The following is a 57,671-nucleotide window of genomic DNA, read 5'->3' as shown; positions in this document are numbered from 1 at the left end:
TCGAGTTTCATGGGTGTCACTCCTTGTGAGTGCCGGGCCGTCATTCTTTTGCGAGTTGGGCGGTCCGGCTTTACGGAAATGCGGCGTTACGCGCCGCGCGTCATCCTGCCGTCCCGTGGGTGGGATCGGTCGGAAGGTCGGGAGCCGCGCCGGTCGGGGCGCGGATCAAAAGCTGCTCGGCATGGATGATCGACCCGGCGCGCCGGGCGGTATCGGCCCAGCGGGACAGGGGATGGGGGGTGCAAAAGCCCAAATCTCGCTCGATCCGCATCCCATAAGGCAGACGGACGCTCTGGATTTCGCTCAGCGAGAAAACGCCCATTTCCGGGCAGCCGAAACCAAGATCGGCGAGGCCAAACAGGGTATCGCCATCATTGTAGAGTTCGGTCGCAAGCCATGTGCCAGCGCCCAGCGGATTGAAGAATTTGACGACCGGGGCCGGATCGCACCGCTTGTCCTGCGCCTGCGCGGCGGCGCTGCTTATGGCATTGGCGCGCAGGGCATAGCGTAGGTCTGGGGTCAGGAGGATCATGCCGCCCTCCTTTGCAGCGCGGCGCAAGTCTGCGCCGGGACCACCGCCCCGCCTTCGTCCTCATCCGCGTCCACGGCCATCATGTCGATTGTAATGTCGAGGTCTTGGGCTGCCGCGCGATGGCGCGACAGGAGCCATTCCGCCGCCTTGCTGGCCGCGCCTGCGGCGCGGAAGATGGCACGATTATCCTCGCGCAGGACCTCCAGCCATGAGCCGATATAGTCGGCATGGCGGACGGTCGGCACGATGCCGAGCGCGGCGCAGAGGAAGGCCGATCCCATTTCGGCGATCAGTTCCTCGCGGGCATAATCCTTGCTGCCAAAGCCGTTCTTGAGATTACGGTCTAGGCGCGAGGGATGGCCGGTCGCGTGGGTCAGTTCGTGCAGGCAGGTCCGGTAATAGTTGATCTGCTGATAGAATGCGGGCTGGGGCGGCACCTGCACCAAGTCCAGCGATGGCATGTAGAAAGCCTTGTCCCCGCCAATACGAAAATCAACGCCGCTGGCTGCAATCACAGACTCGGCAACGGGCACGATTTGCCGTTCGGGCAGGGGCGCGGGTTCGGCGGCAAGGCCGGGTCTCAGCCCTTCGCATTGCGACAGGTTGAAGACGGTAAAGCGTTTGAGGAAGGCGACCGACTTGGCGTCTTCGCTTGTCGTCCTTGCCTTTTCCTTCTCCGCTTCGGGGGTGAAGCGGTCAGCATAGACGACGGTCGTACCCTTCTCGCCCTTGCATACGCATCCGCCTGCTTCCCGTGCTTGCTTGAAGGTCAGCCAGCTTTGGGAAGGATAGCCCTTTTCGATGGCTGCGCCCCACAGGATCAGGATGTTGACGCCCGAATAGCATCGGGCCGTCAGCGCGTTGCGCGGCAGGCCTGGAGCGAGCGCGCCCTGCGCCATGTCCGTGCCAGACGCTGCCCAAGGTTGGACCCATGGAAACCGCCCCTCCTCAAGCTGGGCGACGATCTTGGCCGTCACCTCGTCATAGAGATTGATCCGTTCGGGCTGAGCGTCCTCGGTGCGACGCCCCGACCTTGCGCGAACGCTGGTGGTACGAGCCATGTCCTGTCCTCCTGCCTGCCCAAAAACATGAGCCTCCCCGAAAGCGGGGGTGGGCGGCGAAACGCGACTGGAGAGGCCCGCCCCGGCGGGCGCAGGCACCGCAAGGGCGAAACGGCAGTGGAGCACCCGCAAGCGCAGCGCAGCGGGTTGCCGGCGGCCGCGAAGGGCCTAGGAGGGAGCGCCGCCTACTCCCGCGTTCTGGGAGGGGCTCTAAAAAAGCGCCGCCGTGCCAGGCAGCACGGCGACTGCACATGCGGATCGCGAGATCCGCAGCGCGCCAGCGATCGTTACCGCGAGGACCAGACCCATGGGGTCTGGGTGCTGCCGAAAGAGGCGGCAGTATAGAGCGCGACCGGCTCCGCCGGGGCGTCATTACCTGAAGTCAGTATTTGCAGAAGCACGGGCTTGGGCAGATCATGATCGAAGTGCCTTTGGTCGGTCTTGAACCGCGCGGATCGAAGCGGGGAACATAATCGAAACCCGAAAAGACCTGTCGCGTTGGCAATCGCGATTCCATCTGAAATAAGTAACGGCAAGAGGCTTCTTGCAAAGCTCGAAAATGTTGAAATGGTTATCGACGTGTTCACCGTAATAGAACCGTAATGGATTGATCTATTTCAATAATTCATATCGTTCCGTCGCAAATGCCCTTGCATCAAACCGTAGCTCATGAAAACTTGAATTTGACTCACCTGGGGCGGTGCGTCGAATCGGGGGTGTATCAGTGAGGGTTATGCGGCCATGATTGCCGGCGATCCAGAGGAAGGCCTGCTTGCGCTGGCCACGTTGCTCGCCGTTCATAAAATTGCCGTCGATCCTTCCCAGCTTCGCCACGAACTGGGGCATGATGATCCGGTAAGTACCGAGGATATTCTCAGGCTTGCCAAGCGTCAGGATGGCGTTCGGGCTCGGGCGGTCCAAGCTGATTTCGCGAAGCTTGCGCGCCTACCTCTGCCCGGGCTGGCCAATGGCCCCGAAGGCTGGTTCCTGATCGGACGCGCCAGCGAAACCGAAGTGCTGGTGCAGCGATCAGGCCAGAGCGTGGAAAAGCTGTCCCGCGATACCATGGACGAGTTGTGGTCAGGCGAGGTTATATTGCTCACTACGCGCGAGAGCGTGGGCGGGGCTGCCGGGCGTTTCGATATCCGCTGGTTCATTCCCCAGATCGTACGCTACCGGAAATTGATCGGCGAAGTATTGCTTATCACTCTGGCATTGAACCTTCTTGGCTTGGCAGCGCCGCTGTTTTTCCAGAACGTCATCGACAAGGTGCTGGTCCACAACACCCTGGCGACGCTTCAGGTCCTCTCGATCGGCTTCGTCGCGGTTTCGATTTGGGAAGTGGTCTTTGGCTGGCTGCGAACGCGGCTTTATTCCGAAACCAGCCAGAAGCTCGATGTTGAGCTAGGTTCAAAGCTGTTCCGGCATATGCTGGGACTCCCTCTGTCCTATTTCGAAGGCCGCCGTGTCGGCGACACGGTAACGCGGGTTCGCCAGCTTGAATCCATCCGCGAATTTCTCACCAACGCTTCCCTCTCTGTTCTGATCGACCCGGCATTCACGATCGTCTTCCTGATAGCTATGTGGATTTATTCCCTGACGCTGTTCTGGATAGTCGCCGCCACCATTCCGGCCTATGTCGTTGTTTCATTGCTTGTGACCGGGCCGCTCCGCCGCCGCCTCGACGAAAAGTTCGAGCGCGGCTCGGCCAATAATGCTCTCCTCGTTGAAAGCGTATCGGGTATGCAGACGATCAAGGCGTCCGCAGTCGAACCGCAATGGCAGGAACGATGGGAGCGGCAACTTGCCGGCTACAGCGCCGCCAATCAGCGCGTTATCAACCTGGGCAATACAGGCAGCCAGACGGTCCAGCTGATATCGAAGCTGAGCTTGGCGGCCATCCTCTTCTTTGGTGCCCGTGAGGTAATTGCGGGCGTCATGACAGTGGGCGCGCTCGTCGCATTCAATATGTTCTCCCAGCGCGTATCCGGCCCCGTCATCCGCATGGCGCAACTTTGGCAGGATTTTCAGCAGGTCCGCCTATCCATCGACCGGCTCGGCGACATTCTCAATCAGCCGGTCGAACCCGGCGCGGGCTCTCGCATCGCGCTACCGGAAATTAAGGGCACAGTGCGCTTTGAAGGCGTCAAATTCCGCTATGGGCTCGATGGTCCATGGACGCTGGAGGATATCAATTTTCATTTACCTGCGGGCGGAACACTGGGCATCGCCGGTTCTTCGGGGTCTGGTAAATCCACGCTGACCAAGCTTTTGCAGAGGCTCTACACGCCGGCAGCGGGCAGGATATTGATCGACGGGGTGGATATCGCGCAGATCGATCCGGCATGGTTACGTCGGCAGATCGGCGTGGTTCTTCAGGAGAACCTCCTGTTCAACCGCTCGATCCGCGAGAATATCGCGCTCGCCCACCCTGCCATGCCGCTCGAACAGGTCATGGCCGCTGCCCAACTTGCAGGCGCGCATGAGTTCGTTGTGGGCCTGCCACAGGGCTATGATACCATCATTGAAGAGCGGGGCGTCAATCTGTCTGGTGGACAGAGGCAGCGGCTTGCCATTGCGCGGGCGCTTGTTACGCAGCCGCGTATCCTCATCCTTGACGAGGCTACCTCGGCGCTCGACGCGGAAAGCGAAGAGATCATCCAGCGCAACCTGCGTGCGATGGCACGAGGACGCACGGTGCTGATCATCGCACATAGGCTCTCGGCGATCCGGCAATGCGACCGCATCATGACACTTGAGAAGGGCCAGGTCGTGGAGGTTGGTACCCATGACGATCTACTCCGGCAGGGCGGCCGCTATGCGAGCCTGCACCGGCGACAAATGGGTATGGGGGACGGTGCGGCATGAACGCGCTCACCAAACATTGGGATATCGTCCGCGCAGCGCTTGCCGACGAGAAACAGCGGGCAAAGTCCCTCACCCGTGTGGATGAAATCAGCTTCCTTCCCGCTGCTCTTGAGATTATTGAGCGCCCCGTATCCCCAACAGCCAGGGCTACCACTTGGGTTTTGCTCATAGGGCTGGTGCTGACGGCGCTCTGGCTTACCTTCGGCAAGGTCGATGTGGTGGCGTCGGCGTCTGGCCGCTTGATACCCGCGGACAATGTTAAGCTTGTACAGCCCGTTGAGGCCGGGATCGTCCGATCCATTCTCGTCCGCAATGGCCAGGCCGTCCGCAAAGGACAGGTACTGGTGGAACTTGATCCGACCGTCTCTGCGGCCGAAGCGGTTCAGGCGGAGTCTGCGCTACAAACAGCGCTGTTCGATATAGCCCGCGCAAACGCCGTGTTGTCTGCGTTGGACGGCCACGGCCTCAAATTCGTTTCACCGAAGGGAACGGTACCCCAGCTAGCTGTGACGCAACGGGCTCTGGCGGCCGCCGAACTGGCCGGAATCGAGGCATCAGCTTCTGGTCGTTCAGCGGACATACAAGCGGCCCGCGCTGCCCGTTCCGAAGCCTTGGTCCAAGCGGCCAAGCTGACGGAGACTATTCCTCTCATCGATGAACAGCTTCAAGCCTATGAAGGGCTGCTCGCGAAAGGGTACGCGGCCAAGCTAAAGGTCATCGAGATGCGAAGGCAACGCTTTGCGACGATCCGCGATCGGGAAGCTGCGTTGGAGACGGCACGAAAGGCTGAGGCCCAATCCTCCGGCGCATCGAGCGTGATGGCGCAGAGCAAGGCCGAAGCGCGCGCAAAGATATTGACTGATCTCGCGAAAGCGGAAGCCGACGTCAGGCTTCGGCGGGAGGAACTGATCAAGAGCCGTCAACGCAGCAGCTTGCAACGCCTGCTCGCACCCGTCGATGGCACGGTCACCCAGTTATCAGTTCACACGATCGGCGGCGTTGTCGAACCGACCAAGCCTATCATGGTAATCGTGCCGAAAGGCGGTTCGTTGGTCGCCGAGGTGAAAATCCTCAACAAGGATGTGGGCTTCGTAAAGGAAGGCCAGTCTGTGGCCGTCAAATTAGAGGCCTTCCCGTTCACGCGTTATGGCACCGTAGCTGGATACGTAGAAAGTCTGGGTTCTGACGCGATAGAGGATGAGAAGCTCGGTCTCGTCTACCCGGCTCGCATTCGCCTAGATCGCTCAAGGCAGAACAAGGCAGAGGCTATTTCCTTGAGCCCAGGTATGGCGACCACGGTCGACATCAGGACAGGACGTCGTAGCATCTTAAGTTATCTGATCAGCCCAATCGATGAAGCGGCGCAAGAGGCGGCACGCGAAAGATAGTTTCTATAACTGATATCATAAAGGCCCATTCAATAATTTTGGCAGGAATCCCCGTGACCGATTCAACTCAAAATGTAACCGTTAGCCATATGCTTGGAGAGGTCGTGTGGCTCATGAGTCAGTCTCCCGAATATTCCGATCGAGCATTGACGTCCATAGTAGGTCACGTCCTACCACCAATAGTCGCCAATCAAGTTATAATATTTCGAGACGGAAGTAACGTGATTGGCGCTGTCATATGGGCTAGAGTTTCTGATGATGTCGATAGGCAGATAACAACGCCGACAGAAGGTCAGAAAAAGTTATTAACAATAAAAGAATGGTCCAGTGGGCAAATTCATTGGATAATGGATATGGTCTTTCCTTTTGCATCCGATGAAAATAACCAGATAAATCTTGCTTTTGCAGATTTGGTAACTGGAAGATTTAAAAGCACGCCGCTAAAAATGATCAAAACAGATCGATCAAATGATGTTGCCGAGGTGGTCTGTCTGACCGAAAGCTTTGGTGACGATTTGGTGGAGGCTCTGAAAAAGCGACTGGAGAGCAAAGCGTGAAAAACGCGCTGATCAAGTCTAGGATCATTTTCGCAATCTTGGTTTTGCCCGCGTGCGCTGCGTCGACACATCCCGAACCAAAATTTACAAGGGACTGTCCGGATTGTCCGGAGCTTGCATACATATTATCAGAAAATGCCGAAAACACTGCGTTTTTTATAGCTCGGTATGAAGTGACCTGGAAAGATTATAGTAAAGCGACATCGGAATTTGGTTGTCGAAAGCCCCGAAACTCGCTCAATAAGGAAATTGCTCAAACTCAAAATCTGGCAGACGACATTCCCCTGACGGGCGTTACGCCAGATGATTTTGACTGCTACCTTAGATATATAAGTAAAAAAGCGGGGCATCGCTATCGATTGCCAACCCCACAGGAATGGCGACGCGCAGCAGCAGGGGTTCGCTCTCATGCATCCGAAAGTGACACGCCGCCTAGCGGGCCAGCAGATCCCAGAGAGAGCGTGGCTCGGGGATGGGTCACTTTGGTCGGCCAAAGGCCCCCAAGCTCGTTAGGTCTATATGATATCGAGGGCAATGCAGGTGAAGCTACAAGCGCCTCCCGACCAGGCATGAAAATTATTTGTGAAAAATTTGGCGACGCTTATTGCCGAGAGGTGGAAGTACTGGGCGTCGAAAAGTATTCATTACCAAAAACATATAAAGATAGCGTGTTTTTCGTGCAAGGCGTGCCAGATATACATTTCGGCTATCGCCTGGTTAGAGACTAAACATCGATTTCGGAGAAATTCGACATGAGCGACGAAGGTATTAGTACTCAAAACCGGGCGGATTTCACATGGATCGACTATGTGGAGGCTGGGTCAACCATTGGCAAGTGGTTTGGTGCGCTTGTCGGACAAATACCATTTAACTTTGGTGAATTTCGAACGCCGCGCAGTAACGGGACAGAACAAGTCGATTATAATGTCGGGGTAAACGTCAACTTATCTATTGGTGACAGGCTAAGTCTAATAAATAAAATAATCGGCTATAATGCCGAGAATGGCGATACTATATCAAGATTTATTCCATCGTTGGTTGTGGGCGGAGCTGTTAGCTTTGGAACGGACTGGAAAAGTGGGGTAAAAGCAGAAATTGGGTTACCAAGCGTTCTCGAAGAAGCCGTCTCTAATTGGGAAAATAGGGACTCCATGAATGGAAAGGCTGACGTTACTCTTCGCGGTGCATTCAAATTTGAAAGCCATGATTCCGTCAATAGTAACGATCCTATATCACCGATAGACACATATACGAAGTATACAGCGGAAGTAAGTGTTTCCTATAACGGGGGAGCTGTTCTTAATACGGGCGTATCGTTCGTTTCTACCTCACGTACTGTGCATGACATCGTTGACGGTAAAATGAAGACGATCGTTATCGAAAAAAGAACTACGACTCTTGATGCGGGAAATCCTGTGTTGGACGCCCTAGGAATTACAGGGTCGTTGGCCGGGCGCGACGAATGGTACATCTATGATTTCAACACTCGCCAGCCTTATTCTTATAATCTCATAAAAGTAGGTGAAGAAACCCGAATTTTGATTGGCGATAAGGACATTTCGTCCGATATAGAAATTGTCTCGGGTGACCCAGCTATTGTCGACCAATTTGGAACTATTATAGTAACGGCTAAAAAGCCGCCCGCAGATTTGACAGCTAATCTGCTATCTGGTGGATCTATCAATACTAGCAAGGCAAGATCCGAATCATACAATCCACAAACTGGCGAAAGGCTTATCGGTATAGGTGCTCGGGATCCATCTCAAGCGTCTGCCGTCATTTCCACTCATTTGGATGGATCGAGTACAGCTACGATCACTTTCCCTGGTGATGCCACAGCTTCTGGCGTGGGACAACGCTTTGAAGTGCAGATAATTGACGGTCAAGTATCGGTCAACGGCAGCGAAAACTACGGTGAATTAGGCGAATCTTTTTCTCAATACATCAAGGCGATCACGGATTCCGATCCGAATGCGCCACCGCCTCGGATATATTCTACTGAAACCGGGATTGGCTTCGGCGCATATGACAAATTGTCCGAACGCAACGTAGAGTATGATCTGGTTGGTGGCGTACCTTATAGAAAGCGCATAACCCAAGACGGGGCGAGCTTCTGGGTTGAGATCAGTCTCGATGCTAATGGGAAGGGATCCTCAACCGATATTCATTTTTCAGATAATTCCGTAGTCGAATTCTCAGATTTGGGGGGCGCTCTCGGCTCGACCTTTGGCAGTTTTCTTGCTGGCGGGGATCAATTAGCTGGTATCGTCTACTCGTCCGCTTTGCAAGTGCTTGGCAGTAATCTTGGGGATGTAATAGATGGCGTAGTCGGCGGAGAGGGCTTGTCCACAGCGCTGAGTGATGCTTTTTCGACATTTCCGGCGGAAATTCGGAATGCAGGCATCAGCGCCATAAGTTCATACATCACAGCCGAACTATTCAACGAACTTGGACTTACGGGGTTGCCAGGAAGCGCTGCTAATAGTGTAGCAAGCTTTACCGTATCGACTATTGCCCTCAACCTTGTTGCCGGTCGGGATGCATTGCACGGGCTGGACGCTGCAAACTTTGGTAATATTGCCGCAGCTTTTGCCGGTAATACCCTCGCTAACAAAATTGGTAGCTGGGATGAGGTAGGGGAGCAGCTTGGATCTGCTGTTGGTAGCACGCTCGGATCCATCGCGCTTACTAGTACAGCGGGTGCAGGCCTAATCACATCGATCATCGGACAGACTGTCATTCCTGTTCCGATTATCGGCGCTTTTATTGGGTCTTTACTAGGTAATTTGCTCGGCGGCCTGATCGGCGGCATTTTTACGGGTACGCCGAAATCCGGCGCAATCGTCGAGTATGACCCTGATAGTAATGGGTTTGCAGTGACAACGGTCTGGAAGGAAGATGGAGGCAAGCGGGCGGTAGCTAGGCAATTGGGTGATACCGCTGCTGAAACAATGAATCAGATCATCGATCAAATCGGTGGGACACTTGTTAATTCCGGTGATATAGAAGCCGGATCTTACGGTATGCGTAGCAAGAAGTATGTTTATTGGTTAGATGGAACCAATAGCGGAAATAAAATTAACTTTAGGGAAGCCTCTGACCTAATCGAATATGGTGTGATGAAGGCTGCCAGAGACTTCCAATTCGTAGGTGGTGACATATTCGCGAAGAGGGCATTCTATCAAACTGTTGAAAATGGATATCTAGAGTCAAGCAGCTTAAATGACATCATCGATCCAAACGATGTGGAATTAGGCCAGACGCTGACAAACGTAGATTTCGGTTTGGATGTCTTGTTAGGAAACTTTGCTGTCGTAGATCGGCTGAGAACTTATCTTTCTGCTTCGGCTTCAATCAACGCGATGATCGCAGCGGAACCAGATTCTGTGTTTGCTGCGGATTGGATATTGGCCCTAACGCGGGTTCAGGAGCTCGGCCTTCTGACACGTAATGCGCATGACTGGGATGGGGGGTTCAGCTACTTAATTAATTCAAGTGATGCAGACGCTGGGAAAGTCAGTTTCAAGTATGATCTGTCAGCTAATGGGCGTATCGGTGAGCGTTTAATGTTTTTTGGATCTGCTGGATTAGCAGATACAGTTGATACTGGATCGAAAACGAGCATAACTGGGACCGCTGACGATGATTTTCTCTCCGGTAGTGAGGGAGGCAGCCGTGAAGGGCCGGCAAAGACCGACATAAATTTCGTTGCTAATGTTATTCGGGGCGGGAGCGGAGATGATCGTCTACTTGCTGGCGATTCCGGTGATGATCTTTTCGGCGGAGATGGTGATGATCTCCTTACGGGAGGTGTGTTGGATGACTGGCTCTTTGGTGGATCCGGTAACGACATTCTCGACGCAGGAGGTGGAAGCGGCAACGTTTTAATGGGCGGTTCCGGGGATGATCAGCTCGTCGGTACTGACGGTGTATCCTCAGATCCAATGAATAGTGGATCGGATTGGCTCCTAGGCGAAATGGGCGAGGACCGCTTGTTTGGACAAGGAGGAGATGACTATCTTGAAGGGGGGGCGGGAGCCGATTTTATTGAAGGCGGGGCTGGCAGTGACACGATTATTTTTCGTCTAGGCGATGGGATTGACAAGATATCCGACAACGGCCTCGACGAGCCCGATTTCGATGTCATCGAGTTTGAAGATGGTATTTCCGCTGATGACGTAGAGGTCGTCGCAAGCTCTTCCAGCATCGATATATCGATCTTGCTGGGCGATAACGGAGACCGTTTAGATCTGCGCGGTGCAGCGGCTACCTTGCACGCAGGTGTCGAAGCATTCGACTTCGGGACGACGATATTGTCACGTGGGCAGATTACCGCGCAAGCTATTTTCGCCAGAAATGCGGGAGTCAGCGCGTCAGGCACCGGCATTGGAGAAACCGTCGCTGGTACCCGATATGATGATACACTCTCCGGTGGCGATGGCGATGCCTTGAAGGGTGGCTTCGGGTCTGACGTATATCTGTTCTCGCTGGGCGACGGCACGGTCGTTATCGAAGAAGCAGGTTACGGATCGGACCTAGATGTGCTGGCGTTTGGAGCTGGTATCACAGCGGCGAATATCACCGTCAGCCATAGCGCCGCAGCGCCACAGGATATCGTCATCACGGTTGGTACTGGTGGCGATCAAATCATTCTCCGCAACCAATTGCTCAAGAGCGGTGCCCAATCCATTGAGGAAGTACGCTTCCAGGACGGCACCAGCCTGACCGTGCGCGATATCGAAGCGTTGGCCGCTCCCGTGTTTACAAATGGCAATGACACGGCTTTCGGCTTCGACACCGATGATGTCTTCAGCGGTGGCAACGGCAGTGATACGCTCGCTGGCGGAAGGGGCAATGACGACCTGATCGGCGGCGGAAATGGCGACACCTTCATTTATAATCCGGGCGATGGCGACGATCGCATCTCGGACGGATTTTGGGACGACGGCACGGATACCCTCATTCTTGGCGCAGGCATTGCACCAGAAGACTTGATCCTCACCCGTGATGTGCTCGATAGCAATAATCTGCGCCTTCGTTTCAGGACCGGCCCAGGGTCCATTCTTCTGGACGGCCAGAACAGCGGCAGAACGGCAGGCATTGAGCAGATCCAGTTCGCCAATGGCACGATATGGGATCGCGCGACGATGGACGCGCAAATGGTGGCGCAATCAGTTTCCGCAAAAGCCGATATTGTGCGAACCGGCTATGTCGGTGCCCAATTTATCTCCAGGGATGACGTGGTGAGCGCCGGCGCCGGCAACGACGTCATCAACACCGGCCAAGGCGTAGATATCATCACGGGCGGTGCTGGCGATGATGATCTGGCCGGTGGCTCGGAAGCCGATACTTATGTCTATAATATCGGTGACGGCGATGATCGCATTGTCGAAGGTTTCTGGGATGATGGAACCGATACGCTGCTTTTTGGAGAAGATATTCTCCCGGAAGAATTGATCCTCTCGCGCGATGTACTCGACGGTAATAATCTGCGGATCACTTTCGCAAATCGCGATGGTTCGATCCTGATCGATGGTCACACGAGTGGGCGAACCGCGGGCATAGAGCAGATTCAATTTGCGGATGGCACGATCTGGGATCGCGCCGCCATTGATGCACAGTTCCTCGCCCAGGCACAGTCGTCGGCGAATGATATTATCCGTACCGGCTATTTTGGCGCGCAATATGTCGCGCGCGATGACGTCATTTTGGCCGGAGACGGGCGGGATACGATCTACGCGGGCCAGGGTGCGGATTTGGTTGCCGGTGGCGTTGGCAATGATGAGCTTTTTGGCGGCGAGGACGGTGACACCTACATCTACAACATTGGGGATGGTGACGATCGCATAGCCGACGAATATTGGGGCTATGGCGTCGATGCGCTTCAATTCGGCGCTGGAATCAACACGGCGGATCTGGTCCTTTCACGCGACGTTATCGATCCCGGCAATCTTCGCGTGAGCTTCTTGAACCAGACGGGTTCGATCCTGATCGATGGACAGTTCGCAGGTGGTCGCAGCGAAATCGAAGAGTTCAGGTTTGCCGACGGAACGATATGGAACGCAGCAGCCATTTCCGCTCAGATCGTCGTGCAAATGTCGTCGGTCAACAGCGATATCATCCGTGACAGCAATCTGAGCGGAGCAATACAAGCCGGCGCGGGGAACGACACCATCTACACCGGAGGCGGGGCGGACGTCATCACTGGAGGCATCGGCAACGATGATCTTTTCGGCGGCGAAGACGGCGATACCTATGTGTATAATTTTGGTGACGGGCATGATCGCATTGCCGAGGACTACTGGGGCAATGGCGATGATCTCCTTCTCCTTGGAGAAGGGATCGACGCGTCGAACCTCGTCCTCACGACGGACGTTCTCGACGGCAATAACCTGCGGATCGATTTCGTCGGGCAGGCAGGATCGGTCCTCGTTGAAGGGCAATTCAATCAAGGTAGAAACGGACTGGAGAAAATCCAGTTTGCGGATGGTACCATATGGGACCGCACGGCGATCAGCTCCCACGTTACAGTCCGCGCGGCAAATATCATAGGCACCAATGGAGCGGAGACGCTCTCAGGCACCGCCGGTATAGACCAGTTCTACGCCTATAATGGGAATGACACGCTTGCAGGCGGCACAGGGGATGATTTCCTCAATGGCGGCGGGAATGACGATGTCTACCTGTTCAACCTGGGTGATGGCTCCGATACGATCAGCGACGATTCCGGCACCGACACGATCCGCTTTGGTACGGGCATTTCGTCAACGGACCTCGTCCTTATGGCCCCCACGGTCGATGACGATTTCCAGGGCCTCATCATCGCCATCGCGGGCACGCAGGACCGGATCTACATCCGCAACCAGAATGCCAATAATGGCCGGACGATCGAACGCTTCGAATTCGCCGATGGCACGGTGTTGACCAATGTCGATCTGCGCACGCAACTCATGGCGTCCTTGCCCACGAGCGGTGACGACAAGATCAGAGGCAGTGAGTTTGCCGAAACGATCAATGGCGGCGCAGGCGATGACGAGATCGACGCATACAGCGGGGCCGACATCATCAGCGGCGGGCTTGGCAATGATTATCTGAACGGCGGCGGCGGCGAAGACGTTTACCTGTTCAACCTGGGTGATGGCTTCGATACGATCAACGACGATTCCGGAACCGACACACTCCGCTTTGGTACGGGTATTTCGTCAACGGACCTTGTGCTCATGGCGCCCACGGTCGATGACGACTTCCAGGGCCTGATCATTGCCATCGCTGGAACGCAGGACCGGATCTACATTCGCAGCCAGAACGCCAATAATGGCCGGACGATCGAACGCTTCGAATTTGCCGATGGCACGATATTGACCAATGCCGATCTGCGCGCGCAACTCATGGCGTCCCTGCCCACGAGCGGTGACGACAAGATAAGGGGCAGCGAGTTTGCCGAAACGATCAATGGCGGCGCGGGCGATGACGAGATCGACGCCTATAGCGGGGCCGACATTATCAGCGGCGGGCTGGGCAATGACTATCTGAACGGCGGCGGCGGCGAAGACGTTTACCTGTTCAACCTGGGCGATGGCTCCGATACGATCAACGACGATTCCGGCACCGACACACTCCGCTTTGGTACGGGTATTTCGTCAGCGGACCTCGTCCTCATGGCCCCCACGGTCGATGACGACTTCCAGGGCCTGATCATTGCCATCGCTGGAACGCAGGACCGGATCTACATTCGCAACCAGAATGCCAATAATGGTCGGACGATCGAGCGCTTCGAATTCGCCGATGGCACAGTGCTGACCAACACCGATCTGCGTACGCAACTCATGGCGGGCCTGCCTACAAGCGGTGATGATAAAATTCGCGGCAGTTCTTTTGCCGATACGATCAGCGGCGGCAGTGGCAGCGATGAAATCGAAGGATTTGATGGAAACGACATTCTTGCCGGCGGCAAGGGCGATGATTACCTAAACGGCGGCGCCAACGACGATACCTATATCTTCAATCGCCATGACGGCTTTGAAACCATATTTGATGATTGGGGCAATGACACATTAAAGCTTGGGGCAGGCATAGCCGAAAGCGACGTCATCATTTCTCAGGCTCTTGATGACGGCGATACAAGTGGCGTCATCCTTACCTTTAAGGGCAGCGATGATAAGATATATCTTCGATCGGAACTGGACGGAAATCGTATCGACACCATCCAGTTTCACACCGGTGAGACCTGGAACGTTGCGAACCTTCTAAATCTGCTACGCGGGACGACGATCAACGGGAAGTTCAATCCCGTTACCATGGGTGACGATGTCATTATCGGTTCGTCAGTCGCTGACACGATCCGTGGCATGAAGGGCGATGATGCGCTTCGAGGAGGCATGGGGTCGGACACATACAGGTTCGCTCGCGGTGATGGCTACGACACCATCTATGATCCTGATGAGGCCGCCGCCTCGGATGTGTTGATCCTCGAAGGGATCAACAGCGGCGATGTGACGGTCATGGTGGCCCCTACGGATGCCGATGACATCATTCTTTACATCGACGACGAGAACGTCATCTATCTCGATCAAAATCGGACTGGCCTTAAAACCGGTGTCGATGAAATACGGTTCGCTGATGGGGCGATCTGGGATCGTGCGACGCTGCTGGCAAAGGCGAGTGGCGGACAGGGCACGAGCGGAAACGACCTGTTGATAGGCTCCAATTTTGCCGATACGCTGACCGGCGGCGCGGGAGACGACCGGCTCGTCGGTGGCGCAGGCAACGACATCTTCGTCTATAACAGTGGAGACGGAAACGACGTCATCGTCGACGTGGCGGACGATGCCGACCCGACGGCGACAATCGGCAATATCCTGAGCTTTGGACCCGGCATTGCGCTGGCCGATATTCGCTTGACCCGTAATACGGCCGACGGACCTTTGATCATCAGCTTTGCAGTCCAAACGGGATCCGTTACGCTCGAGCGCTCTCAGTCTGACAGTCTTGCTGGCATACAGTTCCTCAAATTCGCCGACGGGAGCATGCATAGCATGGCCGATATCAGGCAGGCCGCGCTTACTGGTCAGGCGACCAGCGGCAACGATTTGATCGAAGGCTATTCCACTGCCGATACGCTGACCGGCGGCGCTGGTAATGATACGCTGATCGGGCATGGCGGCGCCGACACCTATCTTTTCGCGCTTGGTGACGGTGAAGATACGATCATCGAGAGCGATGGCGCAGCCAACAAGCTTGTGTTCGGCACCGGGATCGCGACCACGTCGCTCCGTCTGTACCGGACAATCGAAGCGCCAGATGACCTGATCATTGCCTTGCCCAACGGTACGGACAGCGTGGTGCTCAAGGATCAGTTATCCTCTTCGGGTCGGTCAGGCGTTACCCGGATCAGCTTTGCGGACGGTACAGTCTGGGATCGAGACGAAATCGTAGAGCAATTGCTGGCCCAGCCTGCGACGCCCTATGCGGATTATCTTGTCGGCAGCGATGGGAATGACAGCATCAATGGTCTGGCAGGCAATGATTTCATCGAGGGCGCCGGAGGTGACGACCAACTCACCGGAGGAGATGGCAATGACATCCTTTCCGGCGGCGTAGGCAATGACGCGCTGCATGGCGGCGAAGGGGATGATGTTCTTTCTGGTGACGAGGGCGTCGATACGCTTGATGGCGGCAATGGCTTCGATACCGCCGATTACGGCTTCTCACTCGATAGCTGGAATATCAATCTGGCAGCCGGAACGGCAGCGATCATCCGGACGAATGGATCGGCACCGGTCGAAACGCTGACGTCGATCGAGGCTGTCATAGGCGGCCTGGGCAGCGATCAGATCACAGGTGATGACGGCGCCAACCGGATTCAGGGCGGTGCTGGAAACGACATCCTTCAAGGCGGAGGCGGCGATGATGTCTTCGTCATAGGCGGGGACGAAGATGGTATCGATGCCGTAGATGGTGGATCGGGCTATGATCGCATTGAAGCTGCGGCCGACGATACGGTCATAGGTCTTTCGAGCATCGGCAATGTCGAACTGATCACGTCCAATGGGCATGCGAATGTTCGAATTGAAGCCACCGACGAGGCGGACACTCTTGATCTGTCTGCTGCCGAACTAAGCGGCATCGTTTCGATCGATCTGGGCGCTGGCAATGATGTGGTGACCGGCACGCTTGGTGCGGACGTCATCAATGCCGGCGCAGGCGATGACGTCATTCGCTATGTCGGGCTCGAGACTGGGGCCGATACGCTCGATGGTGGCGATGGCTCGGACCGGATTGAAGCTGCTGCAAACGACGTTGTTATCCGCTTGGCGTCCTATCAGAATATCGAGGCAATTTCAGGCGGACAATTTACAGGCGTGATCCTGGCGCGCACCGATGCCGCCGAAACGACGAACCTGAACGGATTGACGGTTGAGGGCCTTTCGCGGATCGACCTCGAAGGTGGAGATGATATTTTTGTCGGCACCGCGCAGGCGGACGTTGTTCGAGGCGGCAGCGGAAACGATACGATATCGGGCAACGGAGGCGACGACATTTTCGATTATGTCGGTGTGGCCAACGGCTTCGACACCCTGTCGGGTGGCGACGGTTTCGATATCGTTCGCGCTTCGGCGGATAATGTGAGGATTGGAATTGCGTCGCTGGCTTCAGTAGAACGTCTCACTGGTAACGGTCATGCAAACGTCGTGGTCGAATGGGGCGCAACCGATGATGTGTTGAACTTCTCGACGATAGCTTTGGACGGGCTCACGCTCGAGACCGGCGCAGGAAACGACAGTGCCACCCTCAATTCGAGTGGGCTTGTTGTCGCCGGTGGAGCCGGAAACGACACATTCACTGTGTCGGGTAATGGCAGCCACAGCTTCCGCTTTGGCGCCGGTGACGGCAATGATGTGCTGACCAACCCAGGGTCAGGTTATGCGCGCAGCGATCTGTTGCAGCTGACCGGCCTATCGACCGGAGATGTGAGTCTGATCCGCAGCGGAGACCAGTTGAAGGTCACGATTACCGCTACCGGAGAAAGCTTCAGCGTCGCCAATCAGTTTTCGGGTGAAGCCCAGGGCGCGCAATATGGTTTGGCGGGCATCGTCTTTGCGGATGGCACGACCTGGGATCGAACGAACATCCGGAATAATGCGCTTATCCTTGGAACGGCGGGGAACGATACGATCAACCTACCCTCGTTAAGCTATCGCGTGCGGCCCAGTGCCGGAAACGACACGCTTGCCGTGCAGGGCAATGGCTTTGGCACGATCGAATTTTCCAAAGGCGATGGCAATGATGTCCTGAACAATAGCGGCTCTGGCTACACCCGCGATGACACGCTCTATCTCAAGGACGCCCTGCCGAACGAAGTTTCGCTTGCGCGCGTCGGCGATAGCCTGACCGTCACGATCAACAGTACAGGCGATACGTTCAAATCCACTTCGCAGTTCTGGACAAGTTCGGCAGAACCCACGCCGCGTTATGGGATCAACCGGATTCAGTTTGCAGACGGCACGATCTGGAACCGCGACGATTTTGATGCCCCCACCGTGCCTTTTACCAGCGGCAACGATAATGTTCAGGGCACAAATAATGGCGAAACGCTGCGAGGCGGCGTGGGCGATGACCTGATTTATGCTTATGGTGGAAACGACACCATCTTTGGCGATGAAGGCCAGGACACCATCAACGGCGGCGAGGGCAACGACCTCATCAAGGGCGGGGCAGGCAACGATCTTCTGTACGGCCAAAACGGTGACGATACCTATGTTTTCGAAACCGGTCATGGCCGAGATACGATCACGGACGACGGCAATGGCAATGACACAATCCAGCTGGGTGCGGGCATCGCGCCGGCAGATGTCACGGTCATGCAAGCAGACAATGGCAATGACCTGGTGCTGCTGTTCTCCGACGGTAGCGACCGGATCACCCTCAATGACACGATGACCAATGGCTATCGGTTCATCGAGCGGGTGACCTTCGCCGACGGCACGATCTGGACCCATGCCGACCTTGTGGCGCGTTCGGTACTTGCCAATGCGGGTGATAATACATTCTACGGCAGCTTCAATGCAGATGCCCTCTTGGGAGGGGCTGGCAACGATGTGCTGGTCGCCCGCGGCGGAAACGATGCGCTTGCGGGCGGCACCGGAAACGACACGCTCTACGGCAATGATGGCGACGATATCTATGCCTTCGCTCTCGGCGATGGTCAGGACACGATAACGGACGACGGCAACGGAAATGATACGATCCAGCTTGGCGCGGGCATCGCGCCAGGTGATGTGACGGTGGTCCAGGCCGACACTGGCAACGACCTTGTATTGCTGTTTGGCGATGGTAGCGACCGGATCACGCTCAACGATTCGATGACCAATGGCTATCGCTACATCGAGCGAGTGACCTTCGCCGATGGCACGATCTGGACCCATGCCGACCTCGTGGCGCGATCGGTTCTCGCCAACGCGGGCGACGATACCTTCTACGGCAGCTTCACCACTGACAGCCTGACCGGTGGTGCAGGCGAGGACGTGCTGGTGGCTCGAGGCGGCAATGACATGCTTGTGGGCGGGGCGGGAAATGACACGCTCTACGGCAACGATGGCGATGACATTTACGTCTTCGCCGCAGGCGATGGTCAGGACACGATCACGGATGATGGCAACGGCAATGATACGATCCAGCTTGGCGCAGGCATTACACCAGCTGATGTGACGGTCGTTCAGGCCGACACTGGCAATGATCTTGTGCTGCTTTTTGGCGATGGTAGCGATCGGATCACGCTCAATGACTCGATGACCAACGGCTATCGCTACATTGAGCGCGTGAGCTTCGCCGACGGTACGATCTGGACCCACGCCGATCTCGTGGCGCGTTCGGTCCTCGCCAATGCAGGCGACGATACCTTCTACGGCAGTTTCACCACTGACAGTCTGAGTGGTGGTGCGGGCGAGGATGTGCTGGTTGCACGTGGCGGCAACGATGCGCTTACAGGCGGCGCTGGAAATGACACGCTCTACGGTAATGACGGCGACGACACTTACGTCTTCGTCGCTGGCGGCGGTCAGGACACGATCACGGATGACGGCAACGGCAACGATACGATCCAGCTTGGTGCAGGCATAGCGCCTGGGGATGTCACGGTCGTGCAGGCCGACACCGGCAATGATCTTGTCCTGCTCTTTGGCAATGGCAGCGATCGAATCACGCTCAACGATACGATGACCAATGGGTATCGACGCATCGAGCGGGTGACGTTCGCCGATGGCACGATCTGGACCCATGCTGACCTTGTAGCGCGCTCGATCCTCGGCAATGCCAATGACGATCTCTTCTACGGCAGTTACGACAACGAGGCCTTGGCAGGCGGTGCCGGCGCAGACATTTTGGCTGGCCGGGGTGGTAATGACGTGCTCACTGGCGGAAGCGGCAACGACATACTCTATGGCAATGACGGCAACGACACATATATCTTTAATGCTGGAGACGGTCAGGATCTCATTAGAGACGATGGTAATGGATCAGATACGCTCCAGCTCGGAATCGGCATAGCGCCCGGAGATGTCACGGTTGTGCAGGCCGATAACGGCAACGACCTTGTTCTGTTGTTCGCTGGAGGTTCCGATCGCATCACGCTTGACGACACTGTCAACAATGGCGGACGTCGCATCGAGCAAGTGACATTTGCAGATGGTACGGTCTGGACCCACGCGAACCTCCTGACCTTGGCAGCCTCGGGCACATCCAGTGACATACAGCTCGCTGGTACCAGTGCAGCCGAGACGCTGACAGGCGGCGTAGGCAACGACGTCCTGAACGCCCGCAATGGCAACGACATCCTCATCGGCGGGACGGGCAATGATTTCCTCGTCGGTGGTGGCGGTGACGATGTCTACCGCTTCAACTTGGGCGACGGTCAGGACATCGTTCGGGAATATTGGGGCGACAGCGGCGCCTGGGGCACGGACGCGGTTGAGTTCGGCGCGGGCATCACCGCGGCAGATGTCACGGTCAGCCAGGGTAGCAATGGCGGCGACCTGATCCTCGCCATCGCCGGTACGAATGACATGGTGACGCTGCAGGCCACCGTCAACAGCGGCGAAAACCGGATCGAGCAGGTCCGCTTTGCCGATGGTACGATCTGGACGCATGCCGAACTGATGCAGCGGTCTATGGCCGCAAACAGCGGCGACGACAATTTCGCGGGAAGCTATGATGCAGAGACCCTAACCGGCGGCTCTGGAAACGACGTGCTGAATGGTCGCGGGGCCAACGACATCCTGATCGGCGGCACCGGCAATGATTTCCTCGTCGGCGGTGGCGGTGATGACATCTATCGCTTCAACTTGGGCGATGGTCAGGACATCGTTCGGGAATATTGGGGCGACAGCGGCGCCTGGGGCACGGACACAGTTGAGTTTGGCATCGGGATCGCCGCAGCCGATATCACGGTAAGCCAAGGCAGCAATGGCGGCGACCTTATCCTCGCCATCGCCGGCACGAATGACAAGGTGACGCTGCAGGCCACTGTCAACAGCGGCGAAAACCGGATCGATCAGGTTCGCTTCGCCGACGGCACGGTCTGGAATCATGCGGAGTTGATGCAGCGGTCCATGGCCGCAAACAGCGGCGACGATATTTTCGCGGGAAGCTATGATGCAGAGACGCTAACCGGTGACGCCGGGAACGACGTGCTCAATGGTCGCGGGGCCAACGATATTCTGATCGGCGGCACCGGCAATGATTTCCTTGTCGGCGGCGGCGGTGATGACATCTACCGCTTCAACCTGGGCGATGGCCAGGACATCGTTCGGGAATATTGGGGTGACAGCGGCGCCTGGGGGACGGACACGGTCGAATTCGGCGTTGGCATTCTAAGCGCCAACGTAACCGTAAGCCAGGGTAGCAATGGCGGCGACCTGATCCTCGCCATCGCCGGTACGAATGACAAGGTGACACTCCAGGCCACGGTGAACAGCGGCGAAAACCGGATCGATCAGGTTCGCTTCGCCGACGGTACAGTCTGGAATCATGCGGAGCTGATGCAACGGTCGATGGCGTCCAACGCCGGTGACGACAGCTTTGCTGGAAGCTATGACGCGGAAACGTTGAATGGTGGGGCCGGAAACGACGTGCTGAATGGTCGCGGCGCAAACGACATTCTGATCGGCGGCACCGGCAATGATTTCCTTGTTGGAGGCGGCGGTGACGATATCTACCGATTCAACTTGGGCGATGGGCAGGACGTCATCCGGGAATATTGGGGTGACAGTGGCGCCTGGGGCACGGACACGGTTGAGTTTGGCGTCGGCATTGCTGCGGCTGATGTTACGGTCAGCCAAGGCAATAATGGCAACGACCTGATCCTGGCCATCGCTGGAACGAATGACAAGGTAACGCTGCAGGCGACCGTGAACAGCGGAGAAAACCGGATCGATCAGGTCCGCTTCGCCGATGGTACGATCTGGAACCACGCCCAGCTCATGGCTCTGTCGCAGCAGCCGACGGCAGGCGATGACGTTATCTATGGTTATGAAGGCGCCGACACGATGTTCGGCGGTACCGGTGACGATCAACTCTTTGGCGGATCCGGCGACGATATCCTGTCGGGTGAAGCAGGCCATGACAGCCTGTCAGGTGGCAATGGAACCGATATTGCCAAATTTGCCGGGGTCCAAGCGTCCTACTCCCTCGTCACGGCTTCGGGATCGATCGCAGTCGTCGACAACAGTCCAACCGAGGATGGCGATGACGGTATCGACACGTTGACTGGCATTGAAAAGGCGCAGTTCAAGGGTGGAGTTCAGGTGTCTCTTGCAGCGCCGATCGTGCTTGACCTTGATGGAGATGGCATCGATCTCGTTGCGCGCAAACAGTCCCATGCTCGGTTCGACTGGAATGGCGATGGGTTTGCCGATCGAACAGGTTGGGTCGGCGAAGGCGATGGACTGCTTTTCTACGACCGCGACGGCAATGGCACGATTTCCGGCGCGAACGAGCTTTCGTTCGTCGAGGACAAGCCCGGCGCTAAATCGGACCTTGATGGCTTGTCGGCATTCGATACCAACGGCGATGGCCGCTTCGATACCCATGACGACGAGTGGTCGAAATTCGGGATCTGGCAGGATGCCGATGGAGACGGCGTTGCTGCCTCAGATGAAATGTCGTCCATGGCGGACGTTGGGATCCGGTCGATCTCCCTTGCAGGGCAAGCAACAGCGCAGGCATGGTCGTGGGATGACAATATCATCCTCAACCACGGAGGGTTCACCTGGACGGATGGCCGGACTGGATCTCTTGGCGACGTCGCGATGAACTATTTCGAAGCCAAGGTCGAGACCCATCGACGAGAGCCCCAGCTTTTCGCCAGCCAATTGGTGGAGGCAATTAGCCAATTCGGCAGCAGTTCGGCCGCAGAGATCAGTATCGAAGAATCGGCGAAATCTGGAACGTTTGACACCGTCGCGAGCCACGTTCGCTTCGCCCGCAGCGGGAATTTTAACTGAGTTTGTTGGGAGAAATTTTTCCAGCCTGCCTCATGATAATTCCTACGATATTGATGAGGACATCAAACGTGAGAACAATAATCTTTGCCTTCTTCCTCCTTGGTGCAACGGTCACCGGCGCATCGGCTACCCAAAGCCAGGCCTATCGGCCTTTGGATGGGTGGGGTTTCGTTGGGTATAAGGATCGTGTCGAGAAGGACGGCACATGGAGGATCGTTGCGAATTCTGCCCGAATGCATGGGACGGGATTCGCGCTGAATATGGCTATCTATCGGGCCGCTGAACTCGCTCGAGATGCTGGTTATTCCTATGTCGAGATTCTGGGTGGCGACGCGTCTGTGGAAAACAGCCTTAATTCTAATCGTGGCAATGAAAGGGTGAAATTATTTGCCCGTCCCAGTAATAGCCCAGATCGCCCCCACATCTGTAGGTCAAAAAAACCAGCGGACTGCTACACGGCGAAAGTCGATCTTGTTCTTAGTCGCCTTGCTTCGGTACGCTATAAGTCCGCTCAATAATGCACCAGTACCCTCGGAATTGCGGGCTACCGCTTTTGACGTTTAGGGGAGCCGACTGAGTAAATGCATCAAATAGGTTTTACTGAAAATATAAACAGGACGAGGTTGGGAAGTTGGGAGCAGCAGCATCCTAAGCGATCGTGAGGCCGACATTCGAACTGGCCAAGATTTATAGCGTAGTTAAAACTAAACGGCATGCGCTTCGAATGCCACGCCCAGGCGCTTGCGGACTGCTCCGAAAATTGCCGCTAAATTGTCGTATCGCGCCGGTGAGGGCCGCCTTGCGGTGATCGGCTGATATTTCGAGATGGCACCGGTGCAAGCGCTGTTGGTGGACGGCCGTCGCCGTTCGCTTCAGCCAAACGGCCTTACGGCAAACCCTGGGGCGGTTCAAGCGGCCTCCACGGCATGCGCTTCGAATGCCACGCCAAGTCGCTTTCGAACAGCCCCGAAAATTGCCGCCAAATTATCCATGCTTGGATTTCCCTTTTCAGACAGCATCCGGTGCAGGCTTTTGCTTGGATGTCTGGTCTCCTCTGCCAGTGCCTCAAAGCCAACCGAAGCGTTGACCAGATCACGCAGGATGAGCCGCGCGACATGCGGTTCGCCGTTAAGGAAAGCAGTTGCCGCCTCATCGAGCATGGCCTTGGCGAAGGCTGGGTCGCGCGTGGCGCGTTCCTTCACCGTTTCCTTGAAATCTCGGGTCAGCGCCATCTCGCTACTTCCTGCCTTTTTTGTCGGTCGCTTTGCGGACCTTGTACTCGTTCAGCAGCACCCCCGCCTGATCGATGTCCGACTGCTGCCGCTTCTTCGTCCCACCTACGAACAGGATGATAAGTTCATCCCCTTCCTTGGCGAGATAGAGTCGATAGCCTGGTCCCCAGTCGATCCGATATTCTCCCAGGCCGCCGCCGATCCATTTGACATTCGAGGCGTTACCCAACTCCAACCGCACTATGGCTGTGGCCACCTTAGCGGAGGCCTGTGGATCCAGACCGTCGAACCATGACCGGAACGGACAGGAACCGTCCTTGCGGATATATTCCTGAACTATCAACTCATAGCCTTTCAAGTAACATATACGTTACCATATGTCTAGCGTCGGCCATCAGGCGACCAGTCGCAGGCGGTCAAGCTTGGCGGCACCTTGTGCCAGCAGCTTGGCGATTTCATCTGACGTGCGTCGCACGGCCAGTTTCAGGGCTTCATCGACGTGAATATAGTCCTGCGTCACATTCTGTGATGCGTGACCCAGCATCGCGCGGATCGTCAGTTCAGAAAAGCCAAGTTCGGCAGCAATGCTGGCGAAAGTGTGCCGCAAGGTGTGGGGTGTAACGCCCACTATGCCTGCAAATCCGCAGATACGTTGCAGGCAGGCACTGGCCGCCGTGAAGGGGCCGTCGCCTGTCGTGGCCGGGAAAACATGGGGATTGCCTGCAACCTGTGGCTGCGCCACGATCACCTTGATTGCTTCTGGTCCGATCGCCCGGATTTGCCCGCCGGTTTTGGTGTCGGGGAAGGCGACAAAGCCGCCCATCGGGTTTACCCATGCGCGCTCCATGGCTTGGCCTTCTTCACGGCGATATCCAGTCAGGAGCAACAATTTGATCACCGAAATCCCGGTCGGACTAACGCCCTGCTGCTCGGCATAGACCATCGCCTTGCCCAGCGTTTCGATCTCTGCAACGCTGAGCCGACGGGTTTTCTTATTGCCTGCCAGCTTCTTGGCGCCTTTGGTGGGGTGTTCGGAAAGCAACCCCTTATGCCTGGCATGGCCCAGGATCGCCTGGATCGTTCCGAGGCAGCGCGCAGCAACGCCGGGACCACCGGTCGCCTTACCACCACGCCCGCCGCTGCGGCTCTTCTGCGTCTTATGATTTTTGACGTCGTCCTGCATTGCCTCGACGTCGGCAATTGTCAGATGCCGGGCTATGCGCTTGCCGATCAGGGGCTTGATATGTGTCTTGATCCGGCTTTCATCCATCGCCAGCGAGGATTCCTTGATCGGACGGTTCTTGCGGCCCAGAATCCTGCCGGCCCGGGCCTCCGCCAGATACCAATCGCACAGTTCAGTGACGGTCATCTCCTTGCGCACACGGCGTGCCTCTTCGGCAGGGTCTTCGCCGGAAGCAACCTCGCCAAGCTTGATCTTGGCCAGATCGCGCGCTTGATCCACCGTAATGACGCCGAAGCGACCGATCTTAACGCGCCTGATGCGGCCTTCCTTGTTCATATATTGGATGACGAAGGTCTTGGTGCCGGTCTGTCCTATGCGGACCCCGAACCCTTTGATCTCGGTATCCCAGATGAACACCTGACCCGCCTTGGGCGGGGTGAGAGCATCGACCGTTCGCTTGTTGAGCTTGGCCTGCGCCATGCGCGCCTCCTCCATTTTATTACGCGAGCCCTGAAAAACCGAAAAGTAATAAGGACGTAATAAAAATCGGTCGTTTCATGGCAAATCGGAGGTTACTGCGTCGTAGCTGAGATGGCAATATCCATTTGAAAAAGGGTAGAAAATCGTAGAATGGCGAATCCTGGCGTAACGGCTCAGATCGGGTTGCCAAGGTTGGGGTCGAGGGTTCGAATCCCTTCGCCCGCTCCAGTTTTTCTGATTAAATCAGTGCTTTATTGTCAAGGCACGGGTCCGTTTTGACGCCGTCGAATCCTGCGGGTCCACGGCGGGTCCACACGAAGCCCATCTCCAGCATAATCCGTAGTAGCGTATCGTGTTGGAACTAGATCGAGCGCTCCTGCTGCGGAACGATTGCGACATGATCTGATTCAATCCAGACGGCGCTATCGTCCGGATATTAGAAGAGCATCTTCGATTTTGCTCATTGCCCCGTACATACCTGAAACAGCCGGAGGACGCCCGCATAGGGAAGACGCCACCCGGCACTTTTTGCGCACAAATCACAAAGAGGGTTCGAATCCCTCCCACTCCGCCATTCCGCGTTGAAATTATTGGGAAATTTCCCCGCTCGGGGACGGCAACCCGGTTAGCAACCCGGTTTCGATCGCGAACTTTTGCGATCAATGGCGGACTTCATGCGGTAGGGTGATTCATTCCCACCAGCACAGCGCCGAACTTCATGAGGCTTTCGTCCTCGCAGACCTTTACCGTCTCCCAACGCGCTGTGGGGGGTCGCGAGCTGAGCGATGACAGCGCTTTGTCCCTTGCCGCCGCCCTTTGCTTCGTCGAAATAATTTGTGAGGTCGCAGACCGGGAAGAGATTGGGAATGGGTAGGCTGTATCTGTCGGACCACGAGATTGCCGCCATAACGGCGATCGACACCAACGCTGTTCGAGAGGGCGTCAGGCACGCGCTGGACGAGGGTGGAGCGTCAGCTTTGCGTTCCCTGCACCTATCGGCGACGGGCGAGAATATCGGGCACCACCTCAATCGCTTCGAGCGCGACCTGGCCGCCCATACGAAAGCCAAGGCTGCGCCGAAGCGAAAGGAGACTTGGAGCCGCGCCTGGGATTCGGGCCAGGATCTGATTTACGCGGTTCACTCGGCGAAAGAGCGTGCGGAGAAACAGCAGGTCGAAACGCAGCTCCTGTTTATCGACGATCAGATCAGACCGCCGTACCGGTTCAGCGATCGCGTCGAGGTCGACGTCCACTATCGATGGCGCGGAAGACCCGAAGACCCATGGAATTTCGGGACCATAGCGTTCTTCCACGATGTCGACTTGAGTCGCGATTACACCGTGCCCCAACCGGCGCGGAAACTGAGCCGTGCGAAAGCGGAGGCGCAACGTGAGGCGACGCTGTTCGATCGGTGGGACCATCTTCGTATGCTGGCACTCGACGCCGTGCGAGAATATCTCACGACGGGGGGCGATGCGTCGTTGATACCAAAACGATACGAGGCCAAACCAGACCGCAACGATCGCCATCTCAACAATTTCAGCTGCGACTTCTGGGAAGCGATTGGTGAGCCTCGCGGCCGACGACGCCCGCCCGCGCGACTATCGGAACAACTGCTTCCTACCTCGGCGTCTCAGGCGTCAACGCCCGATGGCCTCCTGACATTGGATGCGCGCGTCAGGCACAAGATGTTCGGTGACGGGGTCGTAACCCATATTGAAGGGGACAAGATCGTTGCCGATTTCGGCGACCGCGGTTCCAAGCGGGTGATGGCCAGCTTTGTGGAGCTGATCACCGACCGAGAGAATGGATGAACGTAAAGAGCAGACCGTGACAGGCGCGGACCTCCGCCGGAATCGTGGACCCCGGGGCCGATTATAGGCCGTTGAGGACACCGGTGAGCTGCAAGCCTCAGGCGGTCGCGGCGAGGACCTTGCCCCGCCAGCGCTCGATCACATCGTCGAAGTTGACCTCTCGCCATCCCGCGTTCCATTCCTGGAGATAGTTGACGCTGCGCGAATGGGGCTCGGGAACGGGAAGCGCGAAGCGCCCGACCGTGGGCATCAACGGAGCATCGCCAACGGTGAGGAATTCGCCCTGACCGAGGTTGGGCAGAAGATCGCCAATTCCCGCCGAGAGGTCCGGGAGCAGCGACTTGATGTAACTCTGGTCAACGGCGTTAGTCAGACGCAACGAGATGAAATTTGAGCATTGTGAGAAGATCGTCTCGGAGACCTCGGAAGGGCGCTGGCTCACAACCATGAGCGTCACACCGTACTTGCGACCCTCCTTGGCGATCCGTTCGATCGATTTTCGTGAGGAGTCATATTGTGCGCCGCCCGACCGCGGCACGTAATTATGCGCCTCCTCGCAAACCACCATAATCGGCACGTCGCTTACGTGGCCCCCGACATGCCGGTTCTTGGAGTAGTGGAAGCCAAAGTCGAAAATCATCCGTGAGATCAGGCTGACGACGATGCTGAGCACTTCGAACGGAATGCCGCTCAGATCGACGATCGAGACGTTCGACTTGGTCAAGTAGCCGATGAACTGGCGTACGACGTCGGCGAAGTCGCCGGTCTCGAGTGGTTTCCCGCCGTCTTTGACCGGGTAGAAGAGAAAGCGGAGCCGCGGGTCGGCAAGGCGGGTCCGCAGGCGAAGGATGAGACGGTCGAACTCACCGTGAAAGGGCCCGTTGCTGGCCTTGGACGCGGCCGCGGTGGAGGCGACGACAAATGACTGGAGTTTATCGAAATAACAGCTGTCGCGATCGGAGACCAACGTCTCGTCGGCGAGCTTAGGCTTGCCCTCTCCTGGCAGCTTGCCAATCACTTCAGCATTCATGTTCTCGAGGTAGGTGACGACTTCGTCGATTGAGAAATAAACGGGTCTATCGAACGAGATGTTCGCCAACCCCGAATTGTGTCGGCACTTGTTGCGCACGACGGCATGCCGGAACTGCGACACCTGGTTGTGTGAATTGATTTCGTGGCTCTCGATGAACATCTCCTCGAGCTCCTGGGCGTTCATCAGCCAGTAGGGCAGCCGGAGTGTGTCGACGTCGAGCAGGTTGAGCGTGAAGTTCTCGGCCTCGGCGAGCCGGAAGGCGGCGGCATATTCCGCGTGGATGTCAAAGATGACGATGTGTGCATTTTTCTGCGCAGCTTTGTTGGCGTTGGACTTTTGCTCGATGCCGACCACAGTCTGTAGGATTTTGGCGACGGCGCAGGATTTCCCCGAGCCCGTCGAACCGACCACCGCGACGTGTTTGCTGAAGAAGCGATCGCCGTCGACCTCGAACTTGACGTCGGGCGCGACGCTGAGTGTCCCAAAGGAGAAGGGCGACGTAATGTGTTTGGAGAAGATCGCGCTCAGCACCTCTGGCGGTGTCACGTAGGCATATTCGGTCGGTACCGGGAGCGCGGGCGTGCCGCGCGTGAAGTCACTTTCCTCTGACAGGGTGCCAATCGGCTGCGTGTCGATCTGGAAACGGAAGGCGATCGAGTCCGCTTCCCCACCTCCGCCGTCTCCATCCTCGGGCTTCGCGCGATCGATGTGGGAAGCACGAACCGCCATGATCGTGGCGAGCAGGTACAGATTGTTGCCCGACGCGATCAGAAGATACTGGCCGACGCCGAGCTTCGCCTTGTGCTTCTCGAAATCTTCCGCATTGTTGACTTCGATGCGCACCATCGAGGGCGAGCTGTCGGTTACGCTACCGATAGGGTCTCCAAGATCAGGCATAGTTGGTCCTTAGCTTGAGCACATATTCGAGGTCTGACAGGCGCTCGATCTCGAAGCGATGAACGGCGACGTCCTTCTCCGCCCATGCGTCGTCGGCGACGTTCACCAGGAACAGCTCGTCCGGGCGCTGGGGCGGGCTTTCCGTCACGAGCGACCGGTGCGCGAGGCCAAGCCGGAATTCGATCTCGAGCGGTGTGCGCCGCCGCATCGGCTTCTTAAATAACGCCTTGGCGCGGAACGCGCTTCCGACCATGCCGGTCGCGACTGACAATCCGGCATCGTGGAGGCGGGTGGCCAGGCCGGCGACGTCGTAGCTGCCGGTGATTAGGAACAGTGGTGGGTATTCGTGCAGGTACTTGCAGCAATACCGTTCGACGAAGGCCTTGACGAAGCCCACGATCGCTTCGTCGAACTTCTCGATTGCGGTCGGGTCGATGACGAAGGTGCGGCGCCGAACATTGTGCTGAAGGGAGGGAGCGAGATCTTCGCGCAGCCGCCTGGCGATCTGCGCGCGTGATGCGAGCGCGCGAGTCCAGCGGGTGAACGTGAGCCGACGCACGTCGCGCAAGGCCTCGATAAAGGCTGCGGGGTCAACGGTGCGGTCGGCAATGGCGGACTGAGTAGCGGTGTCGACGATCCGCTGAATCGCATTCGGGAAGATGATTGCGTCGACGTCCTCGGCCGTGAATCCCTTGCTCCTGAGTGTATCGAGCACCGATTTCTGCAGATCGTCGGTGGTTTGGCCGAACTCAATCGTGAAGCGGGCAAGGAAGACGTCATGGTCGACGCCCTTCGCGATGCGTTTGATTATTTTTTGCATCGGCTCCGAGCCTGTGGCGAGAACCGCTTCGAGCTCAGTCTTCGTCAACGAACGGCTGCCCGATTGATCGGGGAAGTGGCAGAACAGCCGATAGCGGATTTCCGGGGTGGCGGCCGTGTTCTGAGAGAAATGCTCGAGCATGAGTAAGATCGGCTTGTAGATCTTGCTCAAAGTGAATTTGTCAGCCGCCTCGTGATACTTGCACTGCACCGCAGTCGTAAATCCCGGCGCCGCAACATCAATATCCTCGATCGCGCCCTCGATCGTGACCTTCGTGTCTTTGTCAGCTGCCAGGATCTCCGATAGATAGCGGAGGAACTGGTACAAGTAGCCCTTGATCGAATATTCTGCCGTCCGCGCCACTAATGCCCCCCTTGCGGTGAGAGTGAGCCACACCCCTCGCGCGGTCAAGCGATGCCAGTCCGGCGACGCAGATCATTCGTGATGCTATGTCGTTGGCAACATGATCCGGTTGCCAGGCACATGGCGGAACGCGCGGTCGCGACAAGTGAGCAAAATCACCTGCATACGGGTTCCGGCTTCACTCAGAATTTCGATCATCGCATCAAGGCGGCCATCGTCGGAATAGACCAGAGGATCGTCAAGGATCAGCGAAACCGGCTTGCCCTGCTCGAGCAGCATGTCGGCAAATGCAATGCGGGTGAGCACAGCCAGCTGTTCCTGCGTCCCGCGCGACAGATGCTCGCAATCCTCGTTGACGCCCCCTCTCGAAACACTGACCAGCCCGAGATCCTCGGCGAAGTGTAGCTCACAATCAGGCAGCAGACGTTCGATATGGCGCTTGGCGCGCTTCGCCACAGGCCCGACAAATTGAGCCGAGGTCTCATTGTACGCCTCGTCGAGCGTATCGCGGAGCAGCTTGATCGTATCGGCTTCGACCGTCACGCGCTCGAACGCGGCGCGCGCCGCTTCGGCTTCCTCTTGGGCGGCTGCGGCCCGGTCAGCGAGGCCTGCTCCCCCTTCGATCTCTATCGTGTTCTCCAGTCGCGCGATCTCGGTCAGCAGCCGATTGCGGGTCTCGGCTGCGGTTCTGTTGCGAGCATCAAGCGTCTCGATCTTTCTGGTGATCGCTGCCGGGTCGTGGGCAGTCGCATTACGTTTCGCTTCTTCTAACCTAACTGCGCATTCGGCCGCTCGCTCCCGAGCCGGTGCCAAATTTCCTTCGAGCGTTAGAAATTCCGGGCGTCCTTCAATCGCGTCGATCTGACCGAGTGCATTGGACAGGTCGCTCGCCGTGCCGGCCTCCGCTGTCGCCAACGGAGCATCTTCTTCCTCGATCCGGCGAAGCGCATCAACGGCGCTTTGCTGAACGCCTTCCGCCTTGGCGAAATCATCCTCGGCCGTATCCACCGCCTCCGTGAGCGCAGCCAGATCAGGAACCTCCTCTTGGACTGGTCCATCTGCACCGCCCAAACCGGAAACGAAGAGCTTCAATGCCTCGGCGCCTGCCACCAGATCTATGGCGGCGTCGGCCGGGGTGGCGGCCAGTATACGAGCGTCCAGCGTGCGGATCTCCGCAGCTGCGTCGCGTGCCGCGTCGTTCCGGCTGCGCGCGCCGGCGACGTCGTCAACGCCAAGCGCTTCAAGGGCGGCATTCAGCTGTCGCTTGGCGGCGGCCAAAGCTTCGTCGGCACTTTCCGCGCTGCTCGGCGGAGTTACGATCAACGTGGCCTCGCCGAAGCTGAAAGTTGTCGCTCGAGCCAGCGTGCGTTCGCCCGCGGTTACAGGCTCTCCGTCCACCAGGACAGCACCGAGTGGGCCGCTGAAGGTTACCCGCGTGGCGCCGGCGTTCACGATCGCACGCGCCTCGGCGAGATCGCGTTCCAATGTTTCGAGCTTCTCGATGGACTTTGCCGGGATAGCAGTATCCGCAAGTGCCTTGGCTTTGCTGCGCTCAGCCTCCAGCTCGAGAAGGTCGGCGTGACGTGCGCGCGCTGCTTTGGTCGCCTCGCTGCGCCTCCTCGCAGCGGTCACCTGTTCGCCGGCACTCAATGCAGCCTTTGCCCTTTGCCGGGATTGTCGCGCCTCCTCGAGAGTCGATCGGGCGTCGGTTACGCGCTTTCGACCCTCGACCAATCGTTCGGCGACACTTTTGCGACGCTCCTGCGCACGTCTGAGCTCCTGCTGCGCTTTGTCTCGAGCCTCGATCGCGGCCTCGTGACGTCGTTGCAGCTCCTCGAGGCCATTGACCTTAGCGTTCGCCGCCTCCTGCTCCGCGCGGCGGGTCGCGAGGATCTGGACCGCAGCGCGGGCGATCTCCAGCGACGCCACGAGGGTCTGACGGGTTTCAGCGTCCGTTTCGTCGGCGATGTCGCGTTCGATCACCTTCAGCTTGGCCCGGGCCGCTTCCAACTCCGCAAACGTCTGCTCGAGTGAGGCAAGCCGTTCCGACGCCTGCTGCGCAGCAACCTGAGCGGAATCAGAGCGCTCACGAGCTTCGGTCTGACGTCCCTTCTTCTGCCCTGTCGGTGTCCAGTAGGCGCTATATTGATCCTCAACGCGCGCGCGCACTTTCTTGTAGGCCGAGCCACCCATGATTGAGCCGACCTCGGCCTCGAGCGTTGATGTCACGCTATCGCGCACGATCGGGCCAGGAGCAGAAACGGCGAGAGCCTCGGTCTGTGCCACCCACAGAAGGCCAAGCGCCCCATAGCTTGCTACGTCTCCGCCGCGGCTGTTGTCCTTTACTGAACCCAAGAGAGTATTGAGCCGGGCTTCGGCGTCCTCGCCTGTTGCCCGGCCCTGAGGCCCTACCAATTCGACGGTTGCGCTGCGCAGGAAGCGTTTCGAGACCGACCATGGTGCGCCATCAACTTCGAAAGACACCTCGACCTTTGGCCCAACCGCGTCTCCATGCGGCGCATAGGATTGTGCCAGCTGGTTTTTGGTATTGTGGCGGACGAAGAAGGCTGCGCGCAAGGCCTCCAGCAGCGTCGATTTGCCGGTTTCGTTGTCTTCGATGATGATGTTGAGACCGTCGGTAAGGCCCTCGATCACTGTCGGCGTGCGGAACTTGCGGAAGCCGTCAATCGCGATGCGGCGAAGACGCAGGCTCATGCGCGATCTTCCCGGCTGTATTCAACAAAGAGCCTTTCGAGCGCTCGCTTGGCAAGCGTGGCGTCAGGCCCCGCGCCCTCGATACGTGCCGTGAGCTTGGCGGCTGCCGCGCCGAGCATCCCCTCTACCGCTAGGGTCGCCATGTCCTCGTCGGTCGGTCGCCCAACCAGACTATCTGCCCGTAAATCGAGGAAGCGAAGTCGATGGCGGAGGTCGTTCTCCAGATGTCCGAGCATGCCGATCCTGTCGGATAGGCTTGTGATGCCGGACATCGTCAGCTGCAGCAGCGTGGCCGCGGGATCTACTTCGGCGAGGAGGTGAGAACATTCCCCGTCAAAGGCTGCGCGATCATGGACTAGCCAATCGCGCTGGAGCCACTTGTAGCGGCCAGTGCGGATCGGGGTCACTTCGGGGTCGCGGCCCGGTGCGAGATCAATCAGCAGCGCCTGACCGGGATCGTCGCGTTGAAAACGGTCCGTTTCGGGCGTGCCGGCATACCAGGTGCGCTCATCTATCTTCAGGGTACCGTGCCAGTCTCCAAGGGCGAGATAGGCGAGGCTTGAGCGCCGCGCTCGATCGGGCGCAATCTGGTTCTTGGTTTCGCCCTGACTGCCGAAATCCCGGATCGAACCATGAGCAAGCCCTATGCGCAGTGTGGCGTCCGGTGTCGCCATTGTATCGAACTGCGCGGTCGGATCCTCAAGGTTATGCCGATGGACCAAGGGGGCCGGTAGCAACCAGACGCCGGGCTCCATTTGGTGGGGCACAGGCTCCGCGAGGATCACTATTCCCTCGCCTGCTCGCTTGCGGACACGGTCCCACAAGCCGCCGTTGCGAGCGAAATCATGATTGCCCGGGAGCAGCCACCACTTCACACCGTACCGCCCCATGCGTGACACCGCCTGGACAATGGTGCGATCTTCGGGGCCCTCCGTGTCGAAGATGTCGCCGGCGACGAGAACGTGGCCGACGCCGTGCTCGACAGCGGCCCGGCCAAGCGCGTCGATCGCGTCGAAGCGAGCCTCAGTCAGCGCCGCGCGAAGGTCCGGCTCAAATCGGCCGTAGGGTTTGCCCAGCTGCCAGTCAGCGGAATGCAGAAACTTCATGTTGTCACCATAGACCACGTACCCCGGCGGCGACATCAGATTGACGTGGTGGTGTGATCAGACCCGCGCTCCCGCGTTAGATCGCGATAAGTTGCTGCTAGCGGGCGCTTTCCTAGAGACCAAGCATTGCTTGGACGGGTTTTGCCCTGTCCGCTGCACCAATTTCTCGAATGTCGAATATCCGCCCCTGTGGCGTTACCAGTAGCTCGGTTTCCGGAACGACGCCGTCCAGCCAATCTTTGACCTGGCGGCGCAGGATGATTGCGCCGTGCCGTTCCTGATACTGGGACACCTCGTGATTGGCCGGGACGGTGATGATCCGGAAGGATAGCGGCCAATCGCCAATGGCCGGTTCCCACACGCCGGCGAGATAGAAGAAGTTCCCGTCGTCGAGCTTCACGCGGTAGCGCCTATCGCCCACCCGCATCTGAAATTCCGATGCCGGGATCAGGCAGCGATGGCTCGGGAACGTCTTGCCCTCGGAGCGCACGAACCTAAACTCGACGCCATCGGTGAAGCGCGGATTGGACCCCCAGCGCGCCTTGATCAGTTGGGGTCGTCCGGGTTCATCCGGTTTGTACCGTACGATCGGCCGGAGATTGTCCTCGGGGGCGTCGGCTTCAAACGGGGTCGCGGTTGCGTCCATGGCTTGGAACATAATAAGAACAACGGTGAGTCGCAAGGCTGAGGAGTTTGGGGTCCGTCATGTGCAACGACTACCGCCTCGAAGTTGAGATCGCCTCGATCATTGAAGATTTCAACGATCTGGAGATCGCGATCGAGACGCCCGAGGGCATCCCCAACCTTGCTCCGCGAGCCGACATCAAGATCACCGACACGGCTCCGATCGTGCGCAGCGGTTCGAGCCGCCTGAGAGGCGAGCTTGTGCAGCGTCGATGGAGTTGGCCCGCGCCGAACAAGAAACCGGTCTACAATTTCCGGTCGGAGGGCCGCGAGTTCACGACCGGCCGCTGCTTGATCATCGCCGACGGCTTCTACGAATTTACGACCCCCGACGATCCGAAAAAGAAGCGCAAGGACAAATGGCTTTTCACGAAAAAGGGTGAGCCCTGGTTCTGCATTGCCGGCATATGGCGGAGCAACCCTGATGTCGGCGAAGCCTTCACCATGCTGACCATGGACCCAGGGCCCGACATCGCGCCATTCCATGATCGCCAGATCGCGATCCTCGATCGCACCGACTGGGCCGATTGGCTGGACCCCGCGGTCTCGGCCAAGGACATTCTCAAGGCCCTCCCGGCGGGCGGCCTTGCTGTCGAGCAGGTCGGATAGGCCCGGCTGCAGAACCGGCCGCCGACGGCACAGAACCCTCAGCCTCGCTCATCCGTTGAGTGCGGATATCAGGAGGCGATGATGGCCAAGCTCAGCACCGAAGACCGCGACGACCTGTCCAAGAGCTCGTTCGCGTTTCCGAAGCAGCGAAAGGAACCGCTCGAAAATGCGAGCCACGTCCGCAACGCTATCGCTCGCTTCAACCAGGTGAAGGACGTGAGCGACGACGAACGCGACGAAGCCTGGAAGCGGATCAAGGCAGCCGCGAAAAAACACGACGTCGAAATCAGCGAGAAATCCTGGCGCGAGATCGGCAAGAGCTAGGTCAGCAGCTCCTTGAGGGATTCACAAGCCTTGACGAATCTCCGCGCCCATCGGAACATAATGCGAACAAGTGAGTCGATGTTGCCCGATGTCCGTCCAACCGTCGTCCCTCGATCGGCCGTCCGCCGATCAGCTAGCCGCGCTTCGCGCGCAGCTTGCGCAGGCCCAAAGCCAGCGCGGGCCGGTGCTGGCTTTCGGGATCGACGCGCTCGATAGTCGGCTTGGGGCGGGCGGGATAGACGGCGGCGGTCTCCACGAAATCACCGCTGCTTCGCCGACGCTCGGCGACGATGCCGCTGCAACCTTGTTCGTCGCGGGGCTTGCCGCCCGGTTCGCTACTGTGCCCGGCGCCAACGTCGCCTGGGCACTCACCCGCTTCGATCTTTATGCGCCGGGTCTCGAACAGGCCGGCCTGCCGGCCGCGAAGCTGCTCTACCTCCAAGGCAGGAACGAGACGATGGCGCTGGCGCTCGCCGAGGACTCGCTTCGCGACGGCAGTTTCTCCGCCGTGGTGGCCGAGGTGAAGGTCGCCGACCAGACCGCCACTCGGCGACTGCAGCTGGCGGCAGCCGACAGCCGAACGCCGATGCTGCTCCTCCGGCGTTGGGCCAGGACCAGCCGTGACCCGCTCGAACGTCCGTCCGCGGCGATGACCCGCTGGCGGATCGGCTGCGCGCCCTCGGTCCCGTTGCCTGCGCCCGGCGTCGGCCGCGCGTGCTGGTCGGTCGAGCTGGTGCGGCAACGCAACGGCAATCCATTCTCTCTTGTGGTCGAGGCTTGCGATGATACGGGTCGCCTCGCTCTACCTGCCCCAGCTCGCCATCGAGCGGCTGCGGCGGTCGGAGCGGCCAGCCAGGCCGCTTGAACCGCGCGCTCCAGCAGCGCCGCTCCCTTCGCCCGTCGACGATAACCCCGGCGCCTGCTCGGTTCCGCGTGGAGGAGGCTGGCGACCGGGCGCGCGCTGGGCCCGTGACGGCGGACTGACCAAGGCGCAGATCATCGGGCAGATGGCGCAGCTGCCGGCCCATCAGCGTCCGCCGATGCGCATGCTAGGCCGCCGGTCGGAGCCGGTCGAGCATCCGTTCAAAGCGATGCCTCCGGACGAAGGCGGGCGCGGCACGGCACCGATGCCCGTCATTGCGTTCCGACATGACCGGCCGATGGTCCTGATCGAACGGGTCGGGCAGCGCGACCTGATCCGCTCGGCCTGCCCGGTCGCGCTGTCGCTCGGCCTGACGCCGGGAATGGTCGCGGCCCACGCCCGGGCCCTGGTTGCCGATCTCGACGTGCGGGATGCCGATCCGGCCGGCGATCAAGCATGGCTCGATCGCTTGGCACTGCATGGCGTGATGCATTGGACGCCGACCGTGAGCGTGTCGGGCGGCGACGGCCTGTGGCTCGACCTTACCGGCACGACCCATCTTTTCGGCGGCGAGGAGCGATTCTGCCGCCGACTGCTCCGCTTCCTGCAGCGACTGGGCTTCACGGCGCGCATCGCGATCGCCGGCACGCCCGGCGCGGCGCATGCACTCGCCCGCTACGGCGGCCGGGACATCTTCCTCCCCGATTCCGGCACCGAGGCGACGGCACTTGGCGAGCTGCCGGTTGCGGCGCTCCGGCTCGAGGCGGCGGCGCTGACCGCAGCGGCGCGCTTCGGCCTGGAACGGGTGGCGGATCTTATCCGGCTTCCGCGCGGCCCTATGGCAAAGCGGCTCGGCCTCGCGGCCGTCACCCGCCTTGACCAGACGCTTGGCCATGTCGCCGAGCCGATCGCGCCGGTAGTGCCGTTCGAGGCACCGGAGGTGTCGCTTCGCCTATTGGAGCCGATCGGAACGCCCGAAAGCATCACGCAGGTGATCGGCGATCTCGTCGACGATCTGATCGCGGTCCTGCGGGAGCGCGGCCTCGGTGTCCGCACCGCGCTGCTCGTCGCGGACAGAGTGGATGGCGAGGCGCAGCGGATCGGGATCGGCGCATCGCGCGCGACGCGCGATGCCAAGCATCTCAAGCGCATGTTCGCTCTGAAGCTTGATCGGATCGAGCCGGGTCTTGGGATCGAGGCCATGCACCTGCTTGTGCCGCACAGCGAGCCGCTCGGCGCTAGCATGGCCGGGTCGCTCGTCATGTCGGACGGCGCCGCGACAGATCTTGCGCCGGCGATCGATCAGCTTGTCGGTAGAGCTGGCGAGGCTGCCGTGTTCCGCGTGGCTCCGAACGAAAGCGACGTTCCCGAGCGTGCCATTTGCCGCGTCGGCCCATTGGACGAACCGGGTTGCTGGCCGAAGTGGAAGCGCCCGGTCCGCGTGCTGCGTCGACCGGAGCATCTGACCCATGTCGTGGCGCTGCTCCCAGACCATCCACCCCGACGCTTCACATGGCGCGGGCAGCCTTATCGCGTGACGGCCGGCGATGGTCCCGAGCGAATCCATGGCGAATGGTGGCGGACCGACACCGAGCTCTGGGCGGTGCGCGACTATTTCCGCGTCGAGGTCGAGAGCGGCGAGCGGTTCTGGCTGTTCCGTCGCGGTGATGGCGTCGAGCCCGAGACCGGTGATCTCAGCTGGTACATCCATGGGATGTTCGGCTGATGACAGCGTATGCCGAACTTCAGGTGATGAGCCATTTTTCGTTCCTGCGCGGGGCGAGTTCGCCGGAAGAGCTGTTCGCCGCTGCGGCGCTCCAAGGCCATAGTGCGCTCGGGCTCGCCGACTGGGGCAGCGTTGCCGGCGTCGTACGCGGCTGGGACGGACAGAAGACCACCGGCGTCCGCATGATCCCCGGCGCCCGTGTGCATGCGACCGAGGGGCACGATCTTCTCCTCTATCCGCACGATCGTGCTGCCTGGAGCCGGCTGACCCGGCTGCTATCGATCGGCAAGGCGCGCGGGGGCAAGGGCTTCTGCATCCTCGATTGGGCCGACATCGTGCATCATGCCGAAGGGCTGGTCGGCATCCTCCTGCCCGATCTTCCCAACGAAACGACCGAGCGCCAGTTCATCGACGCGGCGGCGGCATTTGGCGCACGCGGATATTGCGCGCTGTCGTTCCGACGCCGGCCCGACGATGCGATCCGGCTCCATGACCTCGCCGCTCTCGCCGCCAGGCATGGCGTGCGGGCGGTCGCGACCGGTGACATACTTTACCACAGCCCGGAGGTGCGACCGCTTCAGGACGTGGTCACCGCGATCCGCGAAAAGACGACGGTCGACGCGCTCGGCTATCGACGCGAGCGCTTTATGGACCGCCACTTGAAGCCGCCCGCGGAAATGGAGCGGCGCTTCCGGGCATTTCCGGACGCGATCCAGGCCAGCGCCGACATAGCGCGCGCCTGTACCTTCGACCTGGGCGAGATCCAGTATCAATATCCGTATGAGCAGGTGATGGTCGGTCGCACGGCGCAGGAAGCGCTGGCGGAAATGACCGAGCAGGCTTTGGTGGCAAAATTTCCGAATGGGGTGCCGCAGCGCTATCGCGACCAGATTGCCCATGAGCTGCAGCTGATCGAGCAACTCGGTTATGCGCCCTATTTCCTGACGGTCAATTCGATCGTGGCCGAGAGCCGGCGGCGCGGTATCCTTTGCCAGGGGCGCGGCTCGGCCGCCAACAGCTGCGTCTGCTATCTGCTCGGCATCACCTCAATCGACCCGATCCAGCATGAGCTGCTGTTCGAGCGCTTCGTCTCGGGCGAACGCAAGGAGCCACCCGACATCGACGTCGATTTCGAGCATGAGCGGCGCGAGGAGATCATCCAATGGATCTACGAGACCTATGGGCGTGATCGATCGGCGCTGACCGCGGTCGTCACCCGCTATCGGACGCGCGGCGCGGTGGCTGAAGTCGGCAAGGCACTGGGGCTGCCGCGTGATCTCACCAAGATGCTGACCGGCCTCGTGTGGGGCTGGTCGATGGATGGGATTAGCGATGAGCAGATCGAAAGCCTCAATCTCAATGCCCAGGATCACCGGCTCAAGCTGACGCTTCGCCTCGCGCGCCAGCTGATCGGCACCCCCCGGCATCTGTCGCAGCACCCCGGCGGATTCGTGCTGACCCAGGACCGGCTGGACGATCTCGTGCCGATCGAGCCGGCGCGCATGGAGGACCGGCAGATCATCGAATGGGACAAGGACGATATCGATGCGCTGAAATTCATGAAGGTCGACGTTCTCGGCCTTGGCATGCTCGGCTGCATGAATCGCGCCTTCAACCTGCTGGAGCAGGAGAAGGGCATCAAGATCGGCATGGCGGACCTGCAGGACGATGATCCGGAGGTCTACAAGATGATCCAGCGCGCGGACACGCTTGGCGTGTTCCAGATCGAGAGCCGGGCGCAGATGTCGATGCTCCCGCGCATGAAGCCGAAGGAATTCTACGATCTGGTGATCGAGGTCGCGATCGTGCGTCCCGGACCGATCCAGGGTGACATGGTCCATCCTTACCTCCGCCGCCGCGAGGGCAAGGAGAAGCCCGAATATCCCAAGCCCGAGCTCCGCGCAGTGCTCGAAAAGACGCTGGGCGTGCCCCTCTTCCAGGAACAGGCGATGAAGGTCGCGATCGTCGGCGCCGGCTTCACACCCGTCGAAGCCGATCAACTGCGCCGCGCGATGGCGACGTTCAAGCTGACCGGCGGAGTCAGCCATTTCTACGACAAGCTGGTGGGCGGCATGATCGACCGCGGCTACCCCAAGGATTTTGCCGAACGGACTTTCAAGCAGATCGAGGGGTTCGGGAGTTATGGCTTCCCGGAAAGCCATGCGGCGAGCTTCGCCAAGATCGCGTACGCGAGCTGCTGGGTGAAGCATCACCATCCCGACGTATTCTGCGCCGCGCTGCTCAACGCCCAGCCGATGGGCTTCTATGCCCCCGCGCAGATCGTTCAGGATGCCCGCAAGCATGGTGTCGAGGTCCGGCCGGTCTCGATCAACCATAGCCATTGGGATTGCACGCTGGAGCCGACAAAGGGGCGCTTCATGGCCGTCCGCCTCGGCTTCCGGCAGGTGCGTGGGCTTGCCAACATTCACGGGGCGCAGATCGCGGTGGCGCGGGGCGACACGCCTTATGCCAGCGTCGAGGAAGTGTGGCGGCGCGCCGACGTGCCGCGCGTGGCGATCGAACGTTTGGCGGAAGCGGACGCCTTCCATTGCATCGCGGAGGATCGGCGGCAGGGCCTGTGGAAGGTGAAGGGGCTAGGTGAAGCCCTGCTGCCCCTGTTCGCCGCCGCCGATGCACGCGAGGCGAGTTTCTCACCGGAAGGCATGGAACCGACAGTGACGCTGGCGCCGTTGACCGCCGGGCGCGAGGTCGTCGAGGATTATCGCTCGCTGCAGCTGTCGCTGCGCGGCCATCCGATGAGCTTCCTGCGTGGCGAGCTCGACACGATGCGGATCGCCCGGTGCGCCGATCTCGCGGCCATCCGCGACGGGCGCAATGTCGAGGTGGCCGGGGTCATTCTTGTTCGCCAGCGTCCCGGCTCTGCGAAGGGCGTGCTGTTCATCACGATCGAGGATGAGACCGGCATCGCCAACGGCATCCTGTGGCCCAACAAGTTCGAGATCTACCGGCGCCAGGTCATGTCCGCATCGATGATCGCGATGCGCGGGCGGCTGCAGAAGGAAGGCGAGGTCATCCACATCATCTGCGATCGGATCACCGATCATGACGACATGCTCCGCTCGATCGGCCGGACGCAATTCGCGGTCGCGCCCGGTCGCGGCGATGGTGCCCACAATGGCGGCGGACCCGACCCACGCGACCCGAGCTTCCCGCGCGGACGAATGCTGGCGTCGCCTCCGTTCGGCACCATTCAGGAGCGGGAAGAGATCCTCCGCATCCGCAGCCATGACTTCCATTGAGGCGAGCGCCCGCGCGACCGGGACCATCGAACGCGCCGTCAACGTCCTGCGCGAGGCCACGGCAATCAAGGGCAAGGTGCAGACGCGCGGCGTAGCACTTGCGCTCTGGGTCTTGCGCGGCCGCTGTCCCGACGAGTGGCTGGTCGCCTTTTGGGAGGCGGCAGGATCGGATCACGAGATCGGCCGAAGCCAGGGCGTGCACGCCGCCTATAACGGGATCGTGCGCCAGCTCCGCACCAGCGGAGCATTTTCGGAAGAGTCCACGAGGATGAAATGATGCTCCGGCGCACCTATATCGAAACCTTAACAGACACTTCCGCGGGAACGAGCACGCATGGCCAATGGCTGGGCGCCCGACGGCGCCGTTCAGGAGCAGATCGAGGACAGCGTGAAAGACGCGCTGGCCAGCGCGCGTGCGCGCATGCCCTCGGGCGCGGGCTCGGCCGAGTGCGAAGAATGCGGCGAGCCGATCCCGGAAGCGCGCCGCCGCGCGCTGCCCGGCGCGCGCACCTGTGTTTCCTGCCAGTCGGCACGCGACAAGCGCCCGACCTATTCCGGGATCAACCGGCGCGGCAGCAAGGACAGCCAGCTGCGCTGATCCTCCGTCAATGAACCGGTTACACCTTATCGCCGCGGCGAGCTTTGTCGCCTGCGCCTGGTCCGCTCCTGCGCTCGCCGATCCCTGCGAGGGCGCGTTGCCGACCAAGGGGACCACTTTCGCCGGTATCGTCCGCTATGTCGGCGACGGCGACGGCCTTTGCGTTGGCCCGGCCGGCCGGCCCGATCGCTGGATCGAGGTCCGGCCGGATGACTTCTACGCCCCTGAGTTGCACGACGCCGGCGGCCGCGAAGCCAAGCGGCGGCTGGAACGACTGGCGATGGGCAAGCCGCTGGTCTGCCGCGCCGGACGGCGCAGCTATGACCGGGTGGTCGCCGCCTGCACGCTGAGGGGCCGTCCGCTTGGCACCCTGCTGCGCCAGGCTGGTGGGATCGAAGGCGGACGGGCTTGGCGCCCACGACCATGATGGCCGACCTATTTGATGCCCCGCCCGTCCCGGGCTTGGCCACGCGGCCCGAGATTATCTCGGTCGACGAAGAGGCTTTCCTCATCGACAAAATTGATGCCGAGGGCCTCAGCCCCTTCCGGTTTCAGCAATGGACCGGCAAGCGCCTGACCCGGTCGTTCGGCTGGAGCTATGATTTCGAGAGCGGCCGGTTCGCGCCGACCGACCCTCTGCCGGACTGGCTCGCGGCGGTGAAGGCCCGGGCCGCCGCCTTTGCCGGCCTCGCGCCCGATCATCTCGTCCAGGCCCTGTTGATCCGTTACGATCCCGGCGCCGGCATCGGTTGGCACAAGGACCGGCCGGTGTTCGAACATGTCGTCGGCATTTCACTCGGTAACGCCACGACGCTGCGCTTGCGCCAGCGAACCGCCGACGGGTTCGCGCGCAGGAAAGCCGAGCTTGCGCCCCGGTCGATCTATCATCTGGCCGGCGAGGTTCGTCACCAATGGGAGCACAGCATCGCTCCGATGGACGTGCCGCGTTGGTCGATCACCTTCCGATCCTTACGCGAACGCGAGGGAAAAACCTTTGCTGACAAACGCTTGTCGGATTGAAATTCCCCGATCCGATCCCACATCCCGCAAATCGTTCAACAACGGAAAGGAGGTGGTCAGATGTCTCATTGTCCCACGCCGCGCGCGGCTATCGAAGTGAGCAAGGCCTCCACCATGGGAGTCCGGCTCGGCTGAGCTGTGCGCCAAGGCGAAGACAATGGAAGGGCCGTCCCGTGTGGGCGGCCCTTCGCTTTTGAATTGATCGTCACGACGGCCTTGTCCACCTCTGGAGAGGATGACCGAATCAATAGTTCATAGCGCGACGCGCACCATCCTCGCTTCGCCCCGCGCCATCTACCGGGCCTTCCTCGATGCAGAGAGCGTCGCCTCATGGCGCGCGCCCAAAGGCATGACCGCGAAAGTCTTTGAGTTCGATGCCCGGCCGGGCGGCGGCTATCGCATGACGTTCGTCTACGAGAAGGCCGAGGCGGGGCATGGCAAGTCGACCGAGGATGCCGACGTCTTCACCGGACGGTTCATCGAACTCGTCCCCGACGAAAAGATTGTCGAAGCGGTGCAGTTCGAAAGCGCTGACCCGGCCTTTGCGGGGACAATGACGATCACGACGCTGTTGTCCGCGGTACGCGACGGCACCAAGGTGACCTTCGTCGCCGAGCACGTACCACCGGGCATCAGTGCGGCCGATCACACGCTGGGTATGGACTCGTCGCTGAAGAATCTCGCCAACCTGCTCGAATGACAGGGCCAGCATCCGGCGGGCAGAGGCGCATGCCTCCCCGCCGGGTGACGCCGGACGGCCGCTATTTCGTGGTGCGCGGGCGGCTGTGGCGGATGTCAGATCCCGCCCTTGAGCCGGCTGAGCGGGAGTCCCTGGTCAAACAGCTGATGGACGCGCGTCGGGCCGTCGCCGCCGCCAAGCGGACGAAAGATCAAATGGCCGAGGATGACGCGCATGCTGCCGTCGACCGAGCAAAGCGCGCGCTCGGCGAGCGCGGGCCGGTGTGGTGGGATGATGGCGCGCCCGACTATAATCGCCACATGGCGCGCAATACGCCTTACGCGAACTGGTTCGCCGGCCAAGGCTGACGCCCCTTCCCCGGGGCTGTACGATCACGTCCGGTCAGGAGGGTGCGGCCTGGCCTTCATCGCTCTTTCCGTGTTCATGTTTCTCAACCCCAGGCGCGCAGCAGGCACAGCGGCGGGGCGTGCGCTCTCTGGTTCTTGCTGCCAGCGCTCGGCGCTCGGCGCGGTTCATCGGCGGTGCGTGGGTCTCGCCCGGCAGGGTCATCGGACCTCCTCCCGGGATATGCCCCTTGGCTGCGGTATCAACCGATCCGCGCGAAGCTGCTCGAACAGTTCGATGAAGGCATCATCGGTCGGCTGATAGGCGCTGAAGCCCAACCGCCGGCTCTTGGACATGTCGGTGACCACCTCGATCGGTCGGCCAAGGTCAGCATCGGTATGCCAGGGCGACGCCAGCCGCTGCAGGTCCGGTTCGACCAGGCCCTCCCGCTCGGCAATCTGTCGCCAGATCATCTCGTCGCCGGCCATCTGCTGCTCGAGCGGACGCACGGACCCGTCGAATGGAACGGGCTCGATCCCGAACCACGACGCGATCCGGCCCCACATCCAGCTCCAGCGGAAGACATCGCCATTGACGATGTTGAAGTCCTCGTTCGCCGCCGCCGGCGTCGTCGCGGCCCAGAGCAGCTGCCGGGCGAGCTGGCGTGCGTCGGTCATGTCGGTGAGGCCGTTCCACTGTGCGGCCGAGCCCGGGAAGGTAAACGGCCGCCCGGTCTCCCGGCAGATCGTCGCATAGACGGCGAGCGTGGTGCCCATGTTCATGGCGTTGCCGACCGCCTTGCCGATCACGGTGTGCGGGCGATGGATACTCCAGGTGAAGCCATCCCTCGCGGCGGCGGCGAACAGTTCGTCCTCCTGCGCATAGTAGAAGTTCTCGACATCGAGCCGGCCCTGTTCCTCGCGAAAAGGCGTCTGCGGCAACGCGCCTTTCCCATAGGCTTCGAACGGCCCGAGATAGTGCTTGAGGCCTGTGACCAGTGCGACATGCCGATGTCCCATGGGCTTGGGCAGCCCATCGAGCAGGTTGCGCACCATCGCCGAATTGACGCGGATATTCTCGGCCTCGCTGTCCTGCCGCAGCCAGGTCGTGATGAACACGGCATCGGGTTGGAGGTCGCGCAGTACCGCGGAGGTCGCCTGCGCATCCTTAAGGTCGGCGAGTACCGGGCGCACGCCGGCTTGGCCGGTCGCGCGCCGCGCGAGGCCATGGACGTCCCAACCCTGTTCGAGGAGCAGTTGCGCCGTCGCGCTGCCCACGATGCCGCTCACGCCTGCGACCAATGCTGTCTTCGCCATCATGCTGCTCCGATACGGGGACCGTACGGCAGCGAGGCTGACGGCAAATCCATGTCACTCACCTTTGTGAACGGTTGCCATAGCCGGGCGTTCCGGACGCGAGCGTGCGTTGAGTGCGATGGGACCATCGGCGAGCCGCCAATGCGATTGCGTCTTGGATGAATTGTCACTGCGAGGCGCGGAACATGCCGCCCATGCGTTAGGAGACTGAATGATCCGCCGGAGAACCAAAGCCATGGTCGCAATCATCGTAGCGCGGGCAGCGCCATGAGCATGTCCCAGCCCGACAAAGCCATGCGCACGGTGAGCTTGCCAAGCGGGGAACAGGTTCCCTGCCTTGGCCAGGGCACCTGGATGATGGGGGAGCGCAAGGATCAGCGTGATGAGGAAATCGCGGCGCTGCGGACCGGCATCGACCTTGGCATGACCCTGATCGACACGGCCGAGATGTATGGCGATGGCGCGAGCGAGAGACTGATCGGCGAGGCGATCGCCGGGCGCCGCGACGAGGTCTTCCTTGTCAGCAAGGCCTATCCGCAGAACGCGTCGCTCACCCGGCTCCCGCGATCGTGCGAGGCGAGCCTGGAGCGGCTCGGCACCGACCGGCTCGACCTGTATCTGCTGCATTGGCGCGGCAATGTGCCGCTCGCCGAGACGGTCGAGGCGATGCGGGCGCTGCAACGCGCCGGCAAGATCCGGCACTGGGGCGTCAGCAACCTCGATACCGATGACATGGAGGAACTGGTCGAAGCCGGCGGGTCGGCCTGCGTCACCGACCAGATCCTCTACAATCTGGCCCGCCGCGGGCCGGAGCACGACCTCCTGCCCTGGCTTGAGGATCACGGCATGACTGCGATGGTTTACAGCCCGGTCGAACAGGGTCGCCTGATCGGCAACCGCAAGCTCACAGCACTTGCCGCCGATTTGGGGGTCACGCCAGCACAGCTTGCGCTCGCCTGGACCTTGCGACAGCCGGGACTGATCGCGATCCCAAAGGCTTCGACTGTCGAGCATGTGCGCGAGAACCGCGCCGCAGCCGACATCACGCTGGACGAGGCGACGCTCGCTCAGCTCGACGCGGCGTTTGCCGCGCCGCGCGAGCGCCGCCCGCTCGAGATGCTGTAGTCACAGAACGAGGCTGCAGCGTTCGGGAAGGTCCTCAGCTGACCGCCTTGCGTCGGCGCCGCTTGGGCTTGTCGGCGAGTTCCACCCAGACCGGGGCATGGTCGCTGGTCTTCTCCCAGCCGCGTACATGCATGTCGACTTGCGCGTCCACCAGCCGGTCGCCGAGCGACGGGCTCAGCAACAGATGATCGATCCGCAGGCCGGCGTTCCGGCCATAGGCGTTCCGGAAGTAATCCCAGAAGGTGTAGATCGTCTCGTCAGGATGGATGGTGCGCAGCGCGTCGGTCCAGCCTTGGGCGGTCAGCCGGAAGAAGGCCTCGCGCACTTCTGGCGCGAACAGCGCGTCGTCGAGCCAGCGCTCGGGTTTGTAGACGTCGCGCTCGGTCGGCATGACGTTGAAGTCGCCGAGCAGCAGAACCGGCAGGCTGCTTTCCAGCAGGCTGGCAGCGTGTGCGATCAGCGCGTCGAACCATTTGAGCTTGTAGTCGAACTTGGGGCCGGGCCTGGGATTGCCGTTGGGCAGGTAAAGCCCGCCGATCAGGATGCCATTCACCGCCGCCTCGATATAGCGGCTCTGCGTCGGGTCTGGATCATCGGGCAGGCTACGCCGCGTCTCGTGGATTTCGCCAACGCGGCTCAGCAGGGCGACGCCGTTCCAGCTCTTCTGCCCGCGCCAGATCACGTCATAGCCTAGGTCGCGGATCGCGGTTTCGGGAAACTTCTCCTGCGGCGCTTTCAGCTCCTGTAGCACGACGATGTCGGGCTCGGCCTCCGCCAGCCATCGCAGCAGCACCGCTAGGCGCCCGTTGACGCCGTTCACATTATAGGTCGCAATCTTCACAGGTCGGGAAGCACCTGATCGGCCCGCCCCCAGCCAGACAGGGCCTTTGAAGCGGCGCGCTTCACAAGTTCGGGCGCGTCGCGGACATGCCAGTGGGCCGGCGTGTCGATCGTCTCCATCTCCTTCCAGGTAATGGGCGCTGCGACCGGAGCGCCGGAGCGGGCCCGCACGCTATATGGCATCACCGCCGTGGCCCCACGCTGGTTACGCAGATAATCGACGAAGATGCGGCCCTTGCGCTGTGCCTTTGGCAGCGCGGCAGTGAAGTTGTCGGGGTCGCTCTGCGCCACGGCCTGCGCCAGGCGATGCGCGAAGTCCTTCACCTCCGGCCATTCGGCCTTGGGCACGAGCGGGGCGATGACATGAATACCCTTGCCGCCCGTCACCATGGGGAAAGTCTCAAGTCCGATCTGCTGCAAGATTTCCCGGAAATGGAAGGCGGCCTTGCGCACCGCCTCAAAATCGAGGCCCTCGTCGGGATCGAGGTCGAATACCAGCCGATCCGCTTTCTCCACATCTTCGATGCGGGCGCCCCAGCCGTGGAATTCGATCGTGCCCATCTGGACGCAGGTGAGGAGACCATCGGCCGTGTCGAGGTAAAGGTAGGGCTCCTCGTGGCCATCCTTCTCCATGATCCCGACATGCCTGACGGTATCGCCGAAGCTGCCGGCATCATGTTTCTGGAAGAAGCATTTCTTGGCGCGCCCTTGGGGGCAACGCACGAGGCTGATCGGGCGACTGCCCACCCACGGGAGCATTATTGCCGCGACCGCTGCATAGTGGTCGGCAAGCTGGCCCTTTGTAATCCCCGAGTCCGGATCGATGATGCGCTCGCGGTTGCTGATCTTGATCCTCGAAGTCGCGGGCGCCGCGATCTCCGCCACGGGCGCTTCCTTCTCCAGCACGACGGCTTCGGGCTTCTTGTCCTCGCGAAGCCCCAGATAGCTCGGATGGCGAAGCGTGCCTTCGTTGGTCATCTCGGTATAGGCAATCTCGGCGACGAGCTTCGGCCTCAACCAATGGGCGCCGCGCACCTCGGCGCGCGGTGCCTTCACCGTCGGTGCCTCCTGTTCCAGCGGCTTCATGATTTCCATCAGGCGGAGCAGCTCCGCGGTGTCGAAGCCGGTGCCGACCTTACCGGCATAGCGTAGCTCCCCGTCGTCGTGGATGCCGAGGATCAGGGAGCGGAATGAGCGGGACTTGTCGGAGGGCGTCCAGCCGACGACCACAAACTCCTGGCGCTTGATACATTTCGTCTTGAGCCATCCACCGGAGCGCGATCCGACATATTTGCCCGTCGCCACCTTCGAGATGACGCCTTCAAGACCTGCATCGCAGAAGGTGTGGAGCAGCTTCTCGCCGCTGCCAACGATGTGCTCGGAATAGCGAAGGCGATCCTCCGAGTTCGGAATGATGGCGCGCAGCTTCTCCTTGCGCGCCGTGAGCGGCTGGCCGGTCAGATCTTCGCCGTCGAGTTCGAGCAGGTCGAAGGCGTAATATTCAATGCTCGCGGGCGCACCCTTGAGCGCACCCTGCAGGGCCTGGAAGCTGGATCGGCCGTCCGCTTCCAGCACGACTGCCTCGCCATCGATCAGGGCTGAGCCGACGTTCAGCTTTGCGGCGGCCTCGACAATGCCGGCGAACTTTTCGGACCAGTCGAGCCCCGACCGCGTGTAAGCGCGCGCCACGCCACCGCCGACCGCGATGAGGACGCGGTAGCCGTCATATTTCATTTCATGGAGCCAGCGGTCCCCGGCTGGAACCGTGTCGACCAGGGTTGCGAGCTGGACAGGCCGAAATGGCGGCGGGTTTGATGCGGATGCGACTTTGCGCCGCGCCGGCGCTTTGGCCGGGCGTGCGGTAGCCGCTGTTGTGGACGCGCGCACCACCGGCGCGCTTAGCTTGTATATCTCATCATCGAGAGACTCCTCGCGCGGGAGAGTCGTTCCCGATGATGCAGCGGCTATTTCTTCAGTTTGGCCGCAGCGGCGTTCAGCTTCTCGCGGTCATTGCCGACCCGGTTGATCAAATCCTGAGCCTGATCTTTGCTGATGCCGTGCTTGCGCGCGAAGTAATTGACTTCATACCCTTCGCCACCAGCGACCTGTCGCCTGTCTGCCGCGCCGCGCTTCGATTTATTGTCTGCCATTTCAGCTCTCCTCCTCTTGGCTAGAATCGTTGAAGAATCTTACGGTTCCCGAGACGGGGGCGGTCAGCTGATCGCCGGGCCTGACCGTCCGCGGCCGAACTGCCAGCTGATCCCGTCGGCGCGCATGATTCCGGAGGCCGCCTTGCCAAGGCTGCGCTCAAGCACATCCCGCCAAGGCACGAGGGTGAAATCACGCGCCCGCTCGATCAGCGCGTGGGGGCCGCTTTCGAGATCAACGCGCCGCGCGATCACACCTTCGACGCGCTCGCCGATCCGGGCGGGCTTGAACCGCTTGCCGAGCTGCTCGGCAAGCCGCGCGCCCGCGCTCCCCAGCTCACGCTGCCGAAGGCTTTCCAGCGCGTCGCTGCGCAACCGAAAACCTTGGCTGTGGCCGTCGGCCAGTTGCTGATCGAGGAGCCACTGACGCCGCGCCGCCAATGCGCTCCGCACCTCGCGTCCGAAACCAGCATCGCGCGCCCCGTTGGATGTGCCCGAAGCCAGTTCGCGATCGAGCCATGTCGGTGCCTCAATCGCGGCCAGATCCCCGATGGGTCGCGGCGAGAGGATCGAAAATGTAATCGGTCGGTCGCGATGCTGCCGTTGGGCGAACGCTTCCGCACGGGCAAGGTGGTCGCCCGGGATGGTCCAGCTACCGTCGGCGTAACGGTCCGGCCCGGCCCCCGCCAGCCGCATGGCTTCCAGCCGTCGCACGTGGCTCATGGCATAGGCTTCGCTGGCCTGCGGATCGTGGCGGAGATGCAGGTCGACCGAATAGCGCCCGCCATTGGCGCGGGCCACGGCATCGACCGTCCGGTCGGCGGCCGTCGGCTCGGCCCTGGTTGCTTCGATCCGCACCGTCGCACCCTCGGGCATCGATGGGATCGCATCACCCCGGCCGATATCCACATAATGGACCCGGCCATCCGCGCCATCGATCATCAAATAGTGGCGATCCCGATGCTCATCGGAAAAGCCGCGGTGAATCACCCGTCCGACGAGCGGTTCGCGCATCTCTGTGGTGACGACCTGCTCAACCCCGGCGCGATCGAGCCGGCGCGCGGTCAGTTCGCGCTGCATCAGGCGGATGATGTCGCCGCGCTCTCCCATGCGGCGCAGCGTGTCCTCAAGGCCGTCTTCAAGCCGGTAGCGGCCGCCGCCGACATCCTCGGCGAGGTCCATCGCCTTGAGCTTGCGCAATCGCCCGGCCGCGATCGACTGCTGGAAGGGATCGTTATCGGCCGGCGAGACGGTGCGATCGGCATCCATTCGACGCAACAGCCGCCGGTCGATCGCGGTGAGCCGTTCCTGGTCGACATCGTGGCGCAGGCGATCCTCGATCTCGCGATCGGTGCGCGGTCCCAGATCGAGCGTCACCAGCTCTGACGCGCGTTCGCGCAGCCCCTGCGAAATATACTCGCGCGCGATGATGAGATTATCGCCGCGATCGTCGACGCCGCGCAGGACGATATGGGTGTGCGGGCGCTCGGTGTTGAAGTGATCGACCGCGACCCAGTCGAGCTTCGTTCCCAGGTCATGCTCGACCTGTGCCATGAAGCGCCGGACATAGGGCTTGAGGTCGGAATATTCGGCGCCGTCCTCGGCCGAGACGATGAAGCGGAACTGGTGCCGGTCGCCGGCAGTCTTCTTGAGGAAATCATCGCCATCGGCGCGGTCGGTCCCGGGGCCGTAAAGCTCGCCCGGAAGCCCCTCGCGCGTGACCCCATCGCGCTGGATGTAGCGCATGTGCGCGCGAGCGACCTGGCCGGCCTTACCGGTGAGGCGGATCAGGCTCGCCTTCACGACGGCGCGGCGCCCGCGAAATCCTGCCAGACGATCGCGGCTCGACAATAACCGTCCCATGCTCGCGCCGCGCCCGATCCGGCTGCCGTCGAAGCGGCGCGATCGAACACCGGTTTTGGTACCCGCAAGGCGGGCTGCGGCGAGGATGCGTCCGCCATATTTGACGACCTTCTTGCCGTCCTTGCTGCGTATCCGGCCAAGCTTCGGAGTAAAGTCGTCGTCAGACATGACAACGGCCCGGAGTCTCGCGCTTTCGCGCGAAAAACGGCATGTTTCCGCCATTCCTGGCGCCGCTGTCTCGCAGCAGATGGCCGCTGTCTCGTAGAAAAAAGATGTGCAGACAAACACTTAGCGAGTGTCGCGAGACTCTGCCTTTATCTTGTTTCCCCTTTTTCCCTTCCTCCCCACCTTCACGGCTCAAAAAAGGGGGAGAGACGCCGCCGAACCGACGCCGCCTCTCCCCGTGGATATGCTCCCGATCAGTGCGCACGGAGCATCGCATCCCGCGCCCGAACCAGTGACAGGAATGTCCTGCATCCCGTCACACCGTGGGCCTGGCCATCGCCGTCCACGAGCATCGTGGCGCAGAACCACTTGCCATCGAGCCGCCCGCAAATCGCGATCCGGTCCAGTTCGAACTCGTCGTCGTCGATGCTCTCGTAGGCGCCGATCCAGCGCTCCTCGACCCTCGCATCCCAACGAAAATCCGCTTCCTCCGCCTCAAGAAGCCGATGTGCCATTGCCTGACCGGCACCGCGCCCGAACTCCAGTTCCAGCCCAGCGACTAGCATTTCCATCACGCGATCGACGACATTGGCCGACGCGGTTCCGATGCTCTGATACATGCTCATGATGACCTCCAACGCTTGCGTCCTCACCATCGAGAACGGCGTTTGAGGGACGGGCGGCGGAGCGGCTGTCAGGGCCGCGGAGCGAAGCGCAGCGCCGCGAAGCGGACGTGGGGGGAACCGATTTTCGCAGAAAATTGGGGGGCACCCGCGGGCCTTGATAGGCGCTCCGCCGCCCGTCATGCTGGGCCTGTCGAGACGAGCTTCCTCCCTCTCCGACAGGCACGACATCGCGATCAGTCCCGCTTCGACAGCGCGACGAACAGCGACGATCCGGGTGCCGGATCGCGCGTTTCCGATGGCCCGGGCTGGTCCCTGCGGACCGCGAAGATCGTCACGGGCAGCGCCGGTTTCGGTGGTGCCACGAACGCTGTCGAGGGCCGCGCAGGTGATCCGGGCGCGACGCTGGCGAGATAGCCGACCGTCTCGGATGGCAGTCTGACGCGCCCGGCGAGATAGTCGGCATAGCGCCTCGGGCCGGCATTGTAGGCGGCGAACAGGCCGGGATAGCCGAAGCGGTCATACATCAGCCGCAGGTAGAGCGTGCCGGCCAAGATATTGTCGCGGGGATCGTCGGGATTTAACCCGAGGCCGAGCCGAGAACGCATGTCCGCCCAGGTTGCGGGCATCAATTGCATCAAGCCGATCGCGCCCGCCGAGGAGCGGATCGGTCGCCCCCCCAGGATCGTCCGACCACGGCTTTCGGCCTGCATGACTCGCTCGATCCACGCGACCGGTACGCCGAAACGGTTCGATGCCTCGACGATATAGGGGCGCCAGTCGGCGACCGTTTCAGCATGCGCGGGGCCGGAAAACGCCAGCGACGCGGCCGTAATCCAGAGCCTCACCATGCCCATATCAGCCGCGCCTTGCCGATGATGTCGCGGCCTTCGGTCACCCCGAAATAGCGTCCGTCGAACGAGTCGGGTGCGTGCATCAGCAGGAGTAGCTGGCGACCGCGCAGGCGAATGCAGCCAAGCCAGAACGGCATCCGGCGGCCCCGGCCGTCGAAGATGCGCCGCTCGGCAACGGGCCGGCCATTGACCGTGATGGCTTGGCCCACCGCGCAAACCTCATCACCTGCCACCGCCGCGACGCGCTTCACCAGCGGCACGTTCTGCGGAAGGTAGCGCCGCTCGGCCGCCAGCCGGCGGAACACGGTGGGCAGTCGCGCGACGACCATGTCGCCGGCTTCGGGAAAGGCCCCGGGCGACACGGCATAGAGGCCGATCGGAGCGCTGGCGGAGGCATTCCAGACAAGGCGCGGGGTTGGCGAGACGGCGGCTGGAACGAGCACGATCCCGCAGATAGTCGCAACGAACAGGCCTCGCCGAAGAAGGCGCCTGCGACGTATCTTCGCGGCTCGCAGGGCATCGCCCCAGGCCAAGAGCGGCGCGTCGTCCGCGCGGTTGCGGCGGCGGATCATCGACCGAGTTCCCGAGCGCTATGCTCGGCGGACCAGGCATCGAGGTCGTCGATATGGTATTGGACATAGCGGCTGTGCCGGCGAAATACCGGCCCCTTGCCGTCGCGGCGCAGGCGCTTCAGCAGCCGGCTCGACATCTTGAGATAGGCTGCGGCCTGGTCGGTGTTGAGGAAGGGCGAGCCGCGCTTGGCGCGGCTGGCCCGGGCGATGTCGTCGTCGCTGTCCATGGGTGCCGGTGTCCTGTCGGGGTGATCGCAACCATGCGATCGCGGCACCCGGATGCCTTGCGCGACACCTGGTGAAGAGTGTCGAAAAGGGATGGCGCGCTTTCGACACCCCTCGGAGCCTTGTTCCGATGGAAGGAGAAGCCCCGCGCCTCGGCGGCGCGGGGCGTTCGGGGTTCAGCGAGACCAGATGAGCTTGTGCTCGCCGTTGTCGCCCTGTGTCAGGGTGGCGTAGATGGGCGCCGGGAAGGACGGGTCGTCGAGCTTGAGGCTCAGATATTCGGCGCCGGTTTCGCGCGCCGCCTTGGTCCAACCCGCGCCGAATTCGACGCCGCCGGCGCTGACTCGGTGGTCCGGTGCCTTTTCGTTTTCACGCTCGACCGGGCGGATGCTGGCCTTGACGCGAAGCGTGAGAGTGCGGATTTCGCCGTTGTAGACGCCGTTCTCGCCGCGGGTGAAGCTGCCGACCTGTGCCATGATAACCTCCATTCGTTGGGTCGATGCCGCCCCATGCGGCCTCGATGCGGTTGTCCGGCCGCTGGCCTTACGACGCGCACCGCCAGGCCGAAGCGGAGCGGAGGACGGCCCGAGGCGGGCTTCTTGTCTCGCGAGGAAGGCGCGGGCACCGCGCCGGGGAAGAAGGCTGACGAAGCCGTTGCGCGTCGAAAGAAGGCTTGCGGCAAACCGCGATCGATCAAGGCCGCCGGGGTTGCAGAGACGATGCGTGATACGGGTATGGCATGTGTATCCGGCCAGAAAGCGCTGCGACAACGCTTCATCGGAGATGAAATCGTTCTTGCCTGAATGTTGCGTTGGCCTTCCGTCCGACGGCAGCTAGACGTTCGGGACAGGGGGGAAGATGACGGTACTGGATCGAGTTCGCGGGTTGATCGAGAGGTTGTCGCCGGAGCCGATCTGCGACGACTGCATCACCGAGCGCCTTGGACTATCCGTGCGGCAACATGCCAATCACAAGACGCGGGAACTGGCCGGCACGCAGGGTTTCGAGCGGCGAAAGGAAGCCTGTTCGATTTGCGGCCAGGACAAGATCGTGATCCGGAAACGCTGATGGAGACGCCCTCCGGCCATCGGTCGACACCTTTGAATAGCGGGAGCACATGAGCGAAATGACGGGGATCGGAAGCATGTCGGACGATTGGGACGCCGGGGTCTGCCGGGCCAATGGAATCGACATCCGCTACCAGCGCAGCGGCACGGATAGGCCGACGGTCATCGCACTCCATGGACTTACGGGGAGCGGCGACTGCCTGAAGCCATTGGCGAGATCGCTGATCAAGGATTTCGACGTAATCCTGCCGGATGCGCGAGGGCATGGCGCCTCGAGCATGTCCGAGGCGGTCTATTCCTACGATCAATTGGCTGCTGACGTGATCGGGCTGATCGTTGGCTTGAAGCTGCGCGCACCTGTGCTGCTCGGTCATTCCATGGGGGGGAATGACGGCGGCCGTGGCGGCGCGCGAGCTCGGTTCGGCGATCGGCGCGCTCGTCCTGGTCGACCCGACTTTCATCAGCCCGGAATGGCAACGCGAGGTGTTTGAAAGCGGCGTTGCCGACCAGCATCGGCAAGCACTTACGCCATCCAGGGAATCGCTCCTGGCAACCGCGCGCGCCGAGCATCCAACCCGCCCTGACGAGATGAGCGAATACCTCGCCGACGCCGTGCTGCGCACGGATCTACGTGCATTCGAGATTCTCACGCCGCCCAATCCCGAGTTTCGTGCGCTGATCGCCGGCATTGCGGCGCCAACGCTGCTCATCCTCGGCGAGCGGGGAATCGTGTCACCGGAAACCGCCCGGGAGTTGCAGGCCCTCAACCCGCAAGTGACGTTCGACCAGATCGCGAACGTAGGTCATGGCCTCACATATGACGATCCGGCGGCGGTTGGCGCTATTGCATCGGCCTTCCTCGAACGGCTGAAGTTGGTCGCCTGAAAGGCAAATCGCCGCGCGCCGACGTCGGAACGACGGAGGCGCGCGGCGATTTTTCGGAGACAGAAAAAGCGGGCGGCATCGCTGCCGCCTGCGATAGTTCATGCCGCCTCGGCGAACGGCTTCCCGGTTTCGTCGGGGTCCGGCGCGGCGATGCACTCCCGCACCGCAGCGACTTTTGCCGCCGCCGCGACAGTGCCAACCCCGCCACGCGCGGTATAAGCGCTCGGCGGGAACTGCATCCAGCGCGGCACCCATCCCTCGACCTTGGCGCGTCCGTCATTGCCCGCCAGATGGTCGCCGACGATCTGCTTCAAGGTCTTGGATTTCTCCTTGGCGTTGGCGGTCGCGACGGTTTCGCCCGCGACATCCGCAACGATCCGGCCCAACACCTCACGGTCGCGGATCAGGCTGAACATGGCCTCATCTGCCTCCCACCAATCGACCATGGCGACGCCGATCTCGCCGCCCAACGCCTCGACGGCGGCGCTGCCTGCGGCCAGCGCCTCGCCCATCACGACCGCGATCACCTCCATGACGGCGTGGTCTGGCAGGGAGAGCAAAGCGAGGAACAGGCCGGAGAGGCCGTAGTCGTCGCCATTGCCGCCGGTCACGGTCGGTTCGTCGGGCGAGAAGTCGAGAAGCGCAAGGACCGCACGGCGGCGCTCGTCGAACACGGCTTCGCCGCGCGAGGTTTCGATGCTTTCGCGAACCGCGTCGTTGCGGGTCGTTTGCGGCTCGGGCTTCACGCTCCACAGGTGCGAACCGACGATGGCATGGGCCACCATCAGGCGTAGCGCGACCTCCGGACGGTCCAGCATGGCGGCGCGCACGGCAGCGTGGCGGTGCAGGTCGACATAGGTTTGCAAGGTCGAGGTCAGTTCGGGCCGTGCCACCTTCTGACCGTCCGGGACCTCTCCACGCTCAGCCTTCCGCGCCTCATTGCGGGTCACATAGCCCTCATGGAAGGTGACTTCGCCGGTCGAGCGGACATCGACATAGACGCGCCCGCCCTTGCGCTTGCCCGCCTTCTCATATTCCCACGAATGGAAATGCTCGGAGGGTGGGACGATCACGACATCGCTCCAGCCATCCTCCAGATAGGCCGCGCGGCGGGCCTCGATAGCCGCGTTCTGCGCGGTCCAGAAAGCATCGGCATCGGCGAAATATCGATCATCGCCGAACAGGTCGGCGACGGTCGCGCCAGCGTATCCATCCAGGTCGAACAGCGCGACCTTCGCCGCGATCGACTGCCCGCCGAACAGCCATGCCTTCAACTGGTGCCCGGTCGGGACATAGCTGTCGGGATCGTCGTGGAGCGCCAGCCACGCCTTTTG

44 protein-coding genes (1 of these 44 running past the window's edge) are annotated in these 57,671 nt (G+C 60.7%); 22 read left to right on the top strand and 22 right to left on the bottom strand.

The features are described 5' to 3' along the window. The 3 genes from K9B33_RS11375 to K9B33_RS11365 form a co-directional block, all read right to left on the bottom strand. A protein-coding gene (locus K9B33_RS11375; protein ID WP_224548836.1) for a ParB/RepB/Spo0J family partition protein crosses the window boundary here: on the bottom strand, positions 1-11 show its 5' end (the start). It extends 1,816 nt beyond the left edge of the window; the window shows 11 of its 1,827 coding nt (coding positions 1-11); its start codon is at positions 9-11; its stop codon lies beyond the left edge, outside the window. A gap of 89 nt (positions 12-100) precedes the next feature. Further along, positions 101-532 (bottom strand): DUF2958 domain-containing protein, encoded by a 432-nt coding sequence (locus tag K9B33_RS11370; protein WP_224548834.1) that lies wholly within the window; start codon positions 530-532, stop codon positions 101-103. Further along, complete coding sequence (locus tag K9B33_RS11365) at positions 529-1,593, bottom strand: ArdC family protein (protein WP_224548832.1); 1,065 nt, start codon at positions 1,591-1,593, stop codon at positions 529-531. The genes K9B33_RS11370 and K9B33_RS11365 overlap by 4 nt, the downstream gene beginning before the upstream one ends. A 741-nt stretch (positions 1,594-2,334) precedes the next feature. Between K9B33_RS11365 and K9B33_RS11360 the strand changes: the two genes are divergently transcribed. From K9B33_RS11360 to K9B33_RS11340, 5 genes are read left to right on the top strand one after another with little or no spacing between them, the layout of a single operon-like run. Beyond that, a complete protein-coding gene (locus K9B33_RS11360; protein ID WP_224548830.1) occupies positions 2,335-4,461 on the top strand; it encodes a type I secretion system permease/ATPase in 2,127 nt (708 codons plus the stop codon). Beyond that, positions 4,458-5,849, top strand: coding sequence for an HlyD family type I secretion periplasmic adaptor subunit (locus tag K9B33_RS11355; RefSeq protein ID WP_224548828.1), 1,392 nt, complete (start codon positions 4,458-4,460; stop codon positions 5,847-5,849). The genes K9B33_RS11360 and K9B33_RS11355 overlap by 4 nt, the downstream gene beginning before the upstream one ends. Before the next feature lie 53 nt (positions 5,850-5,902). Then, positions 5,903-6,406 (top strand): toxin-activating lysine-acyltransferase, encoded by a 504-nt coding sequence (locus K9B33_RS11350; protein ID WP_224548826.1) that lies wholly within the window; start codon positions 5,903-5,905, stop codon positions 6,404-6,406. Continuing rightward, positions 6,403-7,134, top strand: coding sequence for a formylglycine-generating enzyme family protein (locus K9B33_RS11345; protein WP_224548824.1), 732 nt, complete (start codon positions 6,403-6,405; stop codon positions 7,132-7,134). The genes K9B33_RS11350 and K9B33_RS11345 overlap by 4 nt, the downstream gene beginning before the upstream one ends. 24 nt (positions 7,135-7,158) lie before the next feature. After that, on the top strand, positions 7,159-22,905 hold the full coding sequence (locus K9B33_RS11340; RefSeq protein WP_224548822.1) for a calcium-binding protein: 15,747 nt from the start codon (positions 7,159-7,161) through the stop codon (positions 22,903-22,905). A 908-nt stretch (positions 22,906-23,813) separates the two neighbouring features. Here K9B33_RS11340 and K9B33_RS11335 read toward each other — a convergent pair. From K9B33_RS11335 to K9B33_RS11325, 3 genes are read right to left on the bottom strand one after another with little or no spacing between them, the layout of a single operon-like run. Continuing rightward, positions 23,814-24,137 carry a DNA-binding protein gene (locus tag K9B33_RS11335; protein ID WP_224548821.1) on the bottom strand — a complete coding sequence of 108 codons (324 nt, stop codon included), beginning with the start codon at positions 24,135-24,137 and terminating at the stop codon, positions 23,814-23,816. Positions 24,138-24,141: 4 nt separating this feature from the next. Beyond that, positions 24,142-24,495 (bottom strand): type II toxin-antitoxin system RelE/ParE family toxin, encoded by a 354-nt coding sequence (locus tag K9B33_RS11330; protein WP_318011114.1) that lies wholly within the window; start codon positions 24,493-24,495, stop codon positions 24,142-24,144. 36 nt (positions 24,496-24,531) lie between these two features. Continuing rightward, positions 24,532-25,800 carry a tyrosine-type recombinase/integrase gene (locus K9B33_RS11325; RefSeq protein WP_224548819.1) on the bottom strand — a complete coding sequence of 423 codons (1,269 nt, stop codon included), beginning with the start codon at positions 25,798-25,800 and terminating at the stop codon, positions 24,532-24,534. A gap of 866 nt (positions 25,801-26,666) precedes the next feature. Between K9B33_RS11325 and K9B33_RS11320 the strand changes: the two genes are divergently transcribed. Beyond that, positions 26,667-27,614 (top strand): hypothetical protein, encoded by a 948-nt coding sequence (locus tag K9B33_RS11320; protein ID WP_224548817.1) that lies wholly within the window; start codon positions 26,667-26,669, stop codon positions 27,612-27,614. A gap of 97 nt (positions 27,615-27,711) precedes the next feature. Here K9B33_RS11320 and K9B33_RS11315 read toward each other — a convergent pair whose 3' ends face one another. The 5 genes from K9B33_RS11315 to K9B33_RS11295 form a co-directional block, all read right to left on the bottom strand. Next, positions 27,712-29,544: an ATP-binding protein gene (locus K9B33_RS11315; RefSeq protein WP_224548816.1), complete on the bottom strand. Its 1,833-nt coding sequence runs from the start codon at positions 29,542-29,544 to the stop codon at positions 27,712-27,714. Continuing rightward, entirely contained in the window at positions 29,537-30,727 is a 1,191-nt protein-coding gene (locus K9B33_RS11310; protein WP_224548815.1) for a hypothetical protein, read from the bottom strand. The genes K9B33_RS11315 and K9B33_RS11310 overlap by 8 nt, the downstream gene beginning before the upstream one ends. 84 nt (positions 30,728-30,811) lie before the next feature. After that, a complete protein-coding gene (locus K9B33_RS11305; protein ID WP_224548814.1) occupies positions 30,812-33,442 on the bottom strand; it encodes an AAA family ATPase in 2,631 nt (876 codons plus the stop codon). Next, positions 33,439-34,548: an exonuclease SbcCD subunit D gene (locus K9B33_RS11300; protein WP_224548813.1), complete on the bottom strand. Its 1,110-nt coding sequence runs from the start codon at positions 34,546-34,548 to the stop codon at positions 33,439-33,441. The genes K9B33_RS11305 and K9B33_RS11300 overlap by 4 nt, the downstream gene beginning before the upstream one ends. 112 nt (positions 34,549-34,660) lie before the next feature. After that, on the bottom strand, positions 34,661-35,194 hold the full coding sequence (locus K9B33_RS11295; protein ID WP_224548812.1) for an SOS response-associated peptidase family protein: 534 nt from the start codon (positions 35,192-35,194) through the stop codon (positions 34,661-34,663). Between the two features lie 59 nt (positions 35,195-35,253). Here K9B33_RS11295 and K9B33_RS11290 point away from each other — a divergent pair, with 59 nt between their 5' ends. From K9B33_RS11290 to K9B33_RS11240, 11 genes are all read left to right on the top strand, one after another. After that, positions 35,254-35,841, top strand: coding sequence for an SOS response-associated peptidase family protein (locus K9B33_RS11290; protein WP_224548811.1), 588 nt, complete (start codon positions 35,254-35,256; stop codon positions 35,839-35,841). A gap of 78 nt (positions 35,842-35,919) precedes the next feature. Beyond that, positions 35,920-36,165, top strand: coding sequence for a DUF6582 domain-containing protein (locus K9B33_RS11285; protein WP_224548810.1), 246 nt, complete (start codon positions 35,920-35,922; stop codon positions 36,163-36,165). A 70-nt stretch (positions 36,166-36,235) separates the two neighbouring features. Then, positions 36,236-37,030, top strand: a complete 795-nt coding sequence (locus K9B33_RS11280; RefSeq protein ID WP_318011113.1) for a protein ImuA — start codon at positions 36,236-36,238, stop codon at positions 37,028-37,030. Next, a complete protein-coding gene (locus K9B33_RS11275) occupies positions 36,948-38,753 on the top strand; it encodes a DUF6504 family protein (RefSeq protein ID WP_318011112.1) in 1,806 nt (601 codons plus the stop codon). Before K9B33_RS11280 ends, K9B33_RS11275 begins: the two co-directional genes overlap by 83 nt. Beyond that, on the top strand, positions 38,753-42,013 hold the full coding sequence (locus K9B33_RS11270) for an error-prone DNA polymerase (RefSeq protein ID WP_224548809.1): 3,261 nt from the start codon (positions 38,753-38,755) through the stop codon (positions 42,011-42,013). Before K9B33_RS11275 ends, K9B33_RS11270 begins: the two co-directional genes overlap by 1 nt. Continuing rightward, on the top strand, positions 42,000-42,290 hold the full coding sequence (locus K9B33_RS11265; protein ID WP_224548808.1) for a hypothetical protein: 291 nt from the start codon (positions 42,000-42,002) through the stop codon (positions 42,288-42,290). The genes K9B33_RS11270 and K9B33_RS11265 overlap by 14 nt, the downstream gene beginning before the upstream one ends. Positions 42,291-42,347: 57 nt before the next feature. Further along, positions 42,348-42,611 (top strand): DksA/TraR family C4-type zinc finger protein, encoded by a 264-nt coding sequence (locus tag K9B33_RS11260; RefSeq protein ID WP_224548807.1) that lies wholly within the window; start codon positions 42,348-42,350, stop codon positions 42,609-42,611. A gap of 10 nt (positions 42,612-42,621) precedes the next feature. Further along, positions 42,622-43,038, top strand: coding sequence for a nuclease (locus K9B33_RS11255; RefSeq protein ID WP_224548805.1), 417 nt, complete (start codon positions 42,622-42,624; stop codon positions 43,036-43,038). Further along, the gene (locus tag K9B33_RS11250) at positions 43,035-43,631 is read left to right on the top strand and encodes an alpha-ketoglutarate-dependent dioxygenase AlkB (protein ID WP_411974008.1); all 597 of its coding nucleotides are present in this window, start codon (positions 43,035-43,037) and stop codon (positions 43,629-43,631) included. Before K9B33_RS11255 ends, K9B33_RS11250 begins: the two co-directional genes overlap by 4 nt. A 235-nt stretch (positions 43,632-43,866) precedes the next feature. After that, complete coding sequence (locus tag K9B33_RS11245; RefSeq protein ID WP_224548803.1) at positions 43,867-44,331, top strand: SRPBCC family protein; 465 nt, start codon at positions 43,867-43,869, stop codon at positions 44,329-44,331. A 29-nt stretch (positions 44,332-44,360) separates the two neighbouring features. Further along, entirely contained in the window at positions 44,361-44,678 is a 318-nt protein-coding gene (locus K9B33_RS11240) for a hypothetical protein (protein WP_224548802.1), read from the top strand. Positions 44,679-44,876: 198 nt separating this feature from the next. Here the strand turns inward: K9B33_RS11240 and K9B33_RS11235 are convergent, their stop codons facing one another. Further along, positions 44,877-45,971, bottom strand: coding sequence for an SDR family oxidoreductase (locus K9B33_RS11235; RefSeq protein ID WP_224548972.1), 1,095 nt, complete (start codon positions 45,969-45,971; stop codon positions 44,877-44,879). 294 nt (positions 45,972-46,265) lie between these two features. On the opposite strand from K9B33_RS11235, the gene K9B33_RS11230 reads away from it, so the two are divergent. Then, positions 46,266-47,096 (top strand): aldo/keto reductase, encoded by an 831-nt coding sequence (locus tag K9B33_RS11230; RefSeq protein ID WP_224548970.1) that lies wholly within the window; start codon positions 46,266-46,268, stop codon positions 47,094-47,096. A 34-nt stretch (positions 47,097-47,130) separates the two neighbouring features. Here the strand turns inward: K9B33_RS11230 and xth are convergent, their stop codons facing one another. The 9 genes from xth to K9B33_RS11185 form a co-directional block, all read right to left on the bottom strand. Further along, the gene (gene xth, locus K9B33_RS11225) at positions 47,131-47,937 is read right to left on the bottom strand and encodes an exodeoxyribonuclease III (protein WP_224548801.1); all 807 of its coding nucleotides are present in this window, start codon (positions 47,935-47,937) and stop codon (positions 47,131-47,133) included. After that, positions 47,934-49,823 (bottom strand): DNA ligase D, encoded by a 1,890-nt coding sequence (gene ligD, locus K9B33_RS11220; RefSeq protein WP_224548800.1) that lies wholly within the window; start codon positions 49,821-49,823, stop codon positions 47,934-47,936. The genes xth and ligD overlap by 4 nt, the downstream gene beginning before the upstream one ends. A 77-nt stretch (positions 49,824-49,900) precedes the next feature. After that, the gene (locus K9B33_RS11215; protein ID WP_224548799.1) at positions 49,901-50,086 is read right to left on the bottom strand and encodes a DUF3606 domain-containing protein; all 186 of its coding nucleotides are present in this window, start codon (positions 50,084-50,086) and stop codon (positions 49,901-49,903) included. Positions 50,087-50,149: 63 nt separating this feature from the next. Further along, complete coding sequence (rlxS, locus tag K9B33_RS11210) at positions 50,150-52,114, bottom strand: relaxase/mobilization nuclease RlxS (RefSeq protein ID WP_224548798.1); 1,965 nt, start codon at positions 52,112-52,114, stop codon at positions 50,150-50,152. A 251-nt stretch (positions 52,115-52,365) separates the two neighbouring features. Further along, on the bottom strand, positions 52,366-52,749 hold the full coding sequence (locus tag K9B33_RS11205; RefSeq protein WP_224548797.1) for a hypothetical protein: 384 nt from the start codon (positions 52,747-52,749) through the stop codon (positions 52,366-52,368). Between the two features lie 221 nt (positions 52,750-52,970). Further along, positions 52,971-53,591: a lytic transglycosylase domain-containing protein gene (locus K9B33_RS11200; protein ID WP_224548796.1), complete on the bottom strand. Its 621-nt coding sequence runs from the start codon at positions 53,589-53,591 to the stop codon at positions 52,971-52,973. Beyond that, positions 53,579-54,160 carry a S26 family signal peptidase gene (locus K9B33_RS11195; protein WP_224548795.1) on the bottom strand — a complete coding sequence of 194 codons (582 nt, stop codon included), beginning with the start codon at positions 54,158-54,160 and terminating at the stop codon, positions 53,579-53,581. The genes K9B33_RS11200 and K9B33_RS11195 overlap by 13 nt, the downstream gene beginning before the upstream one ends. Further along, complete coding sequence (locus K9B33_RS11190; protein WP_224548794.1) at positions 54,157-54,387, bottom strand: helix-turn-helix domain-containing protein; 231 nt, start codon at positions 54,385-54,387, stop codon at positions 54,157-54,159. The genes K9B33_RS11195 and K9B33_RS11190 overlap by 4 nt, the downstream gene beginning before the upstream one ends. Positions 54,388-54,561: 174 nt before the next feature. Next, positions 54,562-54,861 carry a DUF736 domain-containing protein gene (locus K9B33_RS11185; protein WP_224548792.1) on the bottom strand — a complete coding sequence of 100 codons (300 nt, stop codon included), beginning with the start codon at positions 54,859-54,861 and terminating at the stop codon, positions 54,562-54,564. A 123-nt stretch (positions 54,862-54,984) separates the two neighbouring features. Between K9B33_RS11185 and K9B33_RS11180 the strand changes: the two genes are divergently transcribed. The 4 genes from K9B33_RS11180 to K9B33_RS11165 are packed head-to-tail and all read left to right on the top strand — an operon-like array spanning position 54,985 to position 56,337. After that, positions 54,985-55,188 carry a hypothetical protein gene (locus K9B33_RS11180; RefSeq protein WP_224548791.1) on the top strand — a complete coding sequence of 68 codons (204 nt, stop codon included), beginning with the start codon at positions 54,985-54,987 and terminating at the stop codon, positions 55,186-55,188. Positions 55,189-55,243: 55 nt separating this feature from the next. Beyond that, positions 55,244-55,453 carry a hypothetical protein gene (locus K9B33_RS11175; RefSeq protein WP_224548789.1) on the top strand — a complete coding sequence of 70 codons (210 nt, stop codon included), beginning with the start codon at positions 55,244-55,246 and terminating at the stop codon, positions 55,451-55,453. Positions 55,454-55,502: 49 nt separating this feature from the next. Beyond that, complete coding sequence (locus tag K9B33_RS11170; RefSeq protein WP_224548788.1) at positions 55,503-55,943, top strand: alpha/beta fold hydrolase; 441 nt, start codon at positions 55,503-55,505, stop codon at positions 55,941-55,943. Further along, on the top strand, positions 55,840-56,337 hold the full coding sequence (locus K9B33_RS11165) for an alpha/beta fold hydrolase (RefSeq protein ID WP_224548787.1): 498 nt from the start codon (positions 55,840-55,842) through the stop codon (positions 56,335-56,337). Before K9B33_RS11170 ends, K9B33_RS11165 begins: the two co-directional genes overlap by 104 nt. Before the next feature lie 98 nt (positions 56,338-56,435). On the opposite strand, the gene K9B33_RS11160 is transcribed toward K9B33_RS11165, so the two are convergent. Then, positions 56,436-57,671: chromosome partitioning protein ParB (locus K9B33_RS11160; protein WP_224548785.1), on the bottom strand; the 1,236-nt coding region annotated here is incomplete at its 5' end.

It is taken from the genome of Sphingobium sp. 3R8, assembly GCF_020166615.1.
Classification (GTDB): Bacteria; Pseudomonadota; Alphaproteobacteria; order Sphingomonadales; family Sphingomonadaceae; genus Sphingobium; species Sphingobium bisphenolicum.
Note: the sequence above shows the minus strand (reverse complement) of the source record. Positions and strands in the feature narration are given on the sequence as shown.

What these genes read in the sequence shown, in the direction of transcription:
- K9B33_RS11370 (WP_224548834.1), bottom strand. Translation starts at nt 532, where the DNA reads ATGATCCTCCTGACCCCAGACCTACGCTATGCCCTGCGCGCCAATGCC.
- K9B33_RS11365 (WP_224548832.1), bottom strand. Translation starts at nt 1,593, where the DNA reads ATGGCTCGTACCACCAGCGTTCGCGCAAGGTCGGGGCGTCGCACCGAG.
- K9B33_RS11360 (WP_224548830.1), top strand. Translation starts at nt 2,335, where the DNA reads ATGATTGCCGGCGATCCAGAGGAAGGCCTGCTTGCGCTGGCCACGTTG.
- K9B33_RS11355 (WP_224548828.1), top strand. Translation starts at nt 4,458, where the DNA reads ATGAACGCGCTCACCAAACATTGGGATATCGTCCGCGCAGCGCTTGCC.
- K9B33_RS11340 (WP_224548822.1), top strand. Translation starts at nt 7,159, where the DNA reads ATGAGCGACGAAGGTATTAGTACTCAAAACCGGGCGGATTTCACATGG.
- K9B33_RS11335 (WP_224548821.1), bottom strand. Translation starts at nt 24,137, where the DNA reads ATGGCGCTGACCCGAGATTTCAAGGAAACGGTGAAGGAACGCGCCACG.
- K9B33_RS11325 (WP_224548819.1), bottom strand. Translation starts at nt 25,800, where the DNA reads ATGGCGCAGGCCAAGCTCAACAAGCGAACGGTCGATGCTCTCACCCCG.
- K9B33_RS11320 (WP_224548817.1), top strand. Translation starts at nt 26,667, where the DNA reads ATGGGTAGGCTGTATCTGTCGGACCACGAGATTGCCGCCATAACGGCG.
- K9B33_RS11315 (WP_224548816.1), bottom strand. Translation starts at nt 29,544, where the DNA reads ATGCCTGATCTTGGAGACCCTATCGGTAGCGTAACCGACAGCTCGCCC.
- K9B33_RS11305 (WP_224548814.1), bottom strand. Translation starts at nt 33,442, where the DNA reads ATGAGCCTGCGTCTTCGCCGCATCGCGATTGACGGCTTCCGCAAGTTC.
- K9B33_RS11300 (WP_224548813.1), bottom strand. Translation starts at nt 34,548, where the DNA reads ATGAAGTTTCTGCATTCCGCTGACTGGCAGCTGGGCAAACCCTACGGC.
- K9B33_RS11295 (WP_224548812.1), bottom strand. Translation starts at nt 35,194, where the DNA reads ATGGACGCAACCGCGACCCCGTTTGAAGCCGACGCCCCCGAGGACAAT.
- K9B33_RS11290 (WP_224548811.1), top strand. Translation starts at nt 35,254, where the DNA reads ATGTGCAACGACTACCGCCTCGAAGTTGAGATCGCCTCGATCATTGAA.
- K9B33_RS11285 (WP_224548810.1), top strand. Translation starts at nt 35,920, where the DNA reads ATGATGGCCAAGCTCAGCACCGAAGACCGCGACGACCTGTCCAAGAGC.
- K9B33_RS11275 (WP_318011112.1), top strand. Translation starts at nt 36,948, where the DNA reads ATGATACGGGTCGCCTCGCTCTACCTGCCCCAGCTCGCCATCGAGCGG.
- K9B33_RS11270 (WP_224548809.1), top strand. Translation starts at nt 38,753, where the DNA reads ATGACAGCGTATGCCGAACTTCAGGTGATGAGCCATTTTTCGTTCCTG.
- K9B33_RS11265 (WP_224548808.1), top strand. Translation starts at nt 42,000, where the DNA reads ATGACTTCCATTGAGGCGAGCGCCCGCGCGACCGGGACCATCGAACGC.
- K9B33_RS11260 (WP_224548807.1), top strand. Translation starts at nt 42,348, where the DNA reads ATGGCCAATGGCTGGGCGCCCGACGGCGCCGTTCAGGAGCAGATCGAG.
- K9B33_RS11255 (WP_224548805.1), top strand. Translation starts at nt 42,622, where the DNA reads ATGAACCGGTTACACCTTATCGCCGCGGCGAGCTTTGTCGCCTGCGCC.
- K9B33_RS11250 (WP_411974008.1), top strand. Translation starts at nt 43,035, where the DNA reads ATGATGGCCGACCTATTTGATGCCCCGCCCGTCCCGGGCTTGGCCACG.
- K9B33_RS11245 (WP_224548803.1), top strand. Translation starts at nt 43,867, where the DNA reads ATGACCGAATCAATAGTTCATAGCGCGACGCGCACCATCCTCGCTTCG.
- K9B33_RS11240 (WP_224548802.1), top strand. Translation starts at nt 44,361, where the DNA reads ATGCCTCCCCGCCGGGTGACGCCGGACGGCCGCTATTTCGTGGTGCGC.
- K9B33_RS11235 (WP_224548972.1), bottom strand. Translation starts at nt 45,971, where the DNA reads ATGGCGAAGACAGCATTGGTCGCAGGCGTGAGCGGCATCGTGGGCAGC.
- K9B33_RS11230 (WP_224548970.1), top strand. Translation starts at nt 46,266, where the DNA reads ATGCGCACGGTGAGCTTGCCAAGCGGGGAACAGGTTCCCTGCCTTGGC.
- K9B33_RS11215 (WP_224548799.1), bottom strand. Translation starts at nt 50,086, where the DNA reads ATGGCAGACAATAAATCGAAGCGCGGCGCGGCAGACAGGCGACAGGTC.
- rlxS (WP_224548798.1), bottom strand. Translation starts at nt 52,114, where the DNA reads ATGTCTGACGACGACTTTACTCCGAAGCTTGGCCGGATACGCAGCAAG.
- K9B33_RS11200 (WP_224548796.1), bottom strand. Translation starts at nt 53,591, where the DNA reads ATGGGCATGGTGAGGCTCTGGATTACGGCCGCGTCGCTGGCGTTTTCC.
- K9B33_RS11195 (WP_224548795.1), bottom strand. Translation starts at nt 54,160, where the DNA reads ATGATCCGCCGCCGCAACCGCGCGGACGACGCGCCGCTCTTGGCCTGG.
- K9B33_RS11190 (WP_224548794.1), bottom strand. Translation starts at nt 54,387, where the DNA reads ATGGACAGCGACGACGACATCGCCCGGGCCAGCCGCGCCAAGCGCGGC.
- K9B33_RS11185 (WP_224548792.1), bottom strand. Translation starts at nt 54,861, where the DNA reads ATGGCACAGGTCGGCAGCTTCACCCGCGGCGAGAACGGCGTCTACAAC.
- K9B33_RS11175 (WP_224548789.1), top strand. Translation starts at nt 55,244, where the DNA reads ATGACGGTACTGGATCGAGTTCGCGGGTTGATCGAGAGGTTGTCGCCG.
- K9B33_RS11170 (WP_224548788.1), top strand. Translation starts at nt 55,503, where the DNA reads ATGAGCGAAATGACGGGGATCGGAAGCATGTCGGACGATTGGGACGCC.
- K9B33_RS11165 (WP_224548787.1), top strand. Translation starts at nt 55,840, where the DNA reads ATGACGGCGGCCGTGGCGGCGCGCGAGCTCGGTTCGGCGATCGGCGCG.